This window comes from Arthrobacter sp. 10N418, assembly GCF_056394725.1.
Window position 1 is genome coordinate 1 of sequence record NZ_JBFTIK010000024.1, and the last position, 49,116, is coordinate 49,116.

General features: G+C 66.2%; 43 protein-coding genes and 3 pseudogenes. 20 read left to right on the forward strand and 26 right to left on the reverse strand.

Annotated features, from left to right (window positions below):
• The first annotated feature begins 634 nt into the window (after positions 1 to 634).
• On the forward strand, positions 635 to 1,351 hold the full coding sequence (locus tag AC1DCZ_RS16375) for an NERD domain-containing protein (protein ID WP_476975533.1): 717 nt from the start codon (positions 635 to 637) through the stop codon (positions 1,349 to 1,351).
• Between the two features lie 210 nt (positions 1,352 to 1,561).
• Here the strand turns inward: AC1DCZ_RS16375 and AC1DCZ_RS16380 are convergent, their stop codons facing one another.
• Together AC1DCZ_RS16380 and AC1DCZ_RS16385 are read right to left on the reverse strand one after the other, a co-directional pair.
• Entirely contained in the window at positions 1,562 to 3,226 is a 1,665-nt protein-coding gene (locus tag AC1DCZ_RS16380; RefSeq protein WP_476975534.1) for an alpha-amylase family glycosyl hydrolase, read from the reverse strand.
• A gap of 298 nt (positions 3,227 to 3,524) precedes the next feature.
• Positions 3,525 to 4,022 (reverse strand): hypothetical protein, encoded by a 498-nt coding sequence (locus AC1DCZ_RS16385; RefSeq protein ID WP_476975535.1) that lies wholly within the window; start codon positions 4,020 to 4,022, stop codon positions 3,525 to 3,527.
• Between the two features lie 185 nt (positions 4,023 to 4,207).
• On the opposite strand from AC1DCZ_RS16385, the gene AC1DCZ_RS16390 reads away from it, so the two are divergent.
• The gene (locus AC1DCZ_RS16390; protein ID WP_476975536.1) at positions 4,208 to 7,363 is read left to right on the forward strand and encodes a DEAD/DEAH box helicase; all 3,156 of its coding nucleotides are present in this window, start codon (positions 4,208 to 4,210) and stop codon (positions 7,361 to 7,363) included.
• Between the two features lie 1,466 nt (positions 7,364 to 8,829).
• On the opposite strand, the gene AC1DCZ_RS16395 is transcribed toward AC1DCZ_RS16390, so the two are convergent.
• Entirely contained in the window at positions 8,830 to 9,405 is a 576-nt protein-coding gene (locus AC1DCZ_RS16395; protein WP_476975537.1) for an HNH endonuclease, read from the reverse strand.
• A 15-nt stretch (positions 9,406 to 9,420) separates the two neighbouring features.
• Between AC1DCZ_RS16395 and AC1DCZ_RS16400 the strand changes: the two genes are divergently transcribed.
• Positions 9,421 to 10,020 (forward strand): DUF4268 domain-containing protein, encoded by a 600-nt coding sequence (locus tag AC1DCZ_RS16400; RefSeq protein WP_476975538.1) that lies wholly within the window; start codon positions 9,421 to 9,423, stop codon positions 10,018 to 10,020.
• Between the two features lie 76 nt (positions 10,021 to 10,096).
• Here the strand turns inward: AC1DCZ_RS16400 and AC1DCZ_RS16405 are convergent.
• Positions 10,097 to 10,902: pseudogene (locus AC1DCZ_RS16405) on the reverse strand (NAD(P)/FAD-dependent oxidoreductase); the annotation flags it as partial.
• 199 nt (positions 10,903 to 11,101) lie between these two features.
• Positions 11,102 to 11,371, reverse strand: a complete 270-nt coding sequence (locus tag AC1DCZ_RS16410) for an HNH endonuclease (RefSeq protein WP_476975572.1) — start codon at positions 11,369 to 11,371, stop codon at positions 11,102 to 11,104.
• Here AC1DCZ_RS16410 and AC1DCZ_RS16415 point away from each other — a divergent pair.
• Positions 11,300 to 11,542 (forward strand): hypothetical protein, encoded by a 243-nt coding sequence (locus AC1DCZ_RS16415; RefSeq protein WP_476975573.1) that lies wholly within the window; start codon positions 11,300 to 11,302, stop codon positions 11,540 to 11,542. The genes AC1DCZ_RS16410 and AC1DCZ_RS16415 overlap by 72 nt on opposite strands.
• 321 nt (positions 11,543 to 11,863) lie before the next feature.
• Positions 11,864 to 12,178: pseudogene (locus AC1DCZ_RS16420) on the forward strand (hypothetical protein); the annotation flags it as partial.
• Here the strand turns inward: AC1DCZ_RS16420 and AC1DCZ_RS16425 are convergent.
• The 3 genes and pseudogenes from AC1DCZ_RS16425 to AC1DCZ_RS16435 form a co-directional block, all read right to left on the reverse strand.
• Positions 12,153 to 13,220, reverse strand: a pseudogene (locus AC1DCZ_RS16425) (tellurite resistance/C4-dicarboxylate transporter family protein). The pseudogenes AC1DCZ_RS16420 and AC1DCZ_RS16425 overlap by 26 nt on opposite strands.
• A gap of 10 nt (positions 13,221 to 13,230) precedes the next feature.
• Positions 13,231 to 13,701, reverse strand: a complete 471-nt coding sequence (locus AC1DCZ_RS16430; protein WP_476975539.1) for an HAD family hydrolase — start codon at positions 13,699 to 13,701, stop codon at positions 13,231 to 13,233.
• A gap of 114 nt (positions 13,702 to 13,815) precedes the next feature.
• On the reverse strand, positions 13,816 to 14,139 hold the full coding sequence (locus AC1DCZ_RS16435) for a hypothetical protein (RefSeq protein WP_476975540.1): 324 nt from the start codon (positions 14,137 to 14,139) through the stop codon (positions 13,816 to 13,818).
• Positions 14,140 to 14,184: 45 nt separating this feature from the next.
• Between AC1DCZ_RS16435 and AC1DCZ_RS16440 the strand changes: the two genes are divergently transcribed.
• Positions 14,185 to 14,811, forward strand: a complete 627-nt coding sequence (locus AC1DCZ_RS16440; RefSeq protein ID WP_476975541.1) for a flavin reductase family protein — start codon at positions 14,185 to 14,187, stop codon at positions 14,809 to 14,811.
• A gap of 20 nt (positions 14,812 to 14,831) precedes the next feature.
• Here AC1DCZ_RS16440 and AC1DCZ_RS16445 read toward each other — a convergent pair whose 3' ends face one another.
• Together AC1DCZ_RS16445 and AC1DCZ_RS16450 are read right to left on the reverse strand one after the other, a co-directional pair.
• A complete protein-coding gene (locus AC1DCZ_RS16445) occupies positions 14,832 to 16,097 on the reverse strand; it encodes a flavin-containing monooxygenase (protein WP_476975542.1) in 1,266 nt (421 codons plus the stop codon).
• A gap of 2 nt (positions 16,098 to 16,099) precedes the next feature.
• The gene (locus tag AC1DCZ_RS16450) at positions 16,100 to 16,483 is read right to left on the reverse strand and encodes a TfoX/Sxy family protein (RefSeq protein WP_476975543.1); all 384 of its coding nucleotides are present in this window, start codon (positions 16,481 to 16,483) and stop codon (positions 16,100 to 16,102) included.
• 141 nt (positions 16,484 to 16,624) lie between these two features.
• On the opposite strand from AC1DCZ_RS16450, the gene AC1DCZ_RS16455 reads away from it, so the two are divergent.
• Positions 16,625 to 17,125 (forward strand): SRPBCC family protein, encoded by a 501-nt coding sequence (locus tag AC1DCZ_RS16455; RefSeq protein ID WP_476975544.1) that lies wholly within the window; start codon positions 16,625 to 16,627, stop codon positions 17,123 to 17,125.
• Positions 17,126 to 17,194: 69 nt separating this feature from the next.
• On the opposite strand, the gene AC1DCZ_RS16460 is transcribed toward AC1DCZ_RS16455, so the two are convergent.
• The 4 genes from AC1DCZ_RS16460 to AC1DCZ_RS16475 form a co-directional block, all read right to left on the reverse strand.
• Positions 17,195 to 17,968 (reverse strand): DeoR/GlpR family DNA-binding transcription regulator, encoded by a 774-nt coding sequence (locus tag AC1DCZ_RS16460; RefSeq protein ID WP_476975545.1) that lies wholly within the window; start codon positions 17,966 to 17,968, stop codon positions 17,195 to 17,197.
• A gap of 97 nt (positions 17,969 to 18,065) precedes the next feature.
• Positions 18,066 to 19,070: a 4-hydroxythreonine-4-phosphate dehydrogenase PdxA gene (pdxA, locus tag AC1DCZ_RS16465; protein WP_476975546.1), complete on the reverse strand. Its 1,005-nt coding sequence runs from the start codon at positions 19,068 to 19,070 to the stop codon at positions 18,066 to 18,068.
• On the reverse strand, positions 19,070 to 20,275 hold the full coding sequence (locus AC1DCZ_RS16470; RefSeq protein WP_476975547.1) for a four-carbon acid sugar kinase family protein: 1,206 nt from the start codon (positions 20,273 to 20,275) through the stop codon (positions 19,070 to 19,072). The genes pdxA and AC1DCZ_RS16470 overlap by 1 nt, the downstream gene beginning before the upstream one ends.
• Entirely contained in the window at positions 20,272 to 21,261 is a 990-nt protein-coding gene (locus AC1DCZ_RS16475) for a 2-keto-3-deoxygluconate permease (protein WP_476975548.1), read from the reverse strand. The genes AC1DCZ_RS16470 and AC1DCZ_RS16475 overlap by 4 nt, the downstream gene beginning before the upstream one ends.
• Positions 21,262 to 21,354: 93 nt before the next feature.
• On the opposite strand from AC1DCZ_RS16475, the gene AC1DCZ_RS16480 reads away from it, so the two are divergent.
• The gene (locus AC1DCZ_RS16480) at positions 21,355 to 21,516 is read left to right on the forward strand and encodes a hypothetical protein (protein ID WP_476975549.1); all 162 of its coding nucleotides are present in this window, start codon (positions 21,355 to 21,357) and stop codon (positions 21,514 to 21,516) included.
• A gap of 44 nt (positions 21,517 to 21,560) precedes the next feature.
• Here AC1DCZ_RS16480 and AC1DCZ_RS16485 read toward each other — a convergent pair whose 3' ends face one another.
• The 6 genes from AC1DCZ_RS16485 to AC1DCZ_RS16510 form a co-directional block, all read right to left on the reverse strand.
• On the reverse strand, positions 21,561 to 22,805 hold the full coding sequence (locus AC1DCZ_RS16485; protein ID WP_476975550.1) for a Wadjet anti-phage system protein JetD domain-containing protein: 1,245 nt from the start codon (positions 22,803 to 22,805) through the stop codon (positions 21,561 to 21,563).
• Between the two features lie 70 nt (positions 22,806 to 22,875).
• Positions 22,876 to 26,292 (reverse strand): ATP-binding protein, encoded by a 3,417-nt coding sequence (locus AC1DCZ_RS16490; RefSeq protein ID WP_476975551.1) that lies wholly within the window; start codon positions 26,290 to 26,292, stop codon positions 22,876 to 22,878.
• Positions 26,289 to 26,981: a DUF4194 domain-containing protein gene (locus AC1DCZ_RS16495; RefSeq protein ID WP_476975552.1), complete on the reverse strand. Its 693-nt coding sequence runs from the start codon at positions 26,979 to 26,981 to the stop codon at positions 26,289 to 26,291. The genes AC1DCZ_RS16490 and AC1DCZ_RS16495 overlap by 4 nt, the downstream gene beginning before the upstream one ends.
• Positions 26,978 to 28,420 carry a DUF3375 domain-containing protein gene (locus AC1DCZ_RS16500; protein ID WP_476975553.1) on the reverse strand — a complete coding sequence of 481 codons (1,443 nt, stop codon included), beginning with the start codon at positions 28,418 to 28,420 and terminating at the stop codon, positions 26,978 to 26,980. The genes AC1DCZ_RS16495 and AC1DCZ_RS16500 overlap by 4 nt, the downstream gene beginning before the upstream one ends.
• Before the next feature lie 144 nt (positions 28,421 to 28,564).
• Positions 28,565 to 29,560 (reverse strand): alpha/beta hydrolase family protein, encoded by a 996-nt coding sequence (locus AC1DCZ_RS16505; RefSeq protein ID WP_476975554.1) that lies wholly within the window; start codon positions 29,558 to 29,560, stop codon positions 28,565 to 28,567.
• 107 nt (positions 29,561 to 29,667) lie between these two features.
• Entirely contained in the window at positions 29,668 to 31,044 is a 1,377-nt protein-coding gene (locus tag AC1DCZ_RS16510; RefSeq protein WP_476975555.1) for an FAD-binding oxidoreductase, read from the reverse strand.
• 482 nt (positions 31,045 to 31,526) lie between these two features.
• Between AC1DCZ_RS16510 and AC1DCZ_RS16515 the strand changes: the two genes are divergently transcribed.
• From AC1DCZ_RS16515 to AC1DCZ_RS16540, 6 genes are read left to right on the forward strand one after another with little or no spacing between them, the layout of a single operon-like run.
• Positions 31,527 to 32,876, forward strand: a complete 1,350-nt coding sequence (locus AC1DCZ_RS16515; RefSeq protein WP_476975556.1) for an ABC transporter substrate-binding protein — start codon at positions 31,527 to 31,529, stop codon at positions 32,874 to 32,876.
• Positions 32,876 to 33,769, forward strand: coding sequence for a carbohydrate ABC transporter permease (locus AC1DCZ_RS16520; protein WP_476975557.1), 894 nt, complete (start codon positions 32,876 to 32,878; stop codon positions 33,767 to 33,769). Before AC1DCZ_RS16515 ends, AC1DCZ_RS16520 begins: the two co-directional genes overlap by 1 nt.
• Positions 33,766 to 34,608 (forward strand): carbohydrate ABC transporter permease, encoded by an 843-nt coding sequence (locus AC1DCZ_RS16525; protein WP_476975558.1) that lies wholly within the window; start codon positions 33,766 to 33,768, stop codon positions 34,606 to 34,608. Before AC1DCZ_RS16520 ends, AC1DCZ_RS16525 begins: the two co-directional genes overlap by 4 nt.
• 48 nt (positions 34,609 to 34,656) lie before the next feature.
• Positions 34,657 to 35,739 carry an ABC transporter ATP-binding protein gene (locus AC1DCZ_RS16530; protein WP_476975559.1) on the forward strand — a complete coding sequence of 361 codons (1,083 nt, stop codon included), beginning with the start codon at positions 34,657 to 34,659 and terminating at the stop codon, positions 35,737 to 35,739.
• Positions 35,736 to 37,091, forward strand: a complete 1,356-nt coding sequence (gene ggh / locus AC1DCZ_RS16535; protein ID WP_476975560.1) for a glucosylglycerate hydrolase — start codon at positions 35,736 to 35,738, stop codon at positions 37,089 to 37,091. The genes AC1DCZ_RS16530 and ggh overlap by 4 nt, the downstream gene beginning before the upstream one ends.
• Positions 37,092 to 37,117: 26 nt before the next feature.
• On the forward strand, positions 37,118 to 38,302 hold the full coding sequence (locus AC1DCZ_RS16540) for an ROK family protein (protein ID WP_476975561.1): 1,185 nt from the start codon (positions 37,118 to 37,120) through the stop codon (positions 38,300 to 38,302).
• A gap of 31 nt (positions 38,303 to 38,333) precedes the next feature.
• Here the strand turns inward: AC1DCZ_RS16540 and AC1DCZ_RS16545 are convergent, their stop codons facing one another.
• From AC1DCZ_RS16545 to AC1DCZ_RS16560, 4 genes are all read right to left on the reverse strand, one after another.
• The gene (locus tag AC1DCZ_RS16545) at positions 38,334 to 38,720 is read right to left on the reverse strand and encodes a type II toxin-antitoxin system VapC family toxin (protein WP_476975562.1); all 387 of its coding nucleotides are present in this window, start codon (positions 38,718 to 38,720) and stop codon (positions 38,334 to 38,336) included.
• Between the two features lie 8 nt (positions 38,721 to 38,728).
• Positions 38,729 to 38,992: a type II toxin-antitoxin system Phd/YefM family antitoxin gene (locus AC1DCZ_RS16550; protein WP_476975563.1), complete on the reverse strand. Its 264-nt coding sequence runs from the start codon at positions 38,990 to 38,992 to the stop codon at positions 38,729 to 38,731.
• 126 nt (positions 38,993 to 39,118) lie between these two features.
• Positions 39,119 to 39,520: a VOC family protein gene (locus AC1DCZ_RS16555; protein WP_476975564.1), complete on the reverse strand. Its 402-nt coding sequence runs from the start codon at positions 39,518 to 39,520 to the stop codon at positions 39,119 to 39,121.
• A gap of 10 nt (positions 39,521 to 39,530) precedes the next feature.
• Complete coding sequence (locus tag AC1DCZ_RS16560; protein WP_476894516.1) at positions 39,531 to 39,968, reverse strand: helix-turn-helix transcriptional regulator; 438 nt, start codon at positions 39,966 to 39,968, stop codon at positions 39,531 to 39,533.
• Between the two features lie 258 nt (positions 39,969 to 40,226).
• Between AC1DCZ_RS16560 and AC1DCZ_RS16565 the strand changes: the two genes are divergently transcribed.
• Positions 40,227 to 40,430, forward strand: a complete 204-nt coding sequence (locus AC1DCZ_RS16565; RefSeq protein WP_024365339.1) for a cold-shock protein — start codon at positions 40,227 to 40,229, stop codon at positions 40,428 to 40,430.
• A gap of 256 nt (positions 40,431 to 40,686) precedes the next feature.
• Here AC1DCZ_RS16565 and AC1DCZ_RS16570 read toward each other — a convergent pair whose 3' ends face one another.
• A complete protein-coding gene (locus AC1DCZ_RS16570) occupies positions 40,687 to 42,483 on the reverse strand; it encodes an SARP family transcriptional regulator (protein WP_476975565.1) in 1,797 nt (598 codons plus the stop codon).
• Positions 42,484 to 42,601: 118 nt separating this feature from the next.
• Between AC1DCZ_RS16570 and AC1DCZ_RS16575 the strand changes: the two genes are divergently transcribed.
• The 3 genes from AC1DCZ_RS16575 to AC1DCZ_RS16585 all read left to right on the forward strand — a co-directional run bounded on the left by AC1DCZ_RS16575 (position 42,602) and on the right by AC1DCZ_RS16585 (position 45,149).
• Positions 42,602 to 42,796 (forward strand): hypothetical protein, encoded by a 195-nt coding sequence (locus tag AC1DCZ_RS16575; protein WP_476975566.1) that lies wholly within the window; start codon positions 42,602 to 42,604, stop codon positions 42,794 to 42,796.
• Positions 42,797 to 42,965: 169 nt separating this feature from the next.
• Positions 42,966 to 43,433, forward strand: a complete 468-nt coding sequence (locus AC1DCZ_RS16580) for a hypothetical protein (RefSeq protein WP_476975567.1) — start codon at positions 42,966 to 42,968, stop codon at positions 43,431 to 43,433.
• A gap of 93 nt (positions 43,434 to 43,526) precedes the next feature.
• A complete protein-coding gene (locus AC1DCZ_RS16585; protein WP_476975568.1) occupies positions 43,527 to 45,149 on the forward strand; it encodes an alkaline phosphatase D family protein in 1,623 nt (540 codons plus the stop codon).
• Between the two features lie 140 nt (positions 45,150 to 45,289).
• Here AC1DCZ_RS16585 and AC1DCZ_RS16590 read toward each other — a convergent pair whose 3' ends face one another.
• On the reverse strand, positions 45,290 to 46,183 hold the full coding sequence (locus tag AC1DCZ_RS16590; protein ID WP_476975569.1) for an SDR family oxidoreductase: 894 nt from the start codon (positions 46,181 to 46,183) through the stop codon (positions 45,290 to 45,292).
• Positions 46,184 to 46,396: 213 nt separating this feature from the next.
• Between AC1DCZ_RS16590 and AC1DCZ_RS16595 the strand changes: the two genes are divergently transcribed.
• Positions 46,397 to 47,650, forward strand: coding sequence for a plasmid pRiA4b ORF-3 family protein (locus AC1DCZ_RS16595; RefSeq protein WP_476975570.1), 1,254 nt, complete (start codon positions 46,397 to 46,399; stop codon positions 47,648 to 47,650).
• A gap of 112 nt (positions 47,651 to 47,762) precedes the next feature.
• Complete coding sequence (locus tag AC1DCZ_RS16600) at positions 47,763 to 48,551, forward strand: DUF4386 domain-containing protein (protein ID WP_476975571.1); 789 nt, start codon at positions 47,763 to 47,765, stop codon at positions 48,549 to 48,551.
• Positions 48,552 to 49,116 lie beyond the last annotated feature (565 nt).

A 49,116-nucleotide genomic window follows, 5' to 3' on the forward strand; every position in this document is an offset into this window, starting at 1 on the left:
ATCGGCTTGGACGTGGTGATCACCTCGCGGCACAACTCGTCCTTGAACTCCTGGGTAAATCGCTTCCGTGATGCGGTCATGCTGATCTCTACTTTCGGTAGACCCCCATTTTAAGAGGGCCCACTGTCCGAGAACTCCGCGGCAGCTCAATGGAACTACTTGATTCCCGCTGGCCGGGGCTCGAACGCGCGGGGAAGTTCTGCTTCACCGGCAGTGTGCTAAGCCCTCCTGCCGGTGAAGCAGAAGCGGACCGGTCCGAGTATGTGCCTTAAATGCTCGGAATCGGAGCCGGCAGACTGCTGGGCTAACGAGGCCAATACTGGCCCGGCTAGGCCGGCTCGCAACTGCTGGTCGTTCTGATCGTCCGCTACTAGACTCGCTGGAAAACACGATTCTCGCTGGATGAAGCGAGAAACTTTTGGGGGACAGCATGGTTCGAGGCGTGCAGGATTTGCGGCAGTATGGCATCCGACCGGAGGACTGGCATTGGTACCGCGTACACGCCCGGGAACGCCCGGATCCGTCGCCGCATTACCGGACCACGATCCGGCGGGTCGCTCGAAAGTCTGTGTTCCTTCTGGCCTTAGTCCTCGTAACAGTCGTGCTGGCCATTCCAGTAATTTACTGGACGGCAGTGATTGCTCATGTCAGCCTGTACCAGGTTGCCCCGGCAACGCTGGTTGTCCTTGTCGTGGGGGTGGCGTTGTTCTTCGCGATCTGCGTAGCGTGGGCCCGTGCAATTCGCGAGGCGCGCTTCGAGGCGGTCAGGGAGGCCAATAGCGGCCGAATCTTTGGTGCACCGGGGGGTGTGCTAGCCGCGGCGGGCAGGTTTGGTCAGGGCAGGGTGGAAGCAGGGGCGAAGGGCGAAGAGAGCACGGCGCTCCTGCTGGAGCTGTTGCTGCGAATCCCTGGGACCACCGTGTACCACGGGCTGCAGTTTCCGGGAAACGACGACGCCGACGTGGACCACGCGGTTGCCTTCGGGAACCTTGTCTACCTGCTGGACTCCAAGCTCTACCGCTGGGGACAGTATGAATGGCGGGCCGGCGGGGAGAAGGACGTGCTTGTCCGCTCCGACGGCTACGGGCGTGGCAAGGCGAACTGGATGCACGTCGCCGCCGCCGGATACCGGACCCTGCTCGGGCCCGATGTGGAAGTGATCCCCATGGTCATGATCCATGGCCGCCGCACGTCCGTTGGGTCGTGCAGAATTTCGGCCCACGGGGTCCACATTCTTACCGCCCGGGATGCAATGCAGCGGATCGGCGACACTGTCGTGGGATCTGTCGGCCTCTGGCAAGACAATCCCGACGTGCGTGCTGCTCTTTTCAGCAAGTTGAAGACGGGCTAGCCGCCTCTACTTTTCGGTGGTCTTCGCCGCCGATGATGCCACCGGCAAGCAAAAGGCAGTTTGAGAGATCAAGGAACAGCAACGGGTGCGCACCAACTCCCTGGCTGACGCGGTTACGAAGGTCTGCACGCTGCTGTTGCTCGCCGGTGACAACATTTCCAGAGAAATCGGGACTACCAGTGGTTCGATGCCACGCAGTGGCGCATCCCCTCAGCCCTTCAGCACCCAGGCGGCGTTGTTCGGCTGCAGCCAGCCGTCCTCGGCCAGCGGAACAGCGCTGAGCAGCACGGTTCCCGCCGGCAGCCGCACCGGTTCGGTCCCCATCGCGACGGCGACAAAGAAGTCATCGCTCCGCTCGCAGATCAGCAGGTTCCCGGCCTCGACGCGCCAGGTGCCGGCGTCGTTCGCGGTGAAGACGCGTTGTGCCCACAGCTGGCGGCGCAGCTCCAGCGCTTTGGTGACCAGCGCCAGCGAGGACTCCGGGTCCTGCTGCTGAATTTCGATCGAGTGCGTTCCCCAGTCTGCGGGCTGCGGGAGCCAGGGCTCCGTGGTGGGCTCAGTGAGCGAGAAGCCGTGGCTCAACGCCGCGTCCTCGGTCCAGGGCAGCGGGACGCGGGCGCCGTCGCGGCAGACGCCGCCGCGGGCCCACATCGGATCCACCCGGGCCTCGAGCGGGACGTCGACCTCGGGCAGCCCGAGCTCCTGCCCCTGGTAGAGGTACGCCGGGCCGGGCAGACCCAGCAAAGCCACCAGCGCGGCACGGGCCCGCGTGGCGCCGAGCTCGCCGCCCCCGAAGCGTGTCACGGAGCGAACGATGTCGTGGTTCTCCAGCGCCCAGGTGGGCGTGACGCCGTGCAGTTGCCGTGCGGCTTCGAGCTCGTTCCCGACGGCGGCCCACGCTTCCGGATCCCAGCCGAGCTTCACGAACGCGAAGGCGAAGGCCTGCTGCATCTCATCGGCACGGGTGTAGCGGGCGGCGCGGGCCGGTTCCAGGTTGACCTCGCCCACCAGCAGCCGCTGCGGCTCATACTTCTCGGCCAGGGTGCGCCAGCGGCGGTAGACCTCGTGGACTTCCTCCTGGTCCGAGACCTGCGGGTTGGACCGCAGCCCGTCCACCACCCCGCCCGTGGAGGGCGAATCCGGCAGCCCGTCGGCCTTGAAGAGTGCATGCGCGACGTCGATCCGGAGGCCGTCCGCGCCCTTGTCGAACCAGAAGCGCAGCACGCCCTCGAAGTAGTCGCCGACGGCGGGGTTGCGCCAGTTCCAGTCGGGCTGCCCGGCGGAGAACAGGTGCAGGTACCAGTCCTGGTCCGTCGACGAATCGGGGTTGGCGCGGCTCCACGCCCGGCCGCCGAAGACGCTCTGCCAGTTGTTCGGCGGGACGTCGGCGCCCCCGGCGGTCCCGGCAGCCGTGCCGCCGCCGTCGGACATGCCCTCCGGACCCGGGACGAAGTGGAACATGTCCCGTTCCGGCGAGCCCGGGTCGGAAGCGAGGGCCTGCTGGAACAGCGGGTGCTCCGAGGAGCAGTGGTTGGGGACGACGTCGAGCAGGACCCGCAGGCCCAGCGAGTGGGCCAACTCCAGCAACGTATCGAACTGTTCCATGGTGCCGAACAGCGGATCCACGCCGCAGTAGTCGCTCACGTCATAGCCCTGGTCCACCTGCGGGGACGGCTGGAACGGCGTCATCCAGATCCCGTCGACGCCGAGCGACGCGATGTACGGGAGCCGGGCGATGAGGCCGGCGAGATCGCCCACGCCGTCGCCGTCGCCGTCCGCGAAGGAGCGCGGGTAGACCTCGTAGATCACGGCGGACTGCCACCAGTTCACGTCGGGCGTGAGCGTGGGTTCCTCAACCGACGGCTGAGCGCTCATTTGCGCGGGGCCCATTTGCCCGCGCGCGGTGAGACCTTCTATGGCCTGCCGTTGGAAGCTCATGGAGAAAGTAGAAGTGGACAGTCCAGCCCGTTCGCCGATCTCCGGTGGCGACCACTGTTCCTCCTCTACTCGGGTACCTTCGCGACTACGCAAACGGCGGTGCGACGGCTCTTCGATTTTTATCGCGGCGGTGGAAAAATGGCTAGTCATTGCCCCGTATTTCTCTTCCCGGAAGTGATGTCTCGAAGTCCTGTGAGAGGCGTGCTGGCGATCGTACCGCTGTGATGTTTTCGAGTTAGTCCTGGACTAAGTTCGGGACAGAGTAGGCATACGAGCCTGGCTCCCTATAGTCAACGTTCGCAAGCGCCCCGAGCTCCTTCGCCTGTTCGTCCAGTCTCGACCGCAATGCCATGAGCTCGTGCTGGTAGTTCTCTGGCTGCGTTCGCGCGAAGTGTAGATACGTATTGCACGCGGCGGACATCGTCGCAAGGCTATCGAAGGCCTTTGAATTGGGCCGCAGATTTAGACGTGTCTCTCGTATAAGAGTCCGGGTCCCCTTCACAGATTCCAAGCATTGTTTGAAGTCCTGCGAGGCTGCCGCTTCAGGCGAAGCTGAAGGCTGAACAGCGACAAACGCCCTCTTGAGTTGAAGGTCCAGCAGGAGACCATTAAGGGCCGCTTCTTCTTTCGCGTTTGCTTCGCGTCCGCTGACAAGGTGTCCGCTGAACAAAGCGGCACCGGCGCCGGCAAATGCCCCGAAGAGCGTTGATACGAGCTGCTGCCAGAATTCCATTCCCCGAGAATACTCCGTCCGGACGAAGAGTTAACGCAGCAGTGGAGGAAGCGCTTTGTCAGCTACAAAGCAAAGCGAGATTCCTTTGGCCGAGGAGGCAAGCATGATTGCAGACCCGAGCCCGGCGACACTCCCGAATTCCTAGGCTTCGCGATGAAGTTGCTGGGACGCAATAGCCTGGCGCAGTGACTAATTTCAATGGCGGAGCGGCGGCGGAGCAGTTGCCCGAGGGCTTGTACGAGCTTCTCAACACGGACGCACTGGGCGATCTGCTGCAGCGTGAGTCAGAGCTCCAGCCAGTTTTCGAGGACATCACAGACGAGGAAACTCCGGACATCCTCTCCCGCCACGTCGCAGACGCCGTTCGGCGAGCCCTCTCCGAAACCAAACCAGCCGACCGTGTCGCCCTGGCGAATAAGGTCCTCCAAGAACTTCAGCACGGCGATCGCATCGCCGACGGCCCCACCCAGCTCCAGTCCTTCCACCGCCCGGACACCCTGAAGCGCCGCAGCCTGCGCAGGCCCACCACCAAACTGAGCGACTCCGCGCTGCTCACCAACAGCAAGGACGATCCCAACCTCGCCGCGGAACTCAGAACCGAGATCGAGTCAGCCAACACCGTGGATCTCCTCTGCGCCTTCGTCCGCTGGACGGGCCTCCGTTTGCTCCACCCGGCGCTTAAGGAGCTCAAGGAGCGCGGGGCGAAACTCCGGGTCATCACCACGACCTACATGGGCGCCACAGAACGCCGCGCCATCGACGAGCTCGTGACCCGGTACGGGGCCGAGGTGAAGATCAGCTACGAAACCCAGGCCACGCGCCTCCACGCCAAGGCCTGGCTGTTCCGTCGCAACTCAGGATTCGACACCGCCTACGTCGGCAGCTCCAACCTGAGCCAAGCGGCCCTCCTCGACGGCCTCGAATGGAACGTCCGGCTCAGCTCCGTCGGCACGCCCGCACTCCTGAACAAGTTCGAGATTACCTTCGACAGCTACTGGGCGCAGCGCGCTTTCCAAAGCTACGATCCGGAACGCGACGGCGAAAAGCTGGACGCCGCCCTGGAACGCAACGGCGGCCGACGGACGGCAAACCCCGGGGCGGCCACCGGACTCGAGGTCCAGCCGTTCCTCCACCAGGAGGAGATGCTTGAAGACCTGGAGGCCGAGCGGCTCAAGGGTTTCGACCACAACCTCGTGGTCGCAGCTACAGGTACCGGGAAGACCGTCATCGCAGCCCTCGACTACAAACGCCTGTGCGAGGCGGCCGGCCGCGATCTGAAGCTGCTCTTCGTCGCCCACCGCCAGGAAATCCTCAAACAGGCCATGCGCACCTACCGCGACGTGATGCAGGACGGCGCCTTCGGCGAACTCTACGTCGGGGAACACAAACCCGGGCAGTGGAAGCACATATTCGCCTCCGTCCAGTCGCTGTCGTCCCTCGGCATTGAACAGCTGGCACCGGACTTCTTCGACGTCGTGGTGATCGATGAATTCCACCACGCTATGGCGCCCACCTACCGCCGGCTGCTGGAGCACCTGCAGCCGCAGCAGCTCCTCGGACTGACCGCGACGCCGGAACGCGGCGACGGCGTCGACGTCGCCCACCAGTTCTTCGACGGCCGCACCGCCAGCGAACTGCGGCTATGGGATGCCCTGGACGCCGATCTGCTGGTGCCGTTCCACTACTTCGGCGTCTCGGACGACGTCGACCTCAGACAGTTGGAGTGGAAGCGCGGCAACTACGACACCGCGCAGCTTAGCAATCTCTACACCGGGAACGATGCCCGGGCCGCCAAGGTGATCCGCGAACTGCGCGACAAGGTCACGAGCACGGACCAGATGCGGGCCATTGGCTTCTGTGTCTCGGTCCAGCACGCCCACTACATGGCCGAGGTGTTCAACCGCGCCGGCATCGCCTCTGTTGCCGTCGACGGGAGCACCGACGACGCCGACCGCGCAGCCGCGCTGGAACGGCTCCGCACACGGGAGATCAACTGCATCTTCGCCGTCGATCTCTTCAACGAAGGCCTGGATCTGCCGCAGGTGGACACCATCCTGATGCTCCGGCCCACACAGAGCGCCACGATCTTCCTCCAGCAGCTGGGGCGGGGACTGCGCCGAGCCGAGGGCAAGGCCGTGCTGACTGTCATGGACTTCATCGGCCAGCAGCGCCGTGAGTTCCGCTTCGATCTGCGTTACCGGGCACTCACGGGTTACGGGCGCAAGGAACTGGAGAAGGCAGTTGAGGACGAATTTCCCTACCTGCCGTCGGGCTCGCAGATCGTGCTGGACCGGGTGGCGCAGAAAGTGGTTCTGGACAACATCAAGGCGCAGTTGCGGTTCAACCGTGTGCAGCTGGTCCGGGATATCGCCTCGTACGCTGAGACGGAGCTGGAAGCCTATCTGGAGCGGTCCGGGAACGACGTGAAGTCGATCTACCGGTCGACGAAGGATTCGTGGACCGGCTACCTGCGCCAGGCCGGTTTGATCGAGGGGTTCTCGCCGCTGGAGGCAGTCATCACCGGGAAGATCCAGGAGCTTTCCGATGCGGATGAGAAAAAGCTGCTCGGCCGCATGGCAGCGCTGATCCATGTGGACGATTCGGAACGGGCCGAGGCCTACTCGATGCTCGTTGGCGCCGATGCTCCGCGATACGCAGACCTCGGCATGCGGGAGCAGACCTTCGCCCGCATGCTCTTCTACACGCTCTGGGACGACGGCGGCGGTTTTCAGTCGTACGACGCCGGACTGGACTATCTGCGCAGCTACCAGTTTGTGTGCAGCGAGATCCGCCAGCTCGTGAGGCTCGGAGTGGCGGCGTCGAAGCACGCCGCCAAGGGCCTCGGGGCGGGGCTGCAGCACGTTCCGCTGCTCTCGCATGCCACGTACCGGCGTGAGGAGATCCTGGCGGCCCTTCGGTACGGTTCGCTGGAGCTTGGTAAGAACGTCCAGCACCGCGAGGGTGTGGCCTGGTGCCCCGCGACGTCTACCGACGCTTTCTTCGTCACGCTCAACAAGGACGACAAGAAGCACTCCGCCACGACTATGTACAGGGACTACGCCATTAGCCCGGAGCTGTTCCATTGGGAATCACAGAACGCCACCTCGCCGGGGAGCCCGACGGGCAAGAGGTACCTGGACCGGGCAGCGCACGGTTCTAGGATCCTGATCTTCACCCGGGATACCTCAGAAGACGAGACCGGGCTGACCGTTCCGTACACCTGTCTCGGTCAGGTGGATTATGTGCAGCATGCGGGGGAGAAGCCGATTGCGATCACCTGGAAGCTGCACCGGACGATGCCGGCGGACGTGTTTGCGACTGCGGCTGCGGTGGCGCTCTGAGACAAGCAGGCTATCTATGCGTCTCATAGTTGTGACGTCAGGAGACCGAGCCACCGCACCGCTGCAGGTCAGAGGCATTTCGCCTCTCATCTACTTCCTTATAAGTAGAGGATCCAGGGGAGATGCAGCGAACTGACTTAGGTTCATTGCCATACTCAGGCTCCAGGAGCTCCGTCTTAGCGGAACTCGGCGAACCGGAACAGAACCTCAAGCGCCAAGGGGCGTGCTTCATAGACGCATTCGAAAGTGCCGGGCGTGGTGGCGAACAGGTCCCCCTGGATCCGGGCGAGGATGAACCCGTTCCGCGCCGATGTCCGGAAGAAGGCAGGAACGCGATTCTGAGACTGGTAAAAGCGCCCTGGCCGATGCTGGTCTCATTGCCGCTTGTACGAAAATTCGTTTGAACGCCCCCAACGGATGGCTCCGTCAGGCCCGTCTGTTCGTCCCTTGTCGTCGTTTGTTCCCGTCAAATCGAAAAATCAGGCGAGGTCTAAGCCACAGCAAAATGCGGCCACTCTTATCGTGACTGACCATACCCTCTCCGAGACTGAACCCAACGACTTTGAAAGGCTCGCAGCCCAGTATTCTCGACGAGGATTCGCTTCCGATAAGCGGATCTCACTACACGCTAGTTAGACGTTCCAGTGGTAATGGCCGTTGGCGTCGGCGCCCTTGCCACCGCAGGTGTAGGTCCTGCCATTGGCTGCCAGACCACGCATTCCGACGTCCGCGTTGCGACAGAATGCGCCGGGCACGATCACTCCGGCGACCACATTGGAAGCGGGCGCCTGCGCCGCGACGGCGGCCGGTGCAGGTGCGGGAATAGGTGGAGCCGGGACCGGTGCAGGTGCGGGAATAGGTGGAGCCGGGACCGCTGCAGGCGCGGGAACTGGTGGGGCGGGCGGTGCGGGGACGGGCGCCGCCATGACCGGTGCCGCGGACGGAACTGAGGGTGAAGGGGTCGGAGTGGCAGGCACTGCAGAACTGGTGGCGGTGGTGGGACTGCCTGTCGTTAGCGCCACCGCAGAGGGTGACGCTGCAGCGAGAGGCGCAGCCGGCGCGCCGCAGGCTGTCAGCGCAAGCGCGAATACAAAGGTAAAGGCGCCGGCAACACGCCGCGCCCGTCGAATTGAGACCATGATTTCCCCCCAGGAATTAGATGTGAAATTAGAGTATTGCACCGGAGCGGGAAAGCATACAGCGCGGCTCATATTGGACGTCTGGGCAATTGATATATGACTGGCGAGTTGCTGTCAGATCCCCATCCCGCTGACGGTCCACTCTTTTTCGAACTTGCCGGTTAGTTGCTACTAATCCCCGGATTGGGTTAACAAAGGCAGCTCGGGTGCCTCAGCTAAGTCCGAAGGTGGCGACACCCTGCTTCGAACGGCGCGACGGCAATCTTCGACGCAGACAAGCTTTGCTGGACAGTCGCGATGGGCGGTGAAGCGCCGTAAGCGTGCCGTTCAGACTAGCCGTCGCCGCTCCCCGAGGCCGACGGAGTCCACCGTTGCAGCGTACTCCCGCCGTCGTCGTTCGATCCGTGCCTGCTGACCGGGCGAGGGGATCCTCGCGCCCTTCGTCCGGTTGCACCGGGCACAGGCGGCGACGAAGTTCTGCAGGTTGGTGGATCCGCCCTTGGACCACTGATAGAAGTGGTCCCCATGCTCAGCAGGCCGCGAGCACCGACGCCTGAGTCCAGCCTCCATCTCGCACTGGCCGCCGGCCCGCGCCATGCCCTCCCTCCGTTGCTGGCGGCTGAAGCGCCGGACCGGGTCCCTCCGCCGCACATCGCGGCCGTGGACAACCACTGCAACAATGAACAGAGCAACGATCAACAGGCCCGGGATAGCCACCGCAGCCAGAACGCTGTCGACAAGGCTGCGAAAGACCTCGGTGACCGTTGATTTGCTGTTCCCCGCGCCGACATTCACCTTAGGCATCAGCGCCAAGACAACCGAGACGGCTAACGACACGATCAAAGCCGAGTACGCGAGACGCAGAGCCTGCCGGCTCCAGTAAATGCGTTTCAGTTCCATCATCGGTCCATTCCCCAAATGAGCTCCAGCCGGCAGCGCCGCTGCGATGCCAATGGAACAGATCGTACTGTCCTGAGTCAACAACGTCAGTTCATTGGTGCAGAAGAACTCGCGGAAGCCGCCGGCCTGGACGTCGACAACGACGCTATCGCCGCACGCCGCAAGGAGCCCAAGGGTGACATTGGGAGCGGAATCCGAACGTCAGTAAGAGACGCCCAGCTCGCGTTCTTCGAGCGGGTACGAGACTACGGCTTGGCGAATTCGACCCATATCAGTACCTGGCGCAAGCCCGCCCCGCTGAATTGGTACGACGCCGGCATCGGAGACTCGCGTGCCGTGGTCTCCCTTCAGGCCAACTCGCAGAAGAAGCTCGTCACAACGATTTTTTGGATCAACCATGACAAAGACCTCTACCAGAGGTTGTTGTCCCAGCGCGACCCCATCGAAGCAGACCTCGGTTTCGCCCTCGAGTGGGACGACAAGCCGGACCGCAAGGCATCCAAACTCGTTATTAGCCGCACTGGCGATTTCCAGGACGAGGCTCAGTCGCAAGAACTCGTCGAGTGGCTAGTGACTACGGGAGACAGGCTGGCGGGGGTCTTGTCGAAATACCTATGACGGTTGCTCCCCCCACGAGAACATCCGCTTGGGGTCACCGATTCCGCGGGGTCGCCACTCCTCTTGAACGTCGCCGTCACCGGGCGGCGATGTTCTGCGCCTTGTTCCCGGCGATGTGCTGCGCAATGTAGTCGGCGTCGCGGCCCACGCCCGCCACGATGGACGAGCCGTGCCCGGTCAGCCACGGCAACCCGACGGCGTACAAGCCCGGGTGTTCGGTGACGCCGCGGCGGTGCCGGGGGTAGTTCCATTCATCCAGCACCGGGATGTCCAGGAAGCTGAAGTCCAGCCGGTAGCCCGTGGCCCACAGCACCGAGGTGACGTTGGCGGCTTCGAGGTTCAGCCGCGCCGGCTCCGAAGGAAGCCAATCGTCCTTGCGCGGCGGCTCCGGCTCCGGTGCCGACATGCCGGTGGCGGCAATATAGCTGTCGAACATCGGCTTCATCCGCTGGTAGAACGCCGCCTCCACCAGGCCCAGACGTTCCGGAAGGTCATCACTGAAGACGAGGTCGCCGTCGTCGGCTGCTTCCAAATGGCCGTGAAGCCGGACGCCTCGGCGGCCGAAGTCCCGCAGGTGGATGTCGTGGCCGCCGTCGGCGCCGGACACCAGCGGATTGCAGGCGAACCTCGCCGCGGGGGAGGGCAGCTGCCCCACGGTGAGGCCGTTCAGTCCGTAGTCGGGGCCGAATTGGGCAAGCTGCATCATCCAATAGAGGAGGTCCTGGCCGCGGTACCGGCGCGGTGCTTCCGGCACGTGGACACCGCCAGGTGGATTTCGCGGCCGACGGCGAGGAGTTCCTCGGCGATCTGGCCGCCGGACTGGCCGGTGCCAACGATCAGCACGGCACCGTCGGGCAGCTGGCCAGGGTTCCGGTAGCCGTTGCCCACGAAGTCGCGGCCGCGCAGTCTCTCCACTCAGTGCACCACTTCCTCCGCGGCGGCGGCGAGATCGTAGCGGGGCTCGTCCTGGCCGGGTACGTAGTATTTGCGCAACCAAGGAGTTCTGCGCGCGCAACAGCGACCATCCCGCGCTACGTTCAGGGGGGAGTGCACTGGAATGCTATCCGCCGCGGCTCGCGCGTTAGGGGAGCGGATGCCGTTCGCCGACACTGACGGCGCTTCCGGCCATGACATAGTCCCGTCGGCGTCGTTCGAGCCTTTCCTGCTGGCCGGGTGAGGGAATCTTGGCACTCTTGGCTCGGTTGCACCGCGCGCAGGCGGCGACGAAATTTTGCACGCTGGTGGATCCGCCCTTGGACCACGGGAAGAAATGGTCACCATGCTCAGCGGGCCTGGAGCACCGACGCCCGAATCCGGCCTCCATCTCGCACTGGCCACCAGCCCGAGCCATGCCCTCGCGGCGCTGCTGGCGCGTGAAGCGCCGGACCGGATCCCGGCGCCGGAGGTCCCGGGCGTTGCTGACGGCCGCGACGATTATCAGGACGACGAGGAACAGCCCCGGGAGAGCAACCGCAGCCAGAACGCTGTTAACAAGGCCGCGAAAGACCGCGGTGACGCTTGACAGGCTGTGCGCTGCGTCGACTTTCCCAATCGGCATCAGCGCCAGGACAACCGAGACGGCTAACCACACAATCACAGCCGAGTAAGCCAGACGCAGAGCCTGCCGGCTCCAGTAGATGCGCTTTAGTTCCACCATCGGTCCATTCCCCCAAATGAGCTCCAGCCGGCCGCGAAGCTGCGCTGCCAATGGATCAGATAGTACCGCCCCGCGGTCAGCAAAATGCCCTGACCTTGACCGAACCGCCCGGGCCGCCCTTAATAGTGCAGGGCCTGTGGTCCCCATCTCAGCCGGCGCCCCCGGTGGGAAGATGAGCGGGCTTGGCCCGGGGGAGTGGTGGTCAACGTGTCCATCTGGGGCGCGCCCGCCACCGTGGACATGCAGAAGCTGGTGCTCAAGGAGATCGACCTCTGCTGCACCATCGCCTACGTCCGGGACCATGCCGCGGTCATCAAGATGGTGCAGGAGGGCAAGGTGGACCTCAAGCCGTTCATTACCGGCAGAATCGGCCTGGATGACCTCGTGGAGCAGGGCTTCGACACCCTCATTAACCACAAGGACACGGCCGTGAAGGTGCTGGTGCATCCCCAGGCGCAGGACCAAAGAGTGGGGGTCACCGGCCCACCCGCACCAGCGTGACCCACAGATGCCACAGCATCGCGGCGAGGGTGGCGAGGAAGGCGGCGACAGCCAGCCACAGCTCCGTGCGGCCAATCACCGCCACAAGGGGAAGATGGTCGGCGCGCCCCAGGTAAATCCCGGCCACGGCGTACATGCCCAAGGGGAAGATGACGCTCCAGAGGCCGGGTTCGTAGGACAGGGGCACGCGGTGGATCACGTGCCTCTACCATCCGGCTGCGAGGAGGACTGGAAAGAGCCACGAGGCGAAGGCCCAGAAAACGACGGAGGAACCGGGCACGAGCCCCCGCGTCGCATCCACCATGGGCGCGCCGGCCATTTCGACGATCCGCGCGCCGGCGAGGACGCTGATCGCCATGGCGCCCATGGCCACGAAGTACGGCGGGCTCAGGTCCTCGGCCCGGATGGGGTAGGTCATGAGCCGCAGGGAGACGAAGATCCCCACCGCGGCGTACAGGATGAGCCCCACCGACGAGGCGACGACGGCGACCAGCGCCAGCGCCGCACGCAGGTCCGGCCCGGCGAGGGGTTCCAGCGACGCCGCCGCGACCGCCACGGACTGGCCGGCCACGCACCAGATGAACCAGCTCCCGTTGGCGTCCTTCAGCACGGGGCGCTCGTCCCGGCCCAGCACGGCGGTCCACGGCACAACGTAGCCAAGCACCACCCAAGCGAGCACCGCGACGGCCAAAAGCGCCGCCGTCGTACCCGGCCACCCCGCCATCCCCAGGCGCACGCCGAGCACATTCGTTCCGGCGATGAAGGTGAAGAATCCGAACGCCCGGCCGGGGTCCAGGAAGTAGCGGCATATGTCGGCGCGGAACCTGGCCAGCCGCACCAGGTTGAGAACCAGGATCACGGCGTAGGAGACCGCGCAGACCACCAGGAGTGCGGCTGAGAGTGCGTCGAAGCCTTCGAGCTCAAGACCCACCGAGATGATCCCGCTGGCCATAGTGAGGGCGAAGTACCCCGGCGTGAGGGTCTGCACCGCTTGTGAGACGCGGGAGCCGAGAGGGTTGCCCTTCACCGGGGCAGTGGTCATGGGACCCAGCTTAGGGCTTGCTGATTCCGGCTTCTTCGCTGAACAGGCCCGGCGCAACGTCAATGGCACCGGAGGCCAAGTGAACACCGCTCGCCGCGCCGGTATCGAAGACCTTCAGAAGGCCGAGGACATCCTCAGACTCAACGACCTGGGCACCATGACCACCGCGGCGCCCAACCTGCGGTGGCCCGTGGGCCAGTTCGGTGATGCTCGATGCCGAGAGGTCCCAATCGCTCTCCGGCGTCAGATCCGCAACCTGGCCCGGGCCGTATTCGGTGGGGCGGGGGATGAACGCCGTCGCCAGCCCGGCCTTCCGGGCAGCATGCAGGTCGTTGTTGTGGGCAGCCCCGAGCATCACTTCACCGGGACTGAGGTCGAGGAACCCCGCAGTCCGAAGGTAGGCCGCGTGCAGCGGCTTGTACGTGCGTGTCATGTCCGAGCCGATGATCACGTCCCACGGAAGGCCGGCGTTTCTGGCCATGTCGAGTAACAGGGGGTGTTGCCATTGGAGAGGGGGCCACGATGTAGCCGCGGCGGACGGCGGCCAGACCTTCCAGGCTGTCCGGCCATGGGGGCAGGCGGTGCCAGGATCTGTTCAGCTCCTCCAGGGTTCTTGCGTCCAGCCGGTCCGGATCGAAGCCGTGGCGGCGGAGCACCGGGTCCAGGTTTTCGCGGTGGAGTGTGTCCAGGGTGGTGAATTCGCGGGATCCGGAGCGGTGGCCTCCATTGCCGGCTGGTAGAGCGCGCGCCAGTCATCGGCGAACGCCTCGGCGTCGAGGTCCTGCCCATGTGTTACGGCGAAGGCGGCCGCCTGCCGGGCGACGCCGGTGCGCCAGTCCACCACCGTGCCGAACGTGTCGAAGAGCACGGCGCGTACCTCGCACCCGGTTGACGGTGAACGGTATGGCTGGATCGTCATATCCTGCTTCCTTTCCCATATGTCCCTGACCGTTAGTCTGGCAGTATGCGCACTGATTTCGATCCCGCAACCACGTCCGCCCGTGATTTCTACCGGTTGCTCACCGCAGTGGTGGTGCCCCGGCCCATCGCCTGGGTATCGAGCGTCTCGCCGGAGGGCGTCGACAACCTGGCCCCGCACTCGTTCTTCACCGTGGCGTCCACGAATCCGCCGATCGTGCAGTTCACCTCCGTGGGGGAGAAGGATTCGCTCCGCAACATCACCGAGACCGGAGAATTCGTGGTGAACCTCGCGCCGGCCGCGCTGCTACAGGAGGTCAACGCCACCGGCACCAATTTTCCGCCCGACGTCAGTGAGTTTGACGCCGCCGGCCTCACCCGGGAGCCGAGCCTCACCGTGGCTGCGCCGCGGGTCAAGGAATCGCTCGCGGTACTCGAATGCCGACTCCACTCGTTACTTCCGATGGGGGACTCGGTCCTGGTTTTCGGTGAAGTGACGCACGCGGCCGTGAGTGACACGGTTCTGGACGGCAGCCACCCTCGGATTGATCTGTTGGAGCCGCTGTCCCGGCTGGGCCTGGACGAGTGGGGCACGCTGGGCACCATCCAAGACCTCAAACGGATCCGGCTCAAGGACTGGCCGGGGCCTTTCCGCCCGAAGGCCTGCCGGTAGCTGGCCAGGATGCAGCCCGCTCACCGCCCGGCGATGTGCTCCGCCACGAACTTCGCGTCGTCGCCGACCACGGACAGCGTGGCCGACAGGTGCTTCGTGAGCCAGGGGAGGCCCACGGCGTAGAGGCCCGCTTCCTCGGTGACGCCGCGGCTGTGCCGCGGGTAGTTCCACTCGTCGAGCACCGGGAGGTCGAGGAAGCTGAAGTCCAGGCCGTAGCCGGTGCACCAGATGACCGAAGTGACATCTTCGGCATCAAGATTGAGCCGCGCCCCCGATTCTGCGGGCAGCCAGTCGTCCGCCGGCATGGGCTCTGCGGGAGGGGAGTCGAGGCCTGCCGCGGCGATGTAGGCGTCGGCCATCCGCCCCAGCCGCGCCCCGAATCCAGCTTCCGCCAGGGCGAGGCGTGCGGGGAGGTCATCGCTGAAGACGAGGGCGCCGTCGTCCGTTCCCTCAAATCGGCCGTGCAGGCGGACGCCCCGCCGGCCGAGGTCCCGCAGGTGGATGCTGTGGCCGCCGCCGTTGCCGGAGATCAGCGGGTTGCACATGAAGCGCGCGGCCGGTGAGGGCAGCTGGTCGGCCTGGAGGCCGTTGATCCCGAATTCGGGGCCGTGCAGGTTGAGCTGCAGGATCCAGTAGAAGACGTCCTGGCCGCGGTACCGCCGCGGAGCCTCGGGGCAGCTCGAGACGGCCAGGTGGACCTCCCGGCCGGCGTCGAGCAGGTCCTCCGTGATCTGCCCGCCGGACTGCCCGGTGCCCACCACCAGCACGGCGCCGTCGGGAAGCTGCTGTGCGTTGCGGTAGTCGTGGCTGTGCAGCTGGCGGATGCGCTGGGGGAGGTTGGCGGCCGACGCCGGAATCCGCGGGCGCTGGAAAGCGCCGTTCGCGAGGACGACGTTCCGTGCGAGCCAGCGGCCCAGGTTCGTCTCCACCGTGAAGCAGCCGTCGACGACGCCGACCCGGGTCACCTCCGTGCCGAGCCGGACCGGCGCCTTGATCCGCGCGGCGTAGTCACGGAAGAGCCCGATCACCTCGTCGCGGGGGAGGAAGGCGTCCGTCTCGGGACCGTCGTAGCTCAGCTCCGGCAGCAGGAACGCAAAGTTCGGGGTGTTCAGGTGGAACGAATCCCAGCGGTCTTGCCAGGCGCCGCCGAGTGCATCCCGTTGCTCCAGCAGCTGATGTTCGACGCCGTGCCGGCTCAGCCAGTAGCTGGTCGCCAGGCCGGCCTGCCCCCCACCGATCACCAGGGTGTCGACCTCGTGGACTGGTCCTGCGCCGGGGCAGGGCATGGCTACTTCTTCGCGGCCTTCGGAGACTTCGCAGCCTTGGGCGCCTTCGGCGGCAGCCCGGCCACGTGCTCGAACGCCTTCTCCACCCAGGCTCTGGCCCGAGCCTGGTCGCCCTCGCCGTTCCAGATTTCCGGCAGTCCGGTGTAGCCGCCCATGGGGCGCTCGGCCGGCCCGAACGGAACGGTCCGCTCGGTGCTTTCGAGCATCGCCTTGTCCGCCTCGGACAGCTTCACGCCGATGGTGGGGCCGAACAAGCCAGCAAACATGTTGCCGTTCACGAACGCCCCGAGGTTCCCGAACATCGGCTTGATGACCACCTCGGGAGTCTCCGGCACCACCGCACGGAAGCGGTCCTTGTCGGCGTCGGACGCTTTGGGCATTTCCATGGTGTACCTCCGGGACGCTGCGGGCCACGAGTGGGCTTTCCTGCAGGATATGCCTGCCACCCCGCGCGGTACAGGCCGCCGCTAGGACGCTCGCGAACCGACCGCCGCCCGGAAGAGGGAACAGTCTGTAAGGATGGATCCATGAATCAGAGCAGCATCCGCCAGTATCAGGACTCGGTCACGGTCAACGCATCAGCCGAGACGCTTTATGACCTTGTCTCGGATATCACCCGCACCGGTGAGTGGAGCCCCGTTTGTAAGTCATGTTGGTGGGACGACGAGGACAGCGCCGGCCACGTCGGCGCCTGGTTCACCGGCCATAACGAGCTCCCAACGCGGTCCTGGGAGACCCGCTCGCAGGTGGAGGCAGCCGAGCGCGGCCGCGAGTTCGCCTGGGTGGTGGGCGGCAAGTATGTCCGCTGGGGCTTCACCCTCACCCCGGACGACGGCGGAACCCTCCTGAGCGAGTCGTGGGAATTCCTGCCGGAGGGGATCGCCATGTTCGGCGAGAAATTCGGCGATAAGGCAGACGCCCAAATCGCCGACCGCACCCAGCAGGCGCTGGACGGCATCCCGAAGACCCTCGCAGCGATCAAGCAGATCGCCGAGTCCGTGGCTGCGCACGAAGACAACCGCTCCTAGGACTGCAGCCGTAGTCCTACCGCCCCGACGACGGCGGGTGTGGCAGCGGCGTCGCAGAGGCGCTGCGGCTCACACGCTGACTGTTGCCACCTCTACCCGGACCCCCGCGTCCCGGAACTTCTGCACCTGGGCCGGGTCGGCGTCGTCGTCCGTCACCAGGGTCCATGGCAGAGCCAGCCGGGCCCAGGCGTGGAACGGGCGCAGGCCCAGCTTGGAGGAGTCCGCCAGCACGTAGACGTTGTTGCCGCGCCGGGCCATGAGCTCCTTGAGCCGGGTCTGCGCGTGGTCGGCCTCGCAGATGCCGTCCTCCGCGGTGACGGCGTCGGCCCCCAGGAACACGCGGTCAAAGCTCATCCGCTCCAGCGTCGCCTCGGTCAGCGGGCCTACGAAGCTCTGGCTCACGGTGCGCAGCCGGCCGCCGAGGCAGTCCACCTCGATGCCCTCGGAGTCGGCGAGTTCCTGCATGGTGTTGATGCCAGGCGTCGTCACCGACAGCTTGTCGAAGCTCCTCAGCTCGCGGGCCAGAGCGCCCGCGGTGGAGCCGGCGTCGAGCAGGATGTTTTCCCCGGGACGGATCACGGACGCCGCCCAGCGGGCGATAGCCTGCTTCTGCTCAAACGCCTCCCCGGTGCGCTGCCGCAGCGACGCCTCCGGGTGCGCGCCCAGGGCCATGGCACCGCCGTAGGTACGGGCCAGCCGGCCCTGTCCGTCCAGCAGCGCCAGGTCGCGGCGGATGGTGGAGGCCGTGACCTCGAACCGGGCGGAGAGTTCCTCCACGGAGGCCAGGCCGGTGGTGACGGCGAGGTGGTAGATCTCCTCGCGCCGCGCCTTTGCGCTCAGCATTCCCGGTCTCCTTCCCGTGGCAGTGCTAACCATGTTATGGCAACGGCCGGCCAGCTCTTTCGCGCTGACCGGCCGTTGGCGAAGATTGCCGCTTTCCCTATGAAGCTTCGTCGCGCGTCGGCGCCAAGTCCACTGCCTGCCGCAATGCTTCCAGAAGCGATTCGTGGTCCGCGATGTTATTGCCCGCGATGTCGAAGGCCGTGCCGTGGTCAACGGAGGTGCGTACCACGGGGAGGCCGACGGTGATGTTCACACCGTTCTCCAGGCCGAGGACCTTGACCGGGCCGTGGCCTTGGTCGTGGTACTGGGCCACCACCAGGTCGAAGTCGCCACGGCCAGCAAGGAAGAACAGGGTGTCGGCCGGGAGCGGGCCGAAGGCGTCGATACCCTCAGCCTGGGCCTTCTCGATGCCCGGTTGGATCTTCTCCGCCTCTTCGCCATAGCCGAACAGTCCGTTTTCGCCTGCGTGGGGGTTGATGGCGCACACGGCGATCCGCGGGTTTTCGATCCCCGAGGCGCGCAGCAGTTCGTAGCCGCGTTTGATGGTCCGGTAGACCAGGTCACCGTTGATCTTGGCGATCGCATCGATAAGGCCGATGTGGGTGGTGACGTGGATGACCCGCATCTTCGGGGCGGTCAGCATCATGGAGACTTCCTCGGTGCCGGTCAGTTCGGCGAGGAGTTCGGTGTGGCCGGGGTACTTGTGTCCGGCTGCGTGCAGGGCGGCTTTGTTCAGAGGCCCCGTGCAGATGGCATCCACCTGGCGGTCCATTGCCAGGGCAACGGCCTTCTCAATGAACAGGTACGAACCATGCCCGGCCGCGGCGGAAAGTTCACCCCAGGCGAGATCCACCGGGATGCAGTCGATGTCGAGTACGTCGATGGTGCCCTCGTCGAACAGGGCCTCGGACGGTTCCGAAACCTTACGCAGGTTCAGCGGGCTGGAGACGATGTCGGCGGCGAGCTGCAGACGGCGAAGGTCCCCGATGACGAGCATGCGGGCTTTTGACCGGAGTTCCGCGTTAGCCAGGGCTTTGACGATGATTTCCGGGCCAATGCCAGCTGCATCGCCCATGGTGATCGCAACAATCGGGCGTCCCATTATTTGATACTCATTTCAGTCGTTGTGCCAGTGAGAAATTGTTTGGTTCGGGCCAGTGTTCCGGCGTCCCCGAAGGCGCCGGCCTTCGTGACCAGCAATGGGAGGGGCTCGGGCAGCACGCTCATGACGACGCCGGGTTCAATTTCGCCCAGGACGGTGAAGTTGCCGACGCCGAGGGCCTTCAGGACCGCCGTCGCCGTCTCCCCGCCCGTGAGGACGAGGGCATCACAGTGCCCGATGCCCGCAGCCGTGGCTCGCGCCAGAGCCGCTGCCACGACGAGGGCCTGCGACTTATCGACGATGCCCATCGGGTCCGGCGTCAGCACCACGTCCGTCCGGGCCATCGCCTGGGCGACGCGCCGCGGGACCGCTGAATCGTCCAGGGTGGCGTGGTCCAGCGTGATGTGTTCAGCGCCGGCCTCGACCAGGGCATCGGTTTGCTGCCGCGCGAGGCCGGAGTAGCTGCCAATCACGGTCAACGTCCGGCTGACCCGTGGCACCTGTGCGTCGCGGGCCCGGGTTCCTTCACCGCCGGCGGCGATGTGTCCCGCCAGCCCTCCCGAGCCCACCAGGAGCGCCGGGAAGTCCAGCAGCTCCGCGGTGGCAGCGATGCACTTGAGGTCATGATCGCTGCCTGCGTCCAATACGACGGCGTCAATTCCGCGCTCCTGCACGTCCCGCAGGTGCGACGCCAGCTCCTCCGGCGTGCGCGCGGAATCTCCGGCAACGACGTGGACGGAGAGACTGCCGGCGGCAAGTGCGCGGGCGACGTCGCCGCCGAAGTTTCCGTCAACGTTCTGATCGCCGTTGACGTGGACGACGCCGCCCCGGGTGGTCCTTCCCGTGGCGGGAAAAGCCGGAGCCACAATGGCCAGACCCTTGTCGCGGCCCTGGCTGAGCCTCGCCAAGCTTGCCGCGACTTCCACACCCACGTTGCCCCGGAGCAGCGAGTCAATCTTCTTGAAGATCCGGCGGCGCTGCTCCAAGGAGCGTCCGACGGCGGACGTGACGGCCGAGGCGGCTTCCTCCACGGGCAGGTAGCGGCTCTCCGTATTGATGGAAAGGATCTCGGCGTCGGGCCAGTCGCAGTCGACGTCGAGGATGACGGAACTGCTGTGGGTGGGGCCGTAGGCGGCGGCCGCATCTGCAGCTCCCGTCAGGTCGTCGGCGATGATCGCCCAGCGCGTGGCGGCGTGGGTGTTCATACGGCGTGCGAGAGCTCGGGTGATGCCGCGACCTCCTTGGCCTTCAGGCGCTTGGCGTACCAAGCAACCATCAGAGGGCAGCCGATGGCGGTAACCACTACGGAAGCGGCAACCAGTACGGTGGCGGGTCCGGCCGCGGGCAGATAGGCGGGGTTGGCTGCCGCTACCAGCATCGGCACGGTGGCGGCGTTGCCTGCGGTTGTGGCGGCCGCCAGCCCGGCGATGCCGGAGCCTCCGGTTGCCTTGTCTGCGAAGAACAGCACAGTGCCGCCGGCGATCAGCACGAACAGGCCAAGACCAACTCCCAGCAGTCCGGCATTGAGCACCTGTCCGAGGTTGAGGCCGAAGCCAAGGGCGAGGGCGAAGAACGGAATCAGGACCGGAGCCGCAGAGGAGAGGAACTTGCGCATCGCGGGGTCCAGGGCGCCCAGAATGGCTCCGAGGAGCAGGGGGATGATGGCACCCACCAGGGCCTGCCAGGGGAAAGCCGACAGCCCGGCGACGCCCAGGGTGACCATCGTCAAGAAAGGGCCCGATTCCAGCGTCATCACCGAGTAGGCTGCAACGTCCTTGGGCTTGCCGTACTGGCCCATGAGGGCCATGTACATTCCGCCGTTGGTGTCATTGAGGGCAGCCAGGATCGCCAGGACCGACAAGCCCGTGAGGAGTCCGCCGCTGATGGGAAGCTCACCCAGGAACCTGCCGGCCACGACGCCGATGATGATCGCGAACAGGACCTTGCTGCCGAACAGGACGCCGCCCTTTTTGAGGATGTAAGGGGTGGCCTTGATATCGATGCTGGCACCCATGCACACGTAGAACACGGCGAGGATGGTGGTGCCGCCGGTGAAGAGCGCACCCGTGAACGAGCCGAAGAATTTGGCGGAATCCGGCGCAAACGTGCCCAGGAGGGCGCCGATAAGCAGGGGAATCAACATCATGCCGCCAGGGACTTTCTCCATGGTGGCCTTAATTGGGACAGACATGCAGCAACCTCATTGTTGTCGGGGGAGGGGGAGCCGCCCGGGCTTCGGGCATGATCGAAATCATAAGACGATTGCGCGTTTAGCGCAAGAGCCATGCGCGAAACACGCAATATGGATTCGGTGAAGGGTCTTGAGGTTCTCGCGGGCGCGGCGGGCGATCACGCGGCCATTGACGGTCTCACCCGGCTGGTGGTCAGGAAGGTCTTCGCCCCGGAGAGCATCGACGCCTCACTCGTGGACTACGCCCTCAACTGACTGGCCCGGCGGGGTGCGCCAACCGCTCTCAGGGCAAGAAAACCTCACGGGTCAAGAAACGTGAGCGCCCAGTCCCAGCGGATGAGCTCCTGTTCCAGCCTGACGGATGTGCCGAAGGAGTCTTTGCCCAACGCGTCATAGAGCGCCGCCTCCTTTGCCGTGAGCCGGCCGAGCGCGGCCCGGGACGGAGCCGGCTCGGTGCCCCACGCATCGCGGTGCGCCAGCAGCGTTCCTTCGTCCATTAGCACGCTGACCACGTGCGGGTGCACGGCCCGGAGCTGGTCGAGGATCCGGAAGCCGTGCGTGTCCAGGTCACCCCAGTAGCTGACCTCGCAGTCGCGCAGCCAGCCGGCCTCCCGAAGTGACGAGAATCCGTATCCGCCGCCGTAAATGGCCAGTCTGCCTGGCGCCTCGGGCAGGGCCAGGAAGTTCACCAGATTCTCGGTGATGATCACCCTTTGGACGGGCAGGTTCAGGGTGCTGAACGCCTCCGCAGTGACCGTCAGGTCCCGTGCCCGGCCCAGCAGCGGTATTGCGGGGTCCAGTGCCCGGAACCGGACGAGCTCGGGTGGGTGGAGAAAGCCGTGCCGGGCCGCGAAGCGTGCCGCCGCAGTCCGGGCCGTTGTCCCGCCGAGCAGGGACCCCGGCTCCGCGGGCACCTCCGGAACGGCGTCGTCGTCGGCAGCGTCACCGGGAGCTGGCCCGGAGGCCTGCAGCTCCGCGGCCATCTGCTCGACGACTTTTCTGTGGTTCTCGATGAACTTCGTGTCGACCCCGGCCAGGCTGAGTTGCCGTACATAAATGCCCGGCTCATGGTTGTCGCGCAGCCAGAGGGCCACCCGGGCGGCGGTCAGCGCGTCGCCGCCGAGTTCCAGGAGCCGCCGCGGCCACCGCAGCGCCCACGAACGGAAGGCCGGATCCAGGTCTACCAACTCTGCGACGAGCCCACGGAACCGGGAAGCCTCCTTCGACTTACCAATAAACGCAATCTCATCATCAGCAGAGGCAAACACCGCCGCGGCAGGCAGGTGGTTGGACCCAACGGTGGTGCGGCCCACCTCCGCGGTCTCCAGGCTGAACGGCCCGGCGGCAGCAAACAGCTCACTGGCCCACGCCCGGGCCGCAGCGTAGTCGTTACGGAGGGTGGCCGCCGTCGGGCGTTTCAGCGGACGGCGGCGCGGATACACGCCGCCGGGTTCCAGCATTTCGCGCAGCAACGCCCCGCTGTCCCAGGCCTTCTGCGACTGGGCGCGGAGCATCGTCAGGGTGGTCCAGCCCTGGGCCCGCACGGGTAACGACTCGGCGCGGAGGCCCCTTCCCGAACCTCGCAAGCCCGGTTCGGGGCCCTCGGGACGCCCCTTAGGCACGGCGGTCCCGCTCGTCCCGGTACTCCTGGATGGTCATGTTCCGCAGCTGGGAATCGTTGCCGTTGGTGTTGGCCACGAAGCCGACGTGGGCCACAAACGGTTCGATCACATGGATCTTCTGCAGGGGAGTGACGATCAGCAGTTGGAGCTTCATCCGCTGGAACAGTTCCAGGCCGTAGCGCGCGGACTCGTCCGAACCGCGGCCGAAGGCCTCGTCGATCACCACGAACCGGAAACTGCGGCCCTTGCCGGCGTTCCGGCCGCTGCCGCCGGTGCTTCCCTGCCCGGACCCGAGCCCGAACTGGAAGGCCAGCGCGGCGGCCAGGATGGTGTAGGCCAGCTTCTCCTTCTGCCCGCCGGATTTGCCGCCGGAATCGGTGAAGTGCTCAAACTCCTCGCCGGTCTCTGTCCACTTCTCCGAGGCCGAAAATGTGAACCAGTTCCGCACGTCCGTGACCTTCGCGGTCCACCGTTCGTCCAGGGTTGTGAGCCCTTCCCTGCCGCGGAACCGCTCAATCAGGCTTTCCACCTGCAGGTATTTCTGCTCGGAGTACTGCTCGTCGTCCCCGATGGTGCCCTCCGAGCAGGCGCGGAGGTCCGCCATGAACTGGCGGATGTCCTGGTCGCTGCTGTTCTGGTGTTCCAGCTGGATATGCCGGCCGCGGTTGTACTCGATGGTGGCCAGGGACAGGTTGATCTCGGTGATCCGGTTCACGATGTCCTGCCGGCGGCTGTCCAGGAACGCGTTGAACGCCACCACCTCGTGGATGGTGTTCTGGTTCAGGGACTCCTTGAAATGCGCCTCGAACTTGGGTAGATCGTTCTTCTCCAGCTGGTCCAGCAGCCGTTCGTAGTCACCGGCGGCGTCCAGGGAGGCGTCGATTTCGGTGGTCTCGTTCGGGTACCTGTTGCGGAAGTCGGCCATCAGCCGTACCGTGGCGGCCTCCGCCGTCGCCAGCCGCTTGGACAGGGCATCAATGGATTTGGTCAGCTCGGACCGCACCAGGCTCTCCACCGCCACCGTGTTCTTGTAGGTGAGGACCTTCTGCCCGGGCGCCGCCGCAGCGAGGCCGGCGACGGACGCCAGCAGACCGGCGTCGTCCGTCAGCGGCTGCTCCTGCAGCAGCGCCCGGCACTCCTCGATCGTCTCCGCCAGGTTCTCGGCGTCTTTGTTGTTGGCGCCGAGCCGCTCGCGGATCTTGTCCGCCTTGCTGACCCGCCGGTCGAGGTCGGCGTTCAGGGCGGCTTCCCGGGCCGCCAACTCCTGCAGGATGTCACTGGCGGATTCCAGCGCCCGGCGCTCCTCCTTGAGCTCCTGGATCCGCCGGGCCGTGCGCTCCCAGCTGATCTCGCCGAAATCGGACACCGAACGGACGGTGCCCAGCTGCTGGTTCCGGCGACCGATGTCACCGAGCTGCCCGTCGATCTTCGCCAGCTGCGTCTCCGCCACCTGGAGCTGGCCTGTGACCTCGTCGAGCTCGGCGAGGAACCGGTTGATCTTGTCCTGGTTGTCCCAGCCCAGCACGTAGTTCCGCCGGTCCGTCAGCTCGTTCCGGTCATCCTTCTCATGCCTGCCGCGGCCACCCTTGAGCTGGCCGTTGGCGGTGAGCGCCTTGGGGAAGCGGCGGAAGTCCTCCAGCGACTCGCAGCACACGTAGTCGAACCGGCTGACGAGCTCATCCTGCAGAAAATCGCGGAACGGCGTGCCCTGTTTGATCGCGATCTTGGCGGCCAGCGTCCCGGGCTCAGCGGCCCTGGGGGAGTGCGCGTCGCCGACCTTCAGATAGACCAGCCGGCCGCGGAGATTGTTCGCGTCCACCCAGCTGCTGACCGCCGCGTAGTGTTCCGACGGAACCAGCAGGGACAGCGCGAAGCCATGCAGTGTCCGTTCCGCCGCGCCTTCCCAGGCGGCCTCGCCCTCGCGGACGCGCAGCAGCTCCCCGGCGAAGGGGAGCGCCTTCTCCTCCACGCCGGTTCCCTCACACAGCCGACGCCGGATCTCCAGCTGCCGCAGCGGCAGCAGGTTGCGCCGGGACTGGAGGCTGGTCAGCTCGGCTTTGATCGATGTGGACCGCTCGGTGAGCTCCTTGCGCTGGACGGTCAGCCCGGTGCGGCGCTCCTGCAGCTCGGTGTGCTGCTCAGCCAGCCCGGACTCGACAGAGGCCAGCCGGTCCCGGTTGGCGTCGAACAGCACCCGGTCCTCCGGCGCGCTGAGGCCAAGCTCCGCCGCGGCAGCCGCATAGCTCTGGTAGCGGGTCCGCTGCACGCCGGCTTCGGCGCCCAGCCGCGCGACGTCAGCGTCGATGGCCGCCAGCCGGCCGCCGCCGTTGGTGCGGATGTCCTCGGCCACCGCCTGGATCTCGTGCCGGAGTGCGGAGATCCGGGCGGTCAGTGAGGCGCTGTCCTCCCGCAGCCGGACCCCGGTGCTCTCCAGTTCCGCTGCGTGTTCCAGGCTCAGGATGAGGCGCTGGTTGGTGAACCATGGGTGCAGCTGGTCGCGCTGGGCCCTGGCCAGCTCGTCCTCGACCGTGAGCTTGGCGTGCCGGGCGGCTCCCTCCCGGATGGGGGCCAGCAGGGCGATCTGGTCCTTGGCCCGCAGGACGGCGCCGTGGGCTTTCTTGAGGTCGTCGAAGTGGTGGATCAGGTTCGTGATGCGGGCGGCAACATCGTCCTCGTCCAGCATGTTGGTGCGGACAAAGTGGGTGATGTTCTCCACCTGCTTCATGGAGACCGTGCGGTGGAAGAGCTCCATGGCCTGGTTCCCGCTGATGCCGAACTGCCGTTTGAACGCCGCCGCGTAGGGCTCGAATGTGTCATGCACGGCCACGCCGGCGGCCTTCAGCTTCTTTTTCAGCTTGGCGGGGTCCTGGCCGAAGTTCGAGAAGGCTCCGGCAATGGACTGGTCCGTTTCCGCCAGGGAGTAGAAGCGGTTGGGCTGGCCGGCCTCCTGCACCGCCCAGAGGGTGATGGCGAGCGTGACCGACTTGCCCAGCACTGCGTTGTGGAACACGGCCAGCACGACGGTGAGCTTGCCCGTGCCGCGGAGCGAGACCGGTTTGGAGTACTCGCCGCCGGTGCTGCGGGTGCTCTTGTGGAACCCCCGCACATAGGACATCAGGGTGCGTTCCTTCTTCTGCGCCCCGGCGGCCTTGTTGTACTCGATCTTGTTGGCCGGCAGCAGCAAGGTGGTGATTGCATCCACCACAGTGGACTTCCCGGAGCCGATGTCGCCGGTGAGCAGGCTGTTGGCGCCGTCCAGCCGGAAGGTCCGGACGCCCTGGTGGAAGGTGCCCCAGTTGAGTAGCTCCAGGCGGTGCAGCCGGTAACCCGGGGGAGTGCCGGCGTCGTCCGTAGTTTGCTCGAGGGGTTCGTCCAGGCTGAAGAGGCTGTCCTGCAGATCGGCGGTCATGAGAGCTCCCCGTCGTTGGTGTCCTGTTCGTGAATGTCCTGCGAGGCACGTTCTTCCGGGCTGGTGCCCGCGCCCGGGCCGGGGGAACCGTCCAGGGTGGCCCGGTAGTCCGCCAGCCGCGCGTCGAACTCCTCCAGCCACTGGGCATCCACGTAGGCCTTCAGGATCCTAGCGACCTCGTACGTCCCGGGCTGTCCGCGGAGTTGGCGGAGGAAGCCCAGCTCCACGACCTTCTTGATGTTGGCGCCCAGTTTGTCCAGGATCCTGGCCTGGTTGCTGGATTCGGGCAGGAACACGGCCACCATGTCCATGATCTCCTGCTCGGTCATGATGAGGCGTGGATCGCTGCTATTGGTGTCAAACTCGAGCATGCGGCCGCGCAGCAGGGCCAGCAGGAGGCTGACGTCGAAGGTCAGCCGGCGCCGCTGGATGAGCCGGGGGAGGGTGCCGTCCGGGTCCTCCCGCGACCTGAGGAACGCGTAGCCTTCCGATTCGTCCAGGATCAGGTCCAGCCCCAGCACGGCCACGTAGTCGCGGGCCTGGGACTCCAGAGCGGTCAGGGCCTGCCAGATCTTTTCGTCCGCTTCGGCGTACACCACACCGCGGAACAGCCGGGTGACGACGCCGGGAAGTTCCTCGGGCGTCCGGGTTTCCGCCGGGTGCGGGGCAGTGGTTTCGGCGGGGTTCATGCGGGCCTCACAAAGATGATCTGGTCGATGGTTGCTTCGCGGATGCTGCCGTCCGGGAGGGACCAGGACAGCTGTTGTGTTGTTTCGGGGTGGATGCTGGCCCACTCGGAGTCGCTGGCAAGCTGGTAGTAGGCCACGATCTCGGCGAGGCCCTGCTGCAGCGGATGGGCATCGGTGATCTCGGCGAGGGTGGCCTGTTCGGTGCCGGCCAGGACGTCGTCGATACTGGATTTGAGCCGTTCCGTGTCCACATGGAACTGGCTGAACAGGGCGCCGGCGTCCACGTCGGTGTCGTCGGCGGTGACGACGTCGTCGTCCACCATCACCTTCCGGCTGGGCTCATAGAGGGGCCGCTCGAAGGGCAGCACCACGTCCACGGACGGTGCGGCGATCTCCATGAAGACCCCCGACGGCGGCGCGTCCCGGGTGCCCAGCGCACCGGTTTCGATGCCCCGGATCAGCCGCATGATCCGCTTGTTCTCGAGGAAGACCTTGTCATCGAGGAGCCGGCGCATCTGCTGGGACAGCTGGCGGACCGTGGACTGGGTCTGTTCGACGGCGGGCAGCCAGTCCTGGTGGAGGTTGGTGACGGCGTGCAGGTTCTCGGCACCCGACAGCGCCTCGATGCGGGTGGCCCGCTGCAGCAGGTCTTTCAGTTCGGTGCGCAGCTGCGGGGACATGAGGTAGTCCCAGAAGCCCTGGAACGTCCGGCCCTGCAGGGAACTGCTGATGTCCTGCTGGTTGGCGAAGATGGTTTCCAGGAGCTCGCCCTGGCTGCCGTCCCACGTGGCGATCTGTTCGCGGACCTGGCGGTCCAGTTTCCGGAAGTTCTGCTCAACCTCCCGGAAGTCGGAGAGCAGGTCCTTAGCCAGGGAGGTCAGCTGCTGGAAGTGGTCCAGGGCCTCCGGGGCGGTCATGACCCTGATGTTGCCGTCCCGGATCCGCTGCATCTCCGCGTCGATCCCGTCGCGCTGGCGCTGGAGCTCGGCCAGCCGCACCTCCGGGTCCGTCTCGGACTGCTGGACCAGGGCCTTGAGGACGGCAAAGATGCTGGTCAGCCGCGACTGGGTGGCCACGAAGTCCCGGCCGCGCAGGCTTTCCACCCAGTGCACCACGTCCTCCGCCGCGGCGGTGAGATCATAGCGGGGCTCGTCCTGGCCCGGCACATAGTACTTGCGCAGCCAGGCACGTTCCGGGGCCGCCCAGTCGTCCAGGTATTCCGACGCCGGGCGGGGGAACTTGTCCTCGCCGAACGCATCCCGCAGGCCGAACAGGACGTCGTCGAGGTGGTCGATGAGCTCCTGGCGGCCGATGTCTCGCTGGTTGGGCCCCGTGAAGGCCTTGATGAAGAAGGAGACTGCCAGCGGGGCATTCTGCGCGCGCAGCAACGACCATCCCGCGTGGTTTTCACGCAGCGAACTGATTGCGTAGTAGTCCATCGTGTCCTTGAGCGGTGCGTGCTGAGGGCTAATGCCTAAGGTACATGCGACCACAGACATCCTGTGGAGGAGAAGTCGAGGGTCCTTTTTTATTGCAGGGCGGCCAGGGCAGTATCCCTGCCACGACGCGTCCCATGGGGCTCGTCAGAGCGGAGACACCGTTAAATTCATTACCTCTCCCAGCCAGGCGAGGATCGTTTCCAGGCTTTCGGGGTCGAGATGTGTGTCCGGTTCGTTGTATCCGTTCCCTGGTAACGCGGCCACTTCGGCCGGGCTGCGGGTATCTTCCTTGAACACGTGATTCGCGTGCGGCGGGAATGCGAACGTCACGTTCGTCATCCCGGCGGCGGTTTCCTGGAGAGGGTCCCCGTCGGCGTGTTCGTCGATCTGCACGTCTCTCCCGCCGATCAATACCAGGGTGGGGATCTGCACGTTCCTGAGCGAGTCGCAGGTGGACTCGGCCCACAGCTCACGGGCGAGCGGCAGATTCGCCGGAGCCTCGAAGCTCGCGAGCACCATCTTCACATTGTCCGGCAAGCCAGGATCGGGATTCATCGGCTGTCCAGCCGCGTAACGGGCAGCGGCTTCCTCGACCTTGGGCATCAGCTCGGCCCCACCAGGGACCTGGGCGGACTGAAGCGTCAATTGGGACAGCAGCACAGCCTGTATCGGGCGTCCGGGTGGGGCAGCGAGCACGATCCCGACGAAGGGAATTTCCTGGGCACTGGTGGCGTAGTGGAGCACATGGAGGGCTCCCTCGCTGTTGCCGAGCCCGGCAATCCTGGAGGAGTCAATGTAGTCCAACCCGGCGAGCACCTGAACGGCCGCGACCAGCTCATCCAGATGCGACTGCATGCTGAGTTTTCCGATGAGCTTCCGGACGTTCTCCATCGCGTGCGGGCCGGTCACCCGCTTGTCATAGCGCAGAGATGCGATACCGGCACGGGCGAACGACTCCGCGAAGAGCCGCCCGCTACCGTTCGTGCCGGGAAGCAGCGGCGAACACCAATCCCGGTCAGTAGGGCCGCTGCCTGCGACGAGGACCACCGCCGGGAACGGGCCGTCGCCGTCGGGCCGGACAACCGTCCCCTCCATGGTGATGCCATCCAGCTGCCAGGTCACGTCACCAGAGTTCGCCATGCTCACAGTTTCACAGCGAAGCACGAACTGGACAACCGTTCTCATCCTTCACTGCGGCCGAGGCGCGGTGGCGCACCTAACCCGCCAACACCAGCTTGTACGAAGTGTCAGCCTGCCGGCTTGATGTTTTGGTTGATGTGGAAGAGGTTGCCGGGATCATACTTGGCCTTGACTTTGGCGAGGCGGGCGTAGTTCCCCGCGTAGGTGTCCTCGATGTGTGACTGGTCGTCGGCGTCGAGGAAGTTCACGTAGCCCGCACCGGATCCGAGGGGGTGGAGCTCGGCATAGTAGTCGCGCACCCACTTCCTATTGGCCTCATTGTCGGCCGGATCCTCCCAATGGCAGGCAATGTCCACTGCGAAGTCGGCGTCGCGGTACGGGAACGCGGTCTCGTCCCGCCCGACCCGCTGAACGGCACCGTTAATGGGATAGAAGTGGTTGGCCGTCTGGACGCTCGGAATGGCCACGCCGAACTTCTCAGCGACACGGACGACGTCGTCGGTCAGGCGGGGCAGGAATGCGGACTTCCAGTAGGCCTGCAGGCCCTTGGGGTACGTGGGGTCGAAGAGGGTGTTCAGCACCGTGTAGGGGAGGGGGCCCACGAAGGAGCCGGCGACGGGCGCAACGTCAAGGAACGGCTGCCATTGACGCTCCCCTTCGTCGTGGGGGCCCGCCCAGCCGCCCACCAGCACCACCACGGGCTTCCCGTGATATTCCTCAGGCAGGAAGGGGACAGGCGGTCCCTGGTGGAAGCCCAGGAACACTCCCATTTCCTCCGGTGCGGTGGCGATGTAATCCCGGTAGAGCCGTGCCACCGCGTCGGCGTGCTCCAGAAGGTAGATAATCACTCCGCCGTAGAGAACATCCACGGGGTGAAGGTTGAACTCAAAGGACGTCACGACGCCGAAGTTGCCGGTTCCGCCGCGCAGCGCCCAGAAGAGGTCCTCGTTTTGCGTGTCGCTGGCGACCAGAAATTTCCCGTCGGCGGTCACTACGTCCGCGGATTTCAGGTTGTCGCACGAGAGCCCGTACTTGCGGGCGAGGTAGCCGATGCCTCCGCCGAGAGTTAGTCCAGCAACCCCCGTTGATCCAATGATGCCTCCGGTGGTGGCAAGGCCGAATGCGCACGTGGCGTAGTTGAAGTCCGCCCATGTCGCTCCGGCTTCGGCCCGTGCTGTCCCATTAGCAGGATCCACGCGCACGCCCCGGCAGCCGGTGAAGTCGATGACGAGGCCGCCGTCGCAGGTCCCAAACCCGGGCGCGCTGTGGCCGCCGCCGCGCAGCGCCAGGTCCAGGCCGGTGTCACGCGCGAAATTCACGCCTGCAATGACGTCCGCGACCTGCGACACGCGCAGAATGGCCGCGGGGCGCTTGTCGATCATTCCGTTGAAAACGGCGCGGGCGGTGTCGTACTCCGCCTGGTCGCTCGTGATGACCCGGCCCCGCACTTGCTCCTGGAGGGCCTGGAAAGAGCTGTTGTCCACCGTGTACTCCGATTCGCCCAGACGGGCATGCCCGGGCAACTGGGCGCGGCCGCCGGGGGTCGTGCCGGGTGATTGGTTTTAGCAGCCGATGGGGCCCTGCATCTTGGAGGGCAAAAGCCTGTGCCGCAGGCTTCCACAGCGGCGGAGACCGGATGCACCTTGGCAACCCAGCATCGTCGCGCGGTTTGCCTTGGTGTGTTTCAGAAACGGGGTTCGCCGTGGACTCAACGGGTTACAGCCCGGCTACTGGGTAAATTACTCCGGCCCCAAACGGCGGTCAATAACTTAATGCGCGGCTCCCGCCTTGTCCCAGTCCCGGCGAATCCGCTCCGGCTCCAGCCGGACCGATCTGGTGCGGGCGCCGCCGAGCGGGGCCCGCCGCCGTCGAACTTTCCCCGAATGTGTTCCTTGACACACTGCATCTTTTGTCTCACTATTAGACGAAAGGTGTCGCAGAGGCGCGCGCCTGATTGGAGTAGTCCATGAACGACAACTTTTCACCGCCCCTCCACGGCCGCCCGTCGCGGCGCAGCATTCTCATGGCTGGCCTGGGAACAGCCCTTTCGCTTCCTTTCCTCTCCGCATGTGCCGGCTTTGACACCAGCGGCGCCACAGCCGGCGAAGGCACCGTGGGCTTTCTTTCCACCCAGTTCACCCCGGTCGAGGAGAAGCAGCGCTACGAGGCCGTCCTGAAGAAATTCGTGAAGGTCCCGGTGGCGTACAACTCCGTCGATCCGGGAGTCTTCGCCTCCACCGTCAAGTCCCAGGCCGACGCCGGCAACGTGCGCACCGCCCTGCTCGGCGGACTCCACGGTGAACTCGCACCCCTGGCCGGTTCCCTCGAGGACGTGGACCACCTTGTCAGCGACTTGGCCGACCGTGGCTTCACCAAAGAAGTCCTGGACTTGGCCAAAGCGGGCGGCGGCGCCACCAAATACGTCCCCTGGATGCAGGCCACGTACATCGTAGCCATCAACAAGAAAGCCCTGGAATGGCTGCCCAGCGGGGTCGACGTCAACGACTTGACGTACGAGGGCTACCTTTCGTGGGCCAAGGCCGCCAAGAAAGGCGCCGGGCGTCCGGTCTTCGGCATGCCCGCCGGGCCCAAGGGCCTGCACCACCGCTTCTACCAGGGCTTCCTGCTTCCCAGCTTCACCGGGGGACAGATCACCACGTTCCGCAACCCCGACGCCGTCACCGCCTGGAACTACATGAAGGACCTCTGGGACACCATGGCCCCGGCGTCCACCAACTACAACGCCATGCAGGAACCGCTGACCAGCGGGGAAGTGCTGGTGGCCTGGGACCACGTGGCCCGGCTGGTCGGCGCCCCGGCCACCAAGCCCGAGGACTGGCTGATGGTCCCCGCGCCACGCGGACCCAAGGGGCGCGGCTACATGCTGATCGTCGCCGGCCTGGCTCTACCCACAGGCGGGAAGGAACGTGCCCGGGCCGAGCAGGCCATCCGGGCCCTCACCGAGCCGCTGGTTCAGGTGGAAACCCTGCGCAGCAACGCGTTTTTCCCCGTGGTGCAAACAGAGCTCCCGACAGACCTCTCCGGCGCGATCGCGCTCGAGGCGGCCGCGGTCAAGCGCCAGCAGCGCTCCGCCGGGGCGCTCCTGGCCCTGCCGCCCGTCGGCCTTGGCGCCAAGGAAGGCGAAGTCTCGCAGATCTTCAAGAACTGCTTCCAGGAAATCTGCCTGGACGGCTCCGGCGTGCAGCCCGTCCTGGACCGCCAGGCAACCCAGCTGAACACCATCATGAAGGCGTTGAACGTCCCGTGCTGGGCTCCTGATCCCGTCTCCACCGGCTCGAAATGCGAGGTAGCGTAATGACGATCGATTCTCCGCCGGTCACGCAGGCCGTCCGGGTGGTGCCCCGGCGGCGCCGGATGTCCCCGGCCCTCTGGCTGATCGCACCGTCCATCGTGTTCATGGCCCTGCTGCTGGGGTGGCCCGTCATCCAGGGCGTCCTCCAGGCGTTCCAGGACGGCGGGGGATTCACCTTGGACTTCGTCAACCGCATGGTCCAGGACCCCTACTTCTGGCCGGCGGTCCGCAACACCGGCCTGCTGATCCTCGTGATGATCCCGCTGCAGTTCGGCTTCGCCATCGGCATGGCCCTGCTGCTGCGCTCCAGCCCGCGGCTGCATAAAGTCCACTTCTTTGTCTGGGCCATACCCCTGGCCCTGAGCGACCTCGCCGCAGGCCTTGTCTGGCTGTCCATCTTCAACGACCGCGGCTACCTCAACTCCTTCCTCAGCGGCCTGGGCATCCACGGCATCTCGTGGCTGGCCTACGACAACCAGACCACCATGTTCATCTGCGTCCTCGTCGCTGAAGTGTGGAGGTCGACGTCGCTGGTACTGGTCATCGTCGTCGCCGGCCTCCAGGGCGTCCCCAAGGACTACGACGAGGCGGCGCAGGTGTTCGGCGCCGGATTCTGGCAGCGCCTGCGCCACGTCACCCTTCCCCTGCTGAAACCCAGCCTCCAGGTGGCGCTGATCCTCCGGACCATCCTGGCCTTCCAGACCTTCGCCGTGGCCCAGGCGCTGACCGGGCAGAACTTCCCCCTCGTCGTCGGCGAAACCTACCGCTGGTACACCGGCCTGCAGAACCCGAACGTGGCCGCGGCCCTGGCACTCGTCATCCTGGTGGCGTCGATGCTGACCTCGGTCTTCTACCTGCGGGCACTCCGCGAGAAAGGGCAGGGAAGTACACGATGAGCACAGCCACAGTTGACACCGCACCCCTCCAACGGCAGAAGCGCAACCGGATCTACCTCCAGGTCGCCTGCGTCGCCATCTCGTTGTTCATGCTGGCGCCGATCTACCTGATCTCCCTGGCGGCGCTTTCCACGCGGGAATCCCTGAACCAGTTCCCGCTCAGCCTGCTGCCGACGAACATCTCCTTCGAGACGCTCGGCGGGTTCCTCTCCTCCACGGGCATCTTCGGTGCCCTGGGCAACTCGCTGATCGTCGGCGTCGGGACGTTGCTGCTTTCGGCCCTGATCGGTGTTCCGGGCGGCTACGCGCTCGCCCGGTTCGCCTTCCCCGGCAAGGATCCCTACCAGCTGTTCCTGCTGTTCACCCGGGCCCTGCCCATCGTGGTGCTCTCGGTTCCGCTGGCCCGGCTCTTCCTCACCGCCGGCATCTACGACACAACGTACGGCGTGATCCTGCTGCACACCTCGCTGGCGCTGCCCACCACCATCCTGATTTCGGCGAGCGTGTTCCTGAACGTCCCGGTGGACCTGGAGGAGGCAGCCCGGATCTTCGGCTGCACCCCGTGCGGCGCGTTCATCCGGGTGGTCATGCCCATGGCGCTTCCCGGCCTGGCCGCCGCGTCCATCTTCACCTTCGTGATGTCCTGGAACGAGGTCCTGGGCGCCTCCATCCTGACGCTGGACCACCGCACCCTCCCGGCGCAGGTCCTGACCTCGCTGTCCGACTCCCCGCTGGCGTACCGCTTCGCGGGCGGCTTCGCCATGGTCATCCCGTCGATCATCTTCATTGCGCTGATGCGCCGGTACCTGACGAACATGTGGGGCTCAACGATCCGCTGAGCCGTGCCCCCAAAACTTCCCCGCACCATCTGCAAAAAGGAAACGACCATGGCCGACATCGCCATCTCACACCTTGTAAAGACCTATCCCGGAGGTAAGGAGCGCGCCACCGACGACGTCTCCCTGAACATCAGCGACGGCGACTTCACCGTCCTGCTCGGCCCCTCCGGCTGCGGCAAGACCACCCTGCTGCGGATGCTGGCCGGGCTGGAATTCCCGGACTCCGGCTCCATCTCGGTGGGCGGCCGCGACGTCACCTACCTGCCGCCCAACAAACGCAACATGTCCATGGTCTTCCAGTCCTACGCCGTGTTCCCGCACCGGAACGTCCGGTACAACATCGGCTTCGGGCTGCTCATGGCGAAAAAAGCGCCCGAGGAGATCGCGCGGAAAGTCGCGTGGGCCGCGGACCTGCTCCAGCTCAGCCCGTACCTGGACCGGCTCCCGGCCCAGCTCTCCGGCGGCCAGCGCCAGCGCGTGGCGGTGGCACGCGCCATCGTGATGGACGCCGACGTGCTCCTGATGGACGAGCCGCTCTCCAACCTGGACGCCCTGCTGCGCCTGACGTTCCGCTCCGAACTCAAGAAGATCGTCCAGGACCTCGGCACCACCACCGTGTACGTCACGCACGACCAAAGCGAGGCCCTCTCCCTGGGCGACCAGGTGGCAGTGATGCGCAAGGGCAGCATCGCCCAGCTCGGGAACCCCCTGGACGTCTACGACGCACCCGCCGACCGGTTCGTCGGCGGTTTCATCGGATCGCCTCCCATGAACTTCATCAACGCGGCCGTGTCCGACGACGGCGACACGCTCCTTTTGGGGGAACAGCGGCTCCGTGCCCCTTCGATCCTGCGGTCCTTCGCCAACAACGACGTCGTCCTTGGCGTCCGGGCAGAGAACGTTTCGGTGGACTCCACCAGGTCCTCCGGCGACATCCCCGCCACCGTGCTGGTGGTGGAACCCATGGGCTCCACCGTGCTGCTCACCGTGGACGTCGACGGCCAGAGCATCAAGGTCCAGGCCCCGCCGACGTTCAGGACCGAGCCGCACCACACCATCTGGCTGACCTTTTCCCCGCACACCATGCGCTTCTATGACGGCGCAACGTCAATGGCACTGGAGGCCAAATGAACACCGCTCCCCACGTCAGCATCGACGACCTTCAGAAAGCGGCCGAGGACGTCCTGAAGCTCAACGACCTGGGCACCATGACCACCGCGGCGCCCAACCTCTACCCCCACATGTGGAGCTGGGACGCGGCATTCGTGGCCATCGGGCTGGCACGGGTCAATGTCCCGCGGGCCATCACCGAACTCCGCACCCTGCTCGCCGCCCAGTGGTCCACCGGAATGATCCCGCACATCGTCTTCAGCGAGAACAGCACCGACTACTTCCCCGGCTTCGACCGCTGGGGCACGGAAGCGGCCGCCGCCCGGCCGGCAGGCGTGAAGAGCAGCGGCATCTGCCAGCCTCCGGTCCACGCCATTGCGCTTCGCCACATTGTGGACCGCGGGCGTGAGAACGGCGGCGCCGACCAGGACGCGGCCGAGTCCTTCCTGCGCGAGTCCTTCGACGGCTGGCTCGCGTGGCACCGGTGGCTGGCAACTGTCCGGGACCCCGACAAAGTCGGGCTGATCGAGATCCACCACGGCTGGGAGTCCGGCTTCGACAATTCCCCGCGGTGGGACGGCCCCTACGCCCGGGTCCAGCCCGGCGCCGTACCCGTCTTCACCCGCCGGGACACCCTGCACGTGGCCGACGCCAGTGAACGCCCGGACAACGCCGAATACACCAAGTACCTGTGGCTCGTCCAGCAGATGGCCTCCGTCGGCTACGACGACAAAGCCATCCAGGACATTGTGGACTTCCGCGTGCGGGACGTGTTCTTTTCCGGGATCATGGCAGCCTCGAGCGATGTCCTGGCCGGCCTGGCCGAGGACATCGGGCGCAGCGCCGACGCCGAGGAACTGCGCGGGTTCGGCCGCCGTTTCCGCGACGGCGTGGCCGCCACCATCGATCCCGGCACCGGCCTGGCCCGGGACTACGACGTCCTGGCCCGGGAATGGATTTCCACCGACACTGTCTCCGGCTTCGCCCCGCTGGTGGCCGGCGGCCCTGACAGCGTGCTTGCAGCGCAGCGGAACATCCTGGTGGGCCCGGACTGGATGGGCTGCCCCGGACTGCGGTTCCCGCTGCCGCCGTCGACCTCCCCGTCCAGCCCGGCGTTCCGCCCCCGCACTTACTGGCGCGGACCGGTCTGGCCCTTCCTGAACCTCCTGCTCGGCTGGGCCTGCCACCGGGACGGACAGAACGAGCTGTACGAAACGCTCCGGTCCGCCTCCCTGCACCAGCTCGCGGACCTGCAGTTCGGCGAATACTACGAGCCGTTCACGGGCGAACCGCTGGGCAGCCTGAACCAGGCCTGGACCGCCGCGGCCGCCCTGGAATGGATCGGCGGCAGCCCCGACGGCGGCCTCCGGTAGGATGGCAATCCGAAACAGGAGGGTCCATGTCAGCCGAACGCGTACCGGCTAAGCTCAGCGGGGCCGCCTCCCACGGCCACCTCCTGGACCTGATCCGGTCAACCGGCGGAATGTCCCGTCAGCAGCTCCTGGCCAGCACCGGGATGTCCCGTGCCACCTTGTACGAGCGGCTGGACACGCTGATGCGGCGCAAGTTCATTTACGAGGCCGAATCCCTGGAAGCCACCGGCGGGCGGCGTTCACGCAAGATTCGTTTCGATGACCGCGGCCGTGTTGTTCTGGCCTTCGCCCTCGGCCAGACGCACGCCACGGTCGCCGTCACGGACATCGCCGGACGGCACCTGCGCTCGCGGACGCTGCAGTCCCGCATTGATGCACCGTCGGCGGCCGTCCTCGAGCCGCTGATCCGGCTCGGGGCGGAGCTGCTGGCGGAGGGTGCGGAGGGCGCGGAGGAAAGCCTCGTGGGCGTGGGGTTCAGCCTGCCGGCCCCGGTGGAGGCCGGAACGGGCCGCGTGGTCCACCCGACGACGATTCCTGAATGGGAGCCGGGCGCTGTGGTGGCCGCCATTTCGCGGGTCTGGCAGGTGCCGCTGATCGTGGAAAACGATGCCAGGGCCGGCGCCCTGGGCGAATGCGGCGCCGACGACGAAACGATCGTCTACGTGAAGGTCGCCACCGGCGTTGGGTGCGGCGTGGTGGTGGACGGATCAATTCTCCAGGGCGCGCACGGCGCAGCCGGCGACATCGGCCACATCCTCGTCGCCTCGGACGGACCGGTCTGCCGTTGCGGACGCCGCGGGTGCCTGGCCACCTTCAGTTCCGGAGCAGCCATCATGGATAGGCTCAGCGGCCAAGGAGTTGCCTCCATGAACGATGTGGTCCGCGCCGCCCTTCTGGGGGACCAGACGGTCGAAGCCGTCCTGCGCTCCGCAGCCGACGTCCTTGGCGGAGCCCTCGCCGCGACCGTCACAACGGTCAATCCGAACAGGCTGGTTCTTGGGGGAGTGATCGGCACTATCCCGGTCTTCGCGGAACAGGTGCGCGCCAGGGTTCTCCGGGACGTGGTGGACCGCATCGCCGACGGCCTTGAAGTACTTGCGGGGGCCGAGGGTGACCGCGCCGCCATTGACGGTCTCACCCGGCTGGTGGTCCGGAAGGTCTTCGCTCCGGAGGGCATCGACGCCTCCATTGTGGACTACGCCCTCAACTGATTGATCTCACGGCGTTCTGCTCGGGGGACAATCATTCCACGCTGCCCGGGGACGAGACGTTGAGCCCGGCGTCGACTGCTGCGGCCAGCAGTTCGGCGTCGTAGGCAACCAGGACGTCGGTCTGCAGGCGGATGGCCGCCGCGAGGTGGATGGCATCCGCGCTCCGCAAACCCCCTGGCAACGCGGCCGCGTACATCAGGTCCGAGCGCGTCAGATCCACCAAATTGATTCCACCCAGCACGGAATTCACCAGCTCGCCGGGGAATCCGCGCCGGTGCGCTGCGCAATGAAGTTCCGTGTAGAGCAGCATGGACGCCACCAGCTTGTCGCCGCGGCCCACCGCGGTGGAGACGTACGTGGCCGTGGCGGGGGATTCCTTCTCCTCAACCACCAGCTTGAGGGCAGCCGAAGTGTCCACGTAGATGATCAACGGTCACCGCGGAGGTCGGCCAGGATTTCCGCCGTGCCTTGGTCCTGCCGGACGCGCGGCAGTGCTTGGAAGTCCACGACGCCGGCCGACTGCCGGACCTGTCCCGCCAGAAGCAGCCGTTCAAACGGGGAAGTGGATGGAGGGATCAGCGTGGCGGCTATCTCGCCGTTGTTGGTGACATCGATGGTTTCACCGTTTTTCACGCGCTCCAGAATCTTGCTGCTCTGGTTGCGCAGTTCGCGGTGCGGGATGGTTGTCATGGCTGCCTCCGTAGCAAGCGTAGCAACCACGGGCCCGTGCCGAAAGGCCGCGCCGAGGGTGTCTCAGCTGCCCCCTTTGAGGCGCCCGCGGCGACATCCCCGGCGTCGTTCGTGTTTTCGAGCCGCTCAGGCCTGGTTGAACCGGACCATGTTGCCGGAAGGGTCGCGGAAGGCGCAGTCACGCGGGCCCCACGGCTGGACGATGGGTTCCTGGAGGACCTCCGCGCCGGTGGCCCGGACCGCCTCGAACGTGGCGTCAAGATCGTCGGTGCGGAACAGGAGGATAGGGAGGGCGCCCTTGACGAGCAGCTGCTGGAGGGCGTCGCCGTCGTCCTGGGAGCGGCCCGCGTGCGGCACGGACAGCACCAGCTCCAGATCCGGCTGGGCCTTGCTGCCGAGGGTGACCCAACGCTGCCCGTCCGAGCCGACGTCGTTGCGCACCTCCAGGCCGAGCACGTCCCGGTAGAACGCGAGCGACTCGTCGAGGTCATTGACGGTGATTTGTGAATACTGCAGTGAAATGTTCATATCTCCCACGCTATTGCAGCGGCTGCGGGGGCGCTTCTTCAATCCTGCTCGGCTTGCGCTCGGGCCGGGTGCGCAGCCGGGCAATGCACGACGGCATGGCCTTCACCGCGTCGTGCTGCCGGGACCGGTACTCGCTGGGCGGAATGCCGACGATCTCGGCGAACCGTGAGCTGAACGACCCCAACGAGGTACAGCCGACCTCCATGCAGGCATCCGTCACGCTGGCGCCGGCCCGCAGCAACGCCATGGCGCGTTCGATCCGCCGGGTCATCAGGTAGCTGTAGGGCGTCTCGCCGTAGGCCGCCTTGAACTGGCGGGAAAAATGCGCCGGGGACATGAGGGCACCAGCGGCCATGGTGGGCACATCGAGAGGCCGGGCGTAGTCGCGGTCGATCAGGTCCCGGGCCCGCCGGAGGTGTGCCAGATTGGCCAACTCCTGTGGTGTCATGCCGCCATTCTAGTTGTGCCGACATCCCGGCGGAGGGTCCCAAATGAGGCGCGGTTGGCGCCCCGGCAGCCGCGGTGGTAATCGGCTCCGGGAATCTCCTGTAGTGTTGATCCTGTTGTTGTGTTTATGCAGTTCGTAGTTCAGGCAGTACGCAAGGTTGCAAGACCTTGTTCTTCTGAAGCAGCGGTTTTGAGCACCCCACACAGGAGGACCCGAAAGTCGGGACTTTTCCTCCACCTTCACGAAGGACAAAAAATAATGGCTACTGGTACCGTCAAATGGTTTAACGCTGAAAAGGGCTTCGGCTTCATTTCCCCCGATGACTCCTCACAGGACGTCTTCGCACACTACTCCGCGATCGCCTCTTCCGGCTTCCGCTCACTCGAAGAGAACCAGAAGGTCTCCTTCGAAACCGAGCAGGGCCCCAAGGGTCCCCAGGCCGTAAACATCCAGGCTCTCTAAGACTTAGCTTCCAGCTAACTCTTCTGAGTCCGGAACCTTACAGGTTTCGAGCAGGGTCCGTCATTGACGGGCCCTGCTTTTGCTTAACCCAGGTGTGCGGTCCGGCCCAGGTGGGCTGCGCACCCTTTAGTGTCTGTCGACGCGCAAAATACCTGTCGCTGCCGGAATTCCGCTAGCGACAGGTATTTTGCGCGTCGTGGGCCAGGTTGCGCGTCGTGGAACCGTCCGCCGCACGCCCACTCACCCCATGCCAGGGTCACCCATCGTGGCGCCGGGCCAGGAACGCCGCCAGCGCCGGGTTGTCGATCGCCTTCGCCAGCCACGGCACGGCCTGCGCGGCTGCCTCGTCGCCGAGAAGAGCCCGATGGGACTGCGCGCGCACGACGAACTCCCGCATTCCGCTGCGGCTGGCCATCACAGCCAAGCGTTCCACGAACTCCGCAGCCCGCGGCGAGCCCGTGGCGAGGGCGACCTCCGCCGCGGCATCGAGCAGCCGGGCCGAATACCAGAGGTACCACGGCGAGGGCTCCAGCCCCCGGTTGATCCAGTGTTCGGCGGCCGCGAGGTCGCCGTGGGCGAGGAACAGCCGGGCTTCTGCCCCGGCCGCCAGGGCCATATAGCAGTGGTCGCCGGCGAGTTCGGCCATCACCCACGACCGGTCAATCAGCGCCGCCGCCGGGTCCAGCTGGCCGGCGGCAAGGTACGTTCCGCCCCGGAGCCCGGTGACAAACGGCTCGAACGCCGTCCAGTGCTCCTCCGCAATCCACTCCAGGGCCCGGTCCAGGCAGGCCGCCGCCCGCTCCACGTCCCCGCGGAGCAGATGAACCCGGCCGAGCAGCGCCTCGCTGAACGCCTGTTGCCGCCGGTTCCGGACCTCCCTGGCGAGCCGTCCGGATTCGGTGAACGCCGCCACCGCGTCCTCGTAGTGCGCGGTGTCCGACGCCAGCATGCCCTGGATCGCCAGAATCCTCGCCTGCTCGTCGGGAATCCCCTTGGCAGCCTGCATCGCCCGCTCCAGCCAGCCGGCCGCCCGGTCCGGAACGCCGCGCTGCACGGACAGATAGCCCAGCTCACGGTAGGCGGCAGCGGCAGTCCGGGAGACGCCGTCGGGCGCTTCGGCCGACAGCGCGCGGTGCAGGAAATCGGCGACCTCGGCGCCGCGGCCGCCGGCCTGGTGGATCAGCGCCCCGGCCAGCGTCACGAGGGATTCCGCGATCAGGTGCCGGTCGGCGGTGCGCTGGGCGAGTTCGACGGCGAGCCGCAGCTGATCGAGCCCGCGGTCGACGGCGCCTGCCGAGAGCGAGGCGGCGCCGGCGTCGAGGTAGGAACGGACCGTGGCCACGCTCGCCGGGACCCCGGGGTCCACCGCCGGAGCTGAACCCGACAGCGCCCGACGGACTTCCGCGGGCAGGGGCAGGCCGAGCTCCTGGCGGAAGAGGTCCCCGCATTTGGTGACCTGCTCGCGCGCCCGCCGGTGTTCGCCCAGCGCGACGAACGCTTTGACGAGCACGGCGGTGCAGTCCACGTTGAAGGGATCCCGGCGCAGGACCTGCGAGGCGAGCTCGGCCGCTTCGCCGGGAGTGCCCGACGCCAGGGCCGTCAGCGCGGCTTCATAGATCAGCGACTGGACCGAGTTCTCAAGGCGGTACCGCTGGTCCGCGAGCCAGGAATCAAACACCGGGCAGTCGGCGAAGGACAGCCCCTCCAGCAACTGCCCCTCAAGCCGCCGCGGATCGAGGCCGCCGCTCGGTGCAACGCACTCTACAGCGTCGCAGTGCCAGGGCGCGGGCAGCTCCAGCCGCAACGGATCGCCCCCAATCGATGCGCCGCCCAGGGTCCGGCGGAGCTCGGACAGGTTCCAGCGCAGGGCACCGAGGGGATCGGCGGCATCGGGAAACAGGAGGCCGGCTGTCCGGGAGCGGCCGGCGCCCTCCGTTTGCAGCGCGAGGTAGGCCAGCACCGCCCAGGCCTTGCGGCCCCTGGGCTGCGGGGGAGTAGTGCCTGGGGACTCGATCCGTGGCGGACCGAGGAGCCGGATCCAAGTCGCGGCCATACGAGCCATGTTACGCCGGGGGGATGGGCGGCGTCGCAGCGGCGTCACACGCCCGCTCACACGGCCGCTGCCGAGACTGGGTTCATCCAATCCGACCATCACCTGAGGTGAACCAATCATGGAACTAATCGTTGCCCTGCTTTCCGGACTCGTGCTTGTTTCCGGCGGTGCCACGTTCCGCGCAGTGCTCAAGGACGGCCACGGCCATACCCCGGCGGTGCGGTCCACCGAGCCCTGGAAAGCCGGCGATCTGCCCAGCGAACCGTACTCGGCTGCGTCCAGGAGTATCCCGCGGGCGTTGTGGCTGCGGTAGGGCTGCCGGCAGCCGGCGTCCGGACGTGACGCGGGGGCGGGCCTGGACCTGACGCGGGGCGGGCTTGGACCTGAAGGCGGGTCCGGGGCGGCACACGAGTCTGGACACGACAGCAGGGCGGTGGGATTCTGAGGCAGGCACCATCGGCGAGGGAGGCTGGTAGCAGGTCATGGATGAAACACCGGATACGCGTCAATTACTTTCCGCCCGCATCGACCAAAAGCAACAAGCCGTCCGCGCTTTCCTGGGACGGGAGCGGCCACGCCGGAACCGGCTCTCCAACGTCAGTGTTGTGGGCAGCGCCCTCGCCGCTTTCCTCACGGCCGGTCCGGCGTTCGGGGGCAAAGGGTTCACCGAAGGACTGCAAGGGGTCTTCTCGCTGAGCGACGATTCCGTGGTGTGGCGCGTCCTTTGCCTGGCAGCGGTGGTGTTGTCCGCCGCGGCGGCCCTGTCCACGAACCTCGCCAACTCCCACGAACTGGCGGATAAGGTCAGCGCCGCCGAGACCTGCGCGGCGCAGCTGGAGGGGCTGCAGATAGCGTTGAGCTTTGGCCGCGTGACCGTCGACGACGCCGTGCAGCTGTACCAGCAGTACACCGCCCACGTGGCGTTCGTGGACGAAGTCCCGGCCCGCTGACGGCCCGCTGACCCGCCGGCCCTTCCCGCTGACGGCGGGAGCCGTTCACGCCGGCGTCGCCCGCGGTTCACCCGGACCGTCAAAGCTGAGGGCATGACTGCTTTCACCCGCCGAACCATCCTCAAAGGTGCCATGGCCGCAGCCGGTGCCGCCGCCGTCGTTCCCGGAACCCCCGCTTCCCCCGCAAACGCGGCCCCGCCATCCGGCGTCGCGCTGGTCCGGAACCGCCTGACCCTCCCGTCCGGCATCGCCACGGGCGACGTCACCGCCGATTCCGGCGTGCTGTGGTCCCGCGCGTCGGGCCCGGGCCGGCTCGTGGCCAGCCTGCTGGCCGTCGACGACGGCGGGTCCCCGCTCCGCGGCGGCCGCGCCTTCCAGCGGGTGCTCCGGGGGAGCGCCGCGTCCGAGGCGACGGACTTCACCGCCAAGATCAACGCCGAGCGCCTGCCGTCCGGCACACGGTTTGCCCTCACGATGCACTTCGAGGACGCCGACGGCAACGCCGGCGAAACCGCGCAGGGATCCTTCGCCACGGCACCGAGTACGGGGCTGCTCAGCAGTGGACGCGAGGCACGCCGGCAGAGCTTCGTCTGGACCGGCGACACCGCCGGCCAGGGCTGGGGCATCAACGAGGACATCGGCGGCATGCGCGGCTACGCGGCCATGCACGCCACCCGCCCTGACTTCTTCATCCACTCCGGCGACACCATCTACGCTGACGGGCCCATCACCGCGCAGGTCACCGAGCCCGACGGGAAGATCTGGCACAACCTGGTCACCGAGGAGGTGTCCAAGGTGGCGGAGACGCTCAACGAGTTCCGCGGCCGGCACCGCTACAACATGATGGATCAGAACATCCGTGCGCTGTACGCCGAGGTGCCGGTGATCGCGCAGTGGGACGACCACGAGACCCACAACAACTGGTATCCGGGGCAGATCCTCAGCGACACCCGCTACACCGAGCGCCGCGTGGACGTCCTCGCAGCCCGGGCCCGCCAGGCATGGCAGGAGTACCAGCCCATCGCGGGGCTGAGCGCCGGCGGGACAGGTTTTGAACCGGCCCGGATCTACCGCAAAATCTCCCGCGGCCTGCAGCTGGACATCTTCTGCCTGGACATGCGCTCCTTCAAGGACCCCAACACGGGCGGGAAGGAACCGCAGCTCACGCATATCCTCGGCCAGGAGCAGGCGGACTGGCTCATCCGCGAGGTGAGCAGCTCCAAGGCCACGTGGAAGGTCATCGCCAACGACCTCCCGCTCGGGCTGGTGGTGCCGGACGGCCCGGTCAACGAGGAATCCCTGTCCAACGGCGACGACGGCGCGCCGCTGGGCAAGGAGCTTGAGCTCGCCCGGGTGCTGTCGGCCTTCAAACGCAACCGGGTGAAGAACGTGGTCTGGCTGACGGCCGACGTGCACTACTGCGCGGCCCACCACTACTCCCCGGAACGTGCGGCCTTCCGCGACTTCGATCCCTTCTGGGAATTCGTGGCAGGTCCCATCAACGCCGGAAGCTTCGGACCCAACAAGTTGGACGGAACGTTCGGGCCCGAAGTGGAGTTCTTCAAGACCGGCAAGTATGCCAATGAGTCCCCGCGCAGTGGCGAGAACCAGTACTTCGGACATGTCGATCTGGGCGAGGGCGACATCTTCACCGTGAGCCTCCGGGACGCCAACGGCACAGTGCTCTGGAGCAAGGAGCTGCTGCCGGAACGGTGAGGGCACGCTGGCGGTAGCTGTGGGGGCGCGGACTGTCCCCACACGGGCGTGGCCCCTCCCGAAATCCCGGGAGGAGCCACTGGCTTGCCGGCCACTGCCAGAGCCAGCCCGCACAACGCTGGCGATTACCGCGCCGGCGGCTACGGCGTCGGCATGCCGCCATTGACGTTAAGGGTCTCACCGACCACATAGCTGGACTCGGCCGAGGCGAGGAACACGTACGCCGGAGCCAGCTCGGCCGGCTGGCCGGCACGGCCCAGCGGGGTCTCCTTGCCGAACTCCGGCAGGTCCTCCTTCGGCTGCCCGCCGCTGGCCTGGAGCGGGGTCCAGATGGGACCGGGCGCAACCGCGTTCACCCGGATGCCCTTGGGCGCGAGCTGCTGGGCCAGGCCCTTGGTGAAGTTGTTGATCGCAGCCTTCGTGGACGCGTAGTCCACCAGGGTGGCCGAAGGGCTGTACGCCTGGATGGAGGTGGTGTTGATGATGCTCGACCCCGCCGGCAGGTGCGGCAGCGCTTCCTTTGTGAGCCAGAACATGGCGTACACATTGGTCTTGTAGGTGTGGTCGAACTCGACGTCGGTGATGTCGCCGAGCGACTCCTGCGCCACCTGTTTCCCGGCGTTGTTCACCAGGATGTCGAGGCCGCCGAGCTCCCGCACGGCTGTCTCCACCAGGTCCCGGCACACAGCCGAATCCTTCAGATCACCCGGCACCTTGACGGCCTTCCGGCCTGCTTTCTCGATCAGGTTCGCGATCCGGACGGCGTCCTCTTCCTCCTCCGGGAGGTACGACATCACGACGTCGGCGCCTTCGCGGGCAAAGGCGATGGCCGTTGCAGCGCCAATCCCGGAGTCCGCGCCGGTGATGAGCGCCTTGCGGCCCTCCAGCCGGCCGGTGCCGCGGTAGCTGTCCTCGCCCAGGTCTGCCTTGGGGGTCAGCTTGGCGTCCAGGCCGGGTTCGGGCTGGCTCTGCTCGGGCGGTGCGATCTGCTCGTACGCCGTAACGGGGTTCCTGAACGTGTACTGGTCAGTCATGGTGCTCCTCCGGATCATGGGGGTCTCAGCTGCTGGTGTCGCACCGCCCGCGTCTTAGGGCGGGCAGTGAGCACACCATACGCATGCTAAGCATGCTTAGCATTCACTTTAGCCAGCGCGGCGTCTGTGGCGCAACGACAGCGGCTGCCCCGCGGCATGCCCGGGTGCGACGTCGCAACCGTCTGTTGAGGTGCTTCTGGCAAGATTGCCGGTATGCAACCCGCCACCGTCCCCGCCTACGACCTCCGCGTCAGCATCCAGGGCACCGAGCCCGAGATTTGGCGTCGTCTTCTGGTGCCGGAAACCATCACGGTCCCGGAACTGCACCGGGTGCTCCAGGCGGCCTTCGGCTGGGAGGACCGCCACCTTTTTGGCATTCGGTGTGTGGACCGGCTCGGCCAGCCCCGTGTCATCATCGGCCCCGACGACGCGGCGGAGGAGATGGGCGACGAGCCGGCTTCCGGCGTCGTGCTCTTTGAGCTCCTGGACGCCCAGCAGACCGCCCCGGTCATGTTCGAGTACGAATACGACTTTGGCGATGCGTGGACGCACCTCTTCGAGGTGGTGGGGCCGGCCGAACTGCCCGCCGGCGCCGTGCGCTGCATCGACGGCGCCAACCGGGGCCCGGTGGAAGACTCCGGCGGAATCTACGGCTATGCGCGCCCCACTGAAGCCCTGGCCGACCCCTTGCATGAGGAGCACCAGGAGCTTTCCGACTGGTACAAGTTCGCGACGGGCCAGGACGCCCGCACCTTTGCGCCGGACGCGTTCGACGCCGCCGCGCTCAACAGCCTCTTGGACGAGCTCGCGAAACGCCTCTGGCCGGAGCCGCCCACGGACGAGGAGATCGACGCCGTCGTCCGCCCAGTGCACTGGCTGCTGACCCAGGCGGGCCCGGACGGCCTGCAATTAACCCAGGACGGCTACCTCAAACCTGCCGTGGTCAGCCAGGCCGTCCGTGACCTCGGCTGGGCCTACCGCTGGCCGGGCGCGGCGAACCGCGAAAGCCAGACCGTGCCCGTTCTGATGCTGCGGCAGCAGCTGCAGGCCTGGAAGCTGCTGCGGAAGAGCAAGGGCCGGCTGGTCCTGTCACCGGCCGGACGCAAGATGCGCGACGGCGGCCGTCCCCTGTGGGACTGCCTCGCCGACGCGGTGGCCTTCCCGGCGGATCAGGCGACGGCCTTTGTGACCCGGCTGGTGGTCCACTGGCTGCTTGCGGGGTCCACGCCGGATTGGGAAGAGCGGCGGCACATGATCGCGGATACCCTGGGCGCGGCGGGTTTCCGGGTGGAGGGCGGTAAACCTGTGCCCTTGGATGTAGCCCAGGACCTCTATTCGGACGTGCGCTGGATGTTGGACTGCCTGCAGCTGAAAGTCCCGGAGCGCACGTTCGGTGAAAAGGCTGCCCTGACCGACGGCGGACGGAAGTTCCTCCACCAGGTCCAGGGGTTGCTCGAAGGCCCGTAGAAGGGGCCGTCATTCGACGCAGCGCAACCGATTCTCCCTACGGCAAGCCAAGCCCTTGACGGGTGTTCCCCCGAGCACGACACTGGGACCCAGTTGAAGGTCGGAACATATCATGCCGCAGCCGAACAACTGGGCGGGCTATCGCTCGCCCGCCATCGCGTCAACAACGGAAGGCATTCCGGTGACTTCGACGAGGAAGACCGCGCTCGTGGCAGGTATCTTCTACCTGATTACCTTTGTTTCGATCCCCACGCTCACACTGTACGGTCCCGTGAAGGGCAAGGACTTTATCATCAGCTCCACCGCCGACACTGGCGCGCTCTGGGGATGCTTGCTCGAGGTGATCGTCGGCCTCGCCGGAATCGGCACCGCCGTCACGCTGTTCCCGGTGGTCAAGCGGCAAAACGAAGGCATGGCGCTGGGCTTTGTCGCCAGTCGCACGATTGAAGCCGCCATGATCTTCGCGGGCGTCGCGAGCATCCTTTCCCTCGTTGCCTTGCAAGAAGCCGGTGCCTCCGGAGCGGACGCGACCTCGTTGACCACTGTGGGCGATGGGCTCGTCGCGTTCTACAACGGAACGTTCCTGCTCGGACAGAGCCTCATGCCAGCCGTGAACGCTGTGTTGCTGGGGACCTTGCTGTACCGCTCGGGCCTCGTGCCGCGTGTCCTTCCCGTGCTTGGTCTCATCGGAGCGCCCCTGCAGTTCACTGCCGTCATCCTCACGATGTTCGGCGTCATCGACCGAATCTCCACCGTGACCCTGCTCGCCGCGCTCCCGGTCGCTCTTTGGGAGTTCTCGCTTGGCCTCTGGCTAGTGGTCAAGGGCTTCAGGCCGTCACCCATTACAAGCGCAATGCCCGCCACCGTCGCCACGCCCGCCAGCCGAACCGACTCCAACTAGCTCACCGTGACCATGCTGGTCTCGGCCCTTACGCTGATAGCGACTATCGAGGGTTGGGAGAAGACGGGTTGCACGTGTCGAGTTGCCCGACGTGATGGCTGCGGCTGCAACAGTGAACGAGCCGTCGCCGCCAGCCGCACACCTGGGGTGTGAGCCAGTACACAGCGCCCCGGTTGCGCTGAAGGTGGCCGCGGCAGGCCGTGCGCCTGTCCCTTTTCCGCGCCGTTGCGGGGTTCTGCGGGTGTGCGGTGCGTGGTGGGGGCCGATTTGTGCCCGGTCCTCCCGGCGTGTAAAGTAATTCGAGTCGCCGCCGCTGATGCGGAAAGATAGCGACCGACCCCCTTCTGAACAGCCTGGAAAATGGCGCACTTTGTGTGTGCCGGAACCGGGTGGGGGCCTTCCCGGAGGAATGTGAAGCGCAGGAATGCGGATTTGCAAAGACTTCCGGGGTCGGGTAAGTTTGGGAAGTTGCTCCGGAGCGATCTGTGACCGTGTGGTTGTGGTGGTGCCGGGTGTGTCTGTTGTTTGAGAACTCAATAGTGTGCCAAGTTTGTTGATACCAATT

Coding starts and splice junctions, on each gene's coding strand:
- AC1DCZ_RS16380 (WP_476975534.1), bottom strand. CDS start 3,226: ATGAGCGCTCAGCCGTCGGTTGAGGAACCCACGCTCACGCCCGACGTG.
- AC1DCZ_RS16385 (WP_476975535.1), bottom strand. CDS start 4,022: ATGGAATTCTGGCAGCAGCTCGTATCAACGCTCTTCGGGGCATTTGCC.
- AC1DCZ_RS16395 (WP_476975537.1), bottom strand. CDS start 9,405: ATGATGGAACTGAAACGCATTTACTGGAGCCGGCAGGCTCTGCGTCTC.
- AC1DCZ_RS16400 (WP_476975538.1), top strand. CDS start 9,421: ATGAGCTCCAGCCGGCAGCGCCGCTGCGATGCCAATGGAACAGATCGT.
- AC1DCZ_RS16415 (WP_476975573.1), top strand. CDS start 11,300: ATGCTCAGCGGGCCTGGAGCACCGACGCCCGAATCCGGCCTCCATCTC.
- AC1DCZ_RS16410 (WP_476975572.1), bottom strand. CDS start 11,371: ATGGCTCGGGCTGGTGGCCAGTGCGAGATGGAGGCCGGATTCGGGCGT.
- AC1DCZ_RS16430 (WP_476975539.1), bottom strand. CDS start 13,701: ATGGCCAGAAACGCCGGCCTTCCGTGGGACGTGATCATCGGCTCGGAC.
- AC1DCZ_RS16435 (WP_476975540.1), bottom strand. CDS start 14,139: ATGACGATCCAGCCATACCGTTCACCGTCAACCGGGTGCGAGGTACGC.
- AC1DCZ_RS16440 (WP_476975541.1), top strand. CDS start 14,185: ATGCGCACTGATTTCGATCCCGCAACCACGTCCGCCCGTGATTTCTAC.
- AC1DCZ_RS16445 (WP_476975542.1), bottom strand. CDS start 16,097: ATGCCCTGCCCCGGCGCAGGACCAGTCCACGAGGTCGACACCCTGGTG.
- AC1DCZ_RS16450 (WP_476975543.1), bottom strand. CDS start 16,483: ATGGAAATGCCCAAAGCGTCCGACGCCGACAAGGACCGCTTCCGTGCG.
- AC1DCZ_RS16455 (WP_476975544.1), top strand. CDS start 16,625: ATGAATCAGAGCAGCATCCGCCAGTATCAGGACTCGGTCACGGTCAAC.
- AC1DCZ_RS16460 (WP_476975545.1), bottom strand. CDS start 17,968: ATGCTGAGCGCAAAGGCGCGGCGCGAGGAGATCTACCACCTCGCCGTC.
- pdxA (WP_476975546.1), bottom strand. CDS start 19,070: ATGGGACGCCCGATTGTTGCGATCACCATGGGCGATGCAGCTGGCATT.
- AC1DCZ_RS16470 (WP_476975547.1), bottom strand. CDS start 20,275: ATGAACACCCACGCCGCCACGCGCTGGGCGATCATCGCCGACGACCTG.
- AC1DCZ_RS16475 (WP_476975548.1), bottom strand. CDS start 21,261: ATGTCTGTCCCAATTAAGGCCACCATGGAGAAAGTCCCTGGCGGCATG.
- AC1DCZ_RS16480 (WP_476975549.1), top strand. CDS start 21,355: ATGCGCGAAACACGCAATATGGATTCGGTGAAGGGTCTTGAGGTTCTC.
- AC1DCZ_RS16490 (WP_476975551.1), bottom strand. CDS start 26,292: ATGACCGCCGATCTGCAGGACAGCCTCTTCAGCCTGGACGAACCCCTC.
- AC1DCZ_RS16495 (WP_476975552.1), bottom strand. CDS start 26,981: ATGAACCCCGCCGAAACCACTGCCCCGCACCCGGCGGAAACCCGGACG.
- AC1DCZ_RS16500 (WP_476975553.1), bottom strand. CDS start 28,420: ATGGACTACTACGCAATCAGTTCGCTGCGTGAAAACCACGCGGGATGG.
- AC1DCZ_RS16505 (WP_476975554.1), bottom strand. CDS start 29,560: ATGGCGAACTCTGGTGACGTGACCTGGCAGCTGGATGGCATCACCATG.
- AC1DCZ_RS16515 (WP_476975556.1), top strand. CDS start 31,527: ATGAACGACAACTTTTCACCGCCCCTCCACGGCCGCCCGTCGCGGCGC.
- AC1DCZ_RS16520 (WP_476975557.1), top strand. CDS start 32,876: ATGACGATCGATTCTCCGCCGGTCACGCAGGCCGTCCGGGTGGTGCCC.
- AC1DCZ_RS16525 (WP_476975558.1), top strand. CDS start 33,766: ATGAGCACAGCCACAGTTGACACCGCACCCCTCCAACGGCAGAAGCGC.
- AC1DCZ_RS16530 (WP_476975559.1), top strand. CDS start 34,657: ATGGCCGACATCGCCATCTCACACCTTGTAAAGACCTATCCCGGAGGT.
- ggh (WP_476975560.1), top strand. CDS start 35,736: ATGAACACCGCTCCCCACGTCAGCATCGACGACCTTCAGAAAGCGGCC.
- AC1DCZ_RS16540 (WP_476975561.1), top strand. CDS start 37,118: ATGTCAGCCGAACGCGTACCGGCTAAGCTCAGCGGGGCCGCCTCCCAC.
- AC1DCZ_RS16550 (WP_476975563.1), bottom strand. CDS start 38,992: ATGACAACCATCCCGCACCGCGAACTGCGCAACCAGAGCAGCAAGATT.
- AC1DCZ_RS16555 (WP_476975564.1), bottom strand. CDS start 39,520: ATGAACATTTCACTGCAGTATTCACAAATCACCGTCAATGACCTCGAC.
- AC1DCZ_RS16560 (WP_476894516.1), bottom strand. CDS start 39,968: ATGACACCACAGGAGTTGGCCAATCTGGCACACCTCCGGCGGGCCCGG.
- AC1DCZ_RS16565 (WP_024365339.1), top strand. CDS start 40,227: ATGGCTACTGGTACCGTCAAATGGTTTAACGCTGAAAAGGGCTTCGGC.
- AC1DCZ_RS16570 (WP_476975565.1), bottom strand. CDS start 42,483: ATGGCCGCGACTTGGATCCGGCTCCTCGGTCCGCCACGGATCGAGTCC.
- AC1DCZ_RS16575 (WP_476975566.1), top strand. CDS start 42,602: ATGGAACTAATCGTTGCCCTGCTTTCCGGACTCGTGCTTGTTTCCGGC.
- AC1DCZ_RS16580 (WP_476975567.1), top strand. CDS start 42,966: ATGGATGAAACACCGGATACGCGTCAATTACTTTCCGCCCGCATCGAC.
- AC1DCZ_RS16585 (WP_476975568.1), top strand. CDS start 43,527: ATGACTGCTTTCACCCGCCGAACCATCCTCAAAGGTGCCATGGCCGCA.
- AC1DCZ_RS16590 (WP_476975569.1), bottom strand. CDS start 46,183: ATGACTGACCAGTACACGTTCAGGAACCCCGTTACGGCGTACGAGCAG.
- AC1DCZ_RS16595 (WP_476975570.1), top strand. CDS start 46,397: ATGCAACCCGCCACCGTCCCCGCCTACGACCTCCGCGTCAGCATCCAG.
- AC1DCZ_RS16600 (WP_476975571.1), top strand. CDS start 47,763: ATGCCGCAGCCGAACAACTGGGCGGGCTATCGCTCGCCCGCCATCGCG.